The sequence below is a fragment of the Halomonas cerina genome (assembly GCF_014192215.1).
GTDB lineage: Bacteria > Pseudomonadota > Gammaproteobacteria > Pseudomonadales > Halomonadaceae > Halomonas > Halomonas cerina.
Genome location: NZ_JACHXP010000018.1, coordinates 1 through 57,671, shown reverse-complemented (window position 1 = coordinate 57,671; position 57,671 = coordinate 1). Strand labels below are relative to the sequence as shown.

Genomic DNA, 57,671 nt, shown 5'->3' with positions numbered 1-57,671 from the left:
ATCAGGAACTGATCCGGCTGCTCGACCGCTTTCCTCTGATGCCAGGGCTAGTGTTATTTCCCTGCGGCGCCACGACCTGGGACGTGTCGCTGATCAATCGCTGTAATGACTTTGTCGGCTGGCCTTGCAGTGACAAGGAGCTCCGGTATCGACTGGATCGGGTGTCCATGAAGGTCGGCGGGGCCGCCGGTGCGTCCTACCTGGATCCGGGCGACGAATTGGTAAACCTGAACATCGTCGGTGTCTCGGAGCCACTGCGCCGGGCCGTGCGCCATATCCATAAGCTCTCGCGATGCGATGCGCCCGTTCTTGTAAACGGGGAGACCGGGACGGGCAAGGAACTGGCAGCGAGAGGCATCCACTACAACAGCAGCCGGCGGGATGGACCTTTCGTGGCGGTTAATTGCGGGGCCTTGCCGGATCACCTCAGTGAGAACGAACTCTTCGGCCATGAGCGCGGCGCCTACACCGATGCCGCCGGCCAGCAGGCCGGCATGGTTGCTGAGGCGGTCGGCGGCACGCTCTTTCTGGACGAGATTCAGGCCTTGACGCCCCATGTTCAGGCAACGCTGTTACGTTTTTTGGAAGACGGCAGCTACCGGCCCTTGGGCGCCAGCCGGTCTCACACCGCCGACGTCCGGGTAATCGCCGCCTGCAATGCCGATCTGGCGGCGTTGGCTGGAGAGGGCCGATTCCGGTCGGATCTCCTCTATCGGTTGGATGTGCTGTCGTTGAACCTGCCGCCCTTACGTGAGCGGCGCGATGATGTGGCCGTCCTTGCCGAGCACTTTCTTCGGCTGTTTCGGATCAAATATGAGCAGCCGGACAAGTACCTGGCAGCCGGTACCATACCGACGCTGCAGCGATACCGTTGGCCGGGCAATATTCGCGAACTGGAAAACCGCCTTCATCGGGCTTTCGTTCTGACAGAGCAACTCGCCATCACACCCGCTGACGTGCTCGGCGATCTGGCATCGGAACCGCCGCGGCCCCGGTCGATGATCGATGCCAACTTCTCAGGGTCGTTCCAATTCTCAGGGTCGTTCCAACAGGAAAAGGCCGCCGCCGTGGCTGAATTCGAACGCCGTTACTTGCAATGGGTTTACACCGAAGCCGATGGCAATGTCAGCGCCGCCGCGCGCCAGGCCGGCAAAGAGCGACGAGCGTTGGGTAAATTATTGAAGAAGCATGGGATTGGTTGGCCCTAACCCTTAGGGCCAAGACACAAGATCCTCATTCCAAATTCCAATGAAGAGTCGCAGAGCCGGTGCGGACGGGAGGTTTCCTCTAGGGAGGTGGTAGCCATCGTTCCGGGACTCGATCCGGGATCCGCCAGAAGGATGGGGGTGGAAGCCGGGAACCCGTCTCTCCGCTCCTTGCAGGATTCCTATAGCCTCGATAACCCAACTGGGTCACAAATAACCCGCCTGGGTCAAATCCGCTCAAACGCACCTTGATTCCGCCTATCCCGACGCAGGCGCCAAGACCTGTTGAGAAACCGGGTCACCCTATACCCACCACATCTCTCAAAGACTGCAAAATAAATCAAATATAAACAAGCACTTGCGAAATCTATCCGAGGTGGCACGGAACCTGCTTAGTCAGTGGCAGGTGACAGGAGAGGTGCAGCGCGTGTCCGACCAGCCCCAGTCCGTAGATGAGCTCGCGCGGGATATTGCGGCTTACCTCCGCGAACATCCTGAGGCTGCCGACAGCGTGGATGGTATCGCGCAGTGGTGGTTGCAACGACAGCGGTATCGGATCGCTGTCGACCGGGTAAAGGAGGCGCTGCATCGCCTGGAGGAACAAGGCCAGGTCGAGCGCACCCCCAATGCCACCGGTGTGGCGGTCTACCGGGCTCGGCGGACGGCGGGCACCTCGCACAGCCAGGGCGAGGAATAGCCTCGACGGGCACGCCCGGCATACGCCAACACTCAGACCAAAGGAAGGATGTAGGGACCATGGTACAGCCAACTTATCCGGGTGTTTATATTCAGGAAATTCCCAGTGGGGTGCGAACCATCACGAGCGTCTCCACGTCCATCGCGGCGTTCTTTGGCCGGGCCAGCAAGGGACCCATCAATAGGGCCACGCGGCTGCTCAGCATGGCTGATTATGAGCGCGAGTTCGGGAAGCCCCACCCGAAAAGCGACCTGGCCCACAGCGTCCAGCACTTTTTTACCAATGGCGGTACAGACTGTTACGTCATCCGCCTGGCACACAATCCCAGCACGGCGGATGTGACGCTTCAGAATCTGGCCAATACCAATGTGCTCTCGGCCAGTGCCAAGTATGCGGGCTTGTGGGGCAATAACCTGCGCCTGGAGGTCAGCTATAACACACCCTCGACGGAGGAGACCTTTAACCTGTCCATAGTGCAGTTGGACGAAGAGGGCGACTCGGTAGCTGATGAGGCCTTCATCAATCTGACCATGGACCCGGATGCGCCACGCTATGCACCGGACTTTGTTACCGAGAGTTCGGAACTGATCGACTTGGCCTTGGCCAGTGGCTTCAATATCAACACGGCCTTAAGCGGTGCCCCGGCGGGTTACAGCGAAAGCCGGCGACCCCTGGACGGCTCGCTTACCACCTTCCGGGAGACACTGAACGACCTCATTCACCCGGAAGACGACACTCCGGCCCGGCCGTTCGATGAACGACGCGCGAAATTCGACATCAGCGTCAACGGCGGGCCGTACGTGGCGGTGGACCTGCGCGTCGACCCCACCTGGACGGCCCTGACCGGCAACCGTGGTGCCGTGGCCACGGAACTGCAGAATCGGATCAATACCCAGTTGCCCGCCGGTGTGACCGTCGCCTGCGCGTTCGAGACCGTCTACGGCCCGGCAGCCAATCCGGTGGCGGTGCTGCGCATCACCACTAACTCCGGCGCCCAATCCAGCGTGCACATCCGCCGGGCCGCCGACCATGACCTTGCCGGCCCACTGATGCTGGGGCTCGACCAAGGCGGTATCGAAGCCGTGAAGGCCGGTTCATTGCGTCCGGCGCCCACGGCCACGCTCTATACCGCCGATGCTAACACCCTCGCCGAACTGCAACAGGACGCCTTCAATCAGATCTCCGTCGCCGGCGTGGACATCAGTCTCTTGGACGGCGGCGGCAATAATGTGCTGGAGACCACCGGCGCCTCGGACCGCTGGCACCAGGACAATTTCGCTACCACCCTGACCGGCAACAACGACGGCGTGCGGGAAAAGCTTCATATCCTCGCCAAGGCGATCAATGACGCCCCCAACGTGCCGGCGAGTGCCGAGGTCTGGGGCTACCGACTGGCCCTGTTGCCCATCGAGGGCACCATGAACGCCACCGTGTCGGTCACTACCGGCAACGCGGGCGGCGGAGGAACGGACATCGGCGGCAACTTCACCACCAACGTGCGGCGCTACGCCCCGGGCAACGCCGGGACCAGCCCCTTCCAGGACGGTGCCGGCACCCTGGGGGCGGACGACGACGGCAATCCGCCCAACCTGTCCGATTACACCGGCAGCAAGGCCGACCAGACTGGCTTCCACGCGCTGGATGCCGTGGACCTGTTCAACCTGATGATTCTCCCCGGCGACGAAGAGGTCGCACAAGCCAACTGGGAAAGCATCTGGGGCGAGGCCAGCGTGTATTGCCTCAATCACCGCGCTTTCCTGTTAGTGGACCCGCCACCCACCTGGACCAACGCCAGCACCGGTCGCCCGGAAGTGGTGCAAGACACCTCGCTGATCAACGCTCTGCGCGCGAACATCGTCAAGGACCATGCCGCCGTGTTTTATCCGCGCCTGCGCCACAATGTCAATGGCAGCGTCCAGTCCATCGGCCCGATTGGGGCCATCGCCGGATTGATGGCGCGAACCGATGCCAATCGGGGTGTCTGGAAGGCGCCGGCGGGTATCGAGTCGGGGGTTCGCGGCATCGTCGGCTTGACCGTGGCACTCACCGACCGTGAAAACGGCGTGCTCAACAAAAAGGGCGTGAATTGCATCCGCATCTTCCCCAACGGCACGGTCAACTGGGGATCCCGGACCCTGGACGGCGACGATGACTTCGGCAGCGAGTGGAAGTACATCCCCATCCGTCGGCTGGCCCTGATGATCGAGGAGACCCTCTATCGCGGTACCCGCTGGGCAGTGTTCGAGCCCAATGACGAGCGGCTGTGGTCCAACATCCGGCTCAACATCAACGCTTACATGATGGGCCTGTTCCGTCAGGGCGCCTTCCAGGGCACCGACCCCAAAGCGGCCTTCTACGTGAAGTGCGATAAAGACACCACCACCCAGAATGATCGCAACAAGGGCATCGTCAACGTCGAGGTGGGCTTCGCGCCGGTGAAGCCCGCAGAGTTCGTGGTGATCAAGATCCAACAGATGGCCGGTGAGCTTTAAAGGAGCAGAGCAATGCCAAATGGATTCGTGGTCAACGCCCATCGCACCGATCCATACAAGAATTACAAGTTCCGTGTGCTTTGGGACAACCAGCCCGTTATGGGTGTGAGCAAGGTCAGTTCCCTGAAGCGAACCACCGAAGTGGTCACCCACCGCAGCGGTGGTGAGAACAGCATCGACCACAAGTCGCCGGGCCGCACCAGCTACGAAGGAATCACCGTCGAACGCGGTATTACCCACGACAAGGAGTTCGAGGCTTGGGCCAACAAGGTTCATACCTTCGAAGGCGACGCCATGATGGACTTGGCGGGCTACAAAAAGGAGCTGACGTTGGAGGTGATGAACGAGCGCGGTCAGGTAGCCAAACGCTATTTCCTCCACGCCTGCTGGATCAGCGAGTTCACCGCCGTGCCGGATCTGGATGCCAACGCCAATGCAGTGGCCATTGAGTCCATGAAGATCGAACTCGAGGGCTGGGAACGCGACCCAGACACCACTGAGCCCGACGAATCCGCCTGAGCCCGAGGGGTAACCGACCATGAGCGCAACGCCTGCTCTGCACTGGTTCTGTGGCGGCAACCCCGTCTGGGCATTGCCTTACGGGGAAGCACCCGCCGACCTATTCCTGTCCCTGGACAGCGACGCACGGCCTTGGGTGGTGACTCGTCTGTTGGGCCAGTACCTGCGGGACGGCGACGGCCAGACACTGAGCAGTGAGACGCTATGGTCGTGGAATCTCACTCGCCGGCTTCAGGGCCTGCTCGGCGTGACGGCCGCCAGCCTGGACCGCCACCAAGTGGTGGAGGCGCGTTGCGGTAACGCCGATTGCGGCGAGGGCTTGGACCTGGAGCTGGACCTGGCGGATTTTTGCTGCCTGGAGGCTCCGGCCACCATCGACTTCGAGACCCGCGACGGCCAAGTGGTCCGACTGCGTGTGCCTACCGGCACCGATCAGTTGGGTTGGCTCGAGCACTGGTCGTTCCAGCTCCCGGAGTGGTCGGACTTGGTGGCCACGCTGGTGGAAACCGTAAACGAGGCACCACCGGCGCCGTCATGGCGGCCGGAACCGGATTGGCTTGAAGCCTTGAGCGCCGCCCTGGCTGAGGCGGACCCGCTCACCGACCTGGCGCTGGAGACGGACTGCATCGAGTGTGGACAGGCCACCACCGTGGCCCTGGACCTGGAGGGCTACGTGCTGGAGCGGCTGCGCCATCGACAGGCGCACCTGTTCGATCAGGTTCACGCCATTGCCAGCACCTATCACTGGAGCGAGGCGGAAATCATGAGCCTACCGGCCGAACGCCGTCACGCTTATTTGCGGCGTGTGGATGGGGAGGAAAGCTGGTGAACCGTTACTTCCAACAACTGGCCCGCCGTAGCGGTCTCCTGCACGGCCCGGGACGGGCGCTGCGCACGCCGACTATGGAACAGCACCTGGAACGGGCCGCACCACCACCATCGGCAGCGCCGCCCAGTGTAACGGTGAAAGCCCCAGCGCCCTCGATGGCCGCATCCGCGGCGCCGGAAGCGCGACGGAGTGTCTTGACAGCCCCCCGCAACGAGCCTGCCCCTTCCGCGAGTTCACGGGTTTCAGAGGCGGAGCAGGCGCCGCCTCTGGTCATCCACCGGCTCGTGCCGGCGACGCCTGCCAATGTCGCCGAACCGCATCGACCGCTGCCTCACAAGATCAAAATCCAGGCCCGGGAAAACCGTCCGCAGCAACTCCGCTCAGCGCCGGAGGCTGAACGCACGGCACTTCGGCGCTCTCCACCGTTGCCCGAACAACGTCCGCTGTCGTCCGTACAGGTGGAAACTGTCGCCGTGGGCCCGGAGTCGGCCCTGCGACAACGGCCACGTCCCCAGCGGGCTGAAGCGGAGCCATCGTCGGTGAAGCACCGACAGCCACCTGAACCGGTACTGGAGCGTGCGCAGACATGGGGGGAGCCGGTCGGACCGGACGAGGCTGAGACCGGACGGCGTCGCCGCCACGCCAGTCCGCCGCAGGATGGCGTATCGGCTCAAGGACGCGACCGCCAACCCGATCAACCAGCCACGCGGCGAGATAGCGTGGCGGTCCATATCGGCCGGGTGGTGGTGGACGTACATCAGCCGGCGAAGCCGCCCAAGTCGGCACGTCCCGCGGAAAGCGGGTGGGCGTCCGCCGGTGTCGAGCTGCACAGACATTACCTGAAGGGATGGTAGGCCGCCATGTCGCTCAGTGATAGCCGCAGAGCCGTGGGACGCGTCGGGGAGTTGCTCAAGAGCCAGCTTGCCGCGCGTACGTCTGTCGGTTCCGTGGACGTGGGCCGACCGGAGGCGGCCAAGAACACCGCCGGACCCAAGTTCAATCTCTTCCTCTACCAAGTGGACTTGGACAGCCACCTGCGCAACGAGCCGCTGGACGAGGGCCAGTCAGTGCCGTTGTGGCTGGTGCTGCGGTATTTGCTGACCGCCTATGACGACGGCAAGGAGAGCGATTCTACGCTGGCCCATGAACTGCTGGGCGAGGGCATGCTGGCCCTACAGGAGCTGAACTACTTGCAGCCCCCGGCCACCGAGGTGGCCTTGGTGGACAACCCGGAGCCCTTGAAACTGAGCTTCGACACCGGCGACTCGGAACTCCTGTCCAAGCTGATGCAGGGCACCGACGAGAAGTACCGGTTATCGGTACCGTTCCAGGTGCGACCGGTGATGGTCTTCTCCATGGAGCCCCCGGGCTATGCCCCGCTGGTGACCTCTATCGGTGCCGATGATAACGGGCCGACCGTGTTACCGACCTTGGGACCCGTGCTCACGAGCGTGGAGCCGGAGGTCTTCGCGGCCGGTGACGCCTTCGAAGTATTGGGCCAGGACCTCACCGGCGAGATGGATGAGATCTGCCTGGGCAATACCTGCTTCGGTATCACCGCCGCGCCCGCCGGTCGCTTGCGCACGACATTACCGCTGGCCCCGGGCCTGTCAGCGGGCAGTCACACCATCACTGCCGTTCGAACCCTGCCGGGCGGACGGCGCATGCACAGCAATGCCGTGCTGGGTCATCTCTTACCCACCGTGACCGATGCCAGTCCGGTCACGCCGCTCACCCCCGAGGGCGGCGGCGAGCTCAGTGGCGATCTGACTATCACCGGGCGTCTGTTGGGTGGGCCTGACGACGAAATTTTCGTCGCGTTCTACGGCGCCGACGGCGTGGCAACGATGGTGGAGGGCACCGGCACGACCGCGCAGACGAACCTCACGGTCTCGGTTTCCGCGGAACAAGCGCTGCCCGCCGGGCCCTATCGGATTCTGCTGCGTGTCAACGGCGAGCAAGCGGTCAACAGCCCGGAGGTGGATTGGTCATGAGCGCGACAGCAGATCCACTGCATCCGGCGGCCCGGATTACGCCGGAGCTGCAACCGGCAGATCCGTTGCTGGCCCATTGGCTCGGGCAGGCCAGCCTGCGGTTGCGTCGGGAGATCTGCTGGTGCTGGTTCCAGCGCAGCGGGCGGGAGGAGACCGGCTCGGGCACACTGCCGCCGGTCACCGACCCGGCGGCGGAGGGGTTGGACCTGGTGCGCTACGACGGCCAGAAACGGGTGTTTTTCCAACAAGACGCCACCGCGCGTTATCTCACCGACTGCCTGGATAACGACGAGCCGGATCCGGCAGGGGCGCCCCGGGGCGGTTTCACTGAGTTGGTCAGGGGCCTGGCATTGCCGGAGGCCGACCGTTTCGTTCTGGCCCTGGCGATGTTGGGACGTCTGGATGCCGCCGTGGGACCGGTGATCAGCGCTTGTATGAACGACCTGAGCCGGCCATGGCCGACCCTGGCCCTGGCCCAGCGCCTTTGGGAAGAGCCGCTGGCCGTGACCGCCGTCGCCGACCCCATGCATCCGTTGCGGCGCCACGGGGTGCTGCGACTGGCCGGCGACGACCTGAGCGACTGGCAGTGCCCGCTGCGGGTTCACGCCACCGTGGCCGGAGTGCTGAGCGGGGAGAGCGAAGGTCTGCCCGCCGGGCTCGTGCCCGTTCCGGCCGGTGGATTCGCCGAGCTTGATACCGACACGACCCTGCTGGCCGATCGTCTGGCGGCGCAGCCACCCGGCGGCCTGCAGGTGATTCCGCTGATCGGTCCCCGGGACAGCGACTTTGACCGGGCGGCGGCCAATGTGTCCGCCCAACTGGACGCCCCGCTGGCCACCTTCGCCGAGACGGCGATGCCGGCGGGAGAGAGCGTGTTCGCGGCCGCCACCGTTTGTTGGCTGTTGGGCCACGACCTGCTGCTGCCGGAGGGCTGGGAGCAGCGTTTCGACAGCCAGACAGTGAACGGGCTGATGGCTTTGCCCCTGCGCTGTTATGCCCCGTCGGAAGACCGCAAGCCACTGGCGAATATCCCTTCGGGGCATCTGTTACCGGCCCTGACGTTAGCCACTCCCGGTTACGAGCAACGTCGCGGCCTGTTGCTGGACGGCCTGGGCGATCGGGCAGCGGCGCTGGGCGAGGCCGTGGATGAATGCGCCCGACGCTTTCGGCTGGCGCCCAAGGCCTTCCGGCGGGCCATTCGGGGGTTGGCGTACCGTCGAGAGTTGGATGGCAACGTACTCGCTGAGGCCTGTCGCCAGGAAGCTGTTCTGTTCCTGGGGGAACTGGCCCAACCGGTGACTCCCCGTTTTGCCGAAGAAGAGCTGGTGCTTCCCGATGCCCAGTGGGAACAGTACCGGGAGATCATCGCCGCCATGCGGGCGTTGACGGCGGTTCACTACCAGTGGGGCGCGGCGCAGGCCTGGAACGACGCCGGTCTGTCCGTGATGTTCGCTGGCCCGCCCGGCACCGGCAAGACCATGGCCGCGGAAGCCTTGGCGCGGGCGCTGGATCTGCCCATGTTTCGGGTGGACCTGTCCCAGATCGTGAATAAATACGTGGGCGAGACGGAGAAAAATCTCAAGCGGGTCTTCGACGCCGCCGAATCCAGTGACTGCCTGATGTTCTTCGACGAGTGCGATGCCCTGTTCGGGAAGCGCACCGACGTCCGCGATGCCCACGATCGCTTCGCCAATATCGAGATCAGCTATCTGCTGGAGCGTATGGAGCGGTTTAAAGGGCTGGCCGTTCTGGCCACCAATCGCCGTCGGGATCTAGATGAGGCGTTCATGCGCCGGCTGCGCTATATCGTCGAGTTCCCCATGCCCGGCGAGGCCGAGCGTGAGCGCATCTGGCGGCAAAGCTTCCCACCCAGGGTGGATACCAGCGGCCTGGACTTCCGTTATCTCGCCCGGCAATTCCCCTTCGCCGGCGGGCACATCCGCTCCGTGACCCTCAACGCCAGCCTCCAGGCGGCGGCCCGACATGGCGCAAGCGCCCGGCGGGTGGAATTGCCGGAGGTACTGGTGGCGGTCAAACGGGAGCTGGAGAAACTGGGCCGCGCCGCCGGCACGGAACAGTTCGGCCGCTACCGCGAGCTGCTGGAACAGGAGGTGGCATGAGCAACGTGGACCTGCAACTGGAGCGCCTGCAAATCTCCCTCCATGGCGTCAGCGCTGAGGTGGCGGAAAGCGCTATGACGGGGCTGGACGAGGAATTGCGGCGTCGGCTCGGCGGGCTCTCGGCGGCGGATCTGCCGCTGTCCGACCAGGCCGAGCTGGCCTTGGGCGCGATCCACGTCCAGGGCCGGATCGATCCCGCGGCTTTGCGTGGGCTCATCGCCCAGCGCCTGGTGGCCAGCCTGCGGCAGGGAGGGCAGGACTAATGGCGGGCTTTTATCTCAAGGGCGCGTTGGTGGAGTACGGCTCGGACGTACTGGGGCCGTTGCCCAATGTGGTCGTCTTCCAGTTCAACCCGGAGCAGATCTCGCGGACGCTAAACATACCCGGCTCGTCCACGGACACCAGTGGCGAGGAGCGTCAGCAGGAACCCGCCCAGGCGCCCGGCCCGCCCACAGAGAGCTTTTCCATCACGGCGCATTTCTCCGCCGCCGACGATTTAGGCGAACACGATGCCAGTTCCGCCATCCCGCGGGTTTTTGGCGTCGGTCCGCAACTGGCCGCCCTGGAGAAGATGGTCTATCCGGAGGGCGGCCTGATCAGCGGTGCCATCGGCGCGGCCGTGGATGCCGTGGGCAATGCCCTGGACAGTGGCGGGGACGGGAAAGCGTCCACACGCACGGTCCCCCGGGAGCAACTACCCCGGATTCTGTTCATTTGGGGGCCAAGCCGGGTGTTGCCGGTGGAGGTGCGCTCCATGTCCATCACCGAACAGAAGTTCGACCCCTTGCTCAACGCCGTGCAGGTGGAAGTGCAGATCGGTCTGGCGGTGGCCAGTTTCCCCGCGGGTTCCGACGACGTTGTCGGCCAGGGCGCGCTGAAATACACCCAGACCATCAAGGACGCCCAAGCGGCGCTGAACCTCACCAAGGCCATTGAAGAGGCCGTGGACATTATCCCGTTCTAACCGATTGGAGAGGGTACGGCATGTTTACGAAGAATTCGCGCTACTACGGGATCGAGACGGTGACCGGCCGGGACCCCAACGGCAAAGAGATCCGGGCGGCCAAGCTGCGCCGTCTGCCGGCGACCAATGGGCGGTCATTGACCGTGCACGACGGCGATCAGCTCGATGTCATGAGTAAGCGCCTCTATCGCGACGGCACTCGCTACTGGCACATCGCCGACGCCAACACCGAGTTGGAGGCAAAAAGCCTTGTGAGTGAGGCCAACCGGGATATCGAGGTGCCGGAGCGCTGATATGGCCGCCGAATTTCGTGTTTTTCTCAACGACGAACCTGCGGAGGAACAGACCCTGAATCTGTTCAGTCAGGTGCGGGTGGATCAGGCCATGGGCATGGCTTGGGAGGCGGAGCTTCATATGCCCGTGGGCCTGGACGATAACGGCAACTGGTCGGGAATCGATGAAGCCTTCGCGCAGCCGCTCGCCCGCGTTCGAGTGGAGGCCCAGGTGGGCGAGGGTGAATTCGTACCCCTGATCGACGGCCCCGTGGTGGGGCAGCGCTTCGAACTCTCCGGCTCGCCCAATCGCAGCAACCTGGTGCTCGTGGTCCACGACGACAGCGTCAAACTCAATCGGGATGAGACCGTCCAGGTGTTTGAGGACATGGCCGCCAGCGATATCGCCTCTAATCTGTTCAGCGATAGCGGCCTGTTCTCAATCGTGGACAACGTCGATAAACCAGCGGGGGACCTGGGGCGTTATATCGTTCAACGCGGCACACCTATGGCGCTCCTCCGCGAGCTGGCGCGACGCCACGGTATGTGGGTTTATGTGCGGCCGGGGGACGCAGCCGGGAAGGCGGGTGTTGGCGTGTTCCAGCGGCCGAGTCTCGGTGAGCCTGACCTGCCGGAGATCCTGATCGTCGGAGCGCAGCGCAACTGCAATCAGTTCAGTGCGCGTTTCGACGCCCTGCGTCCGGCCACGGCCCGCGCCGACAGCGTCGGGATCATGGATGTGGGCCAGCGGACCCAAGAAGCCGAAGACAGTGTGCTTAAAAGCCTCGGCGACAAGGCTGCCCATGAGTTGGTGGAACCGGGCCGTACCCTGTTAGCCCGGACCCGGGAGACGGACGACGACCTGGGCAATGCCACCCAGGCCGCCGTAGATCATTCCGCCTGGGCCTATACCGCCCACGGCGAGGTTCGGGCCGGTACCTACGGCGGGGTGATGGCCCCGTACCAGACCGTCAACGTGGCCGGGGCCGGTGGCTACCTAGGCGGGACCTATCTCATCAGCCAGGTGACCCACAATCTGGATGATTCCGGCTACCGGCAACAATTCGTACTGCGACGCAACGCCCGCGCCGACGCCACCGGCAGTGGGGCCAGCAGCATTCCCGGAGGGATCTTCTGATGGAAGGTGGTGTGGAGCGATTGGTCGCGGAGCTGGCCGAGCAGGTGCGCGGGCGCTTCTACGGCAAGTACCGCGGCATCGTCAAAGAGGTGGATGACGGCGACAAACAGCTGGGCCGTATCAAGGCGCTGGTGCCGGAGGTGCTCGGCGACGAGGTCAGTCCCTGGGCGTTGCCCTGTGCGCCTTTCGCCGGTGACGGCATGGGTCAGTTTACCCTGCCGCCCAAGGAAGCGGGCGTGTGGATCGAGTTCGAGGCCGGCGATCCGGCCCGGCCCATCTGGAACGGTGGCTGGTGGGGGCGCAACCAGACGCCCAAGAACGAAAACGGCAAGCAGGCCAAACCCGGGATCAAGGTGATCCGCAGCGAGAAGGGGATGATGGTGAGCATGGACGACGATGCCCAGACCGTCAGCCTCAGCGATGAGAAGGGCAAGAACATCCTCACCATCGAGGTCCAGGGCGGCAAGATTACCGTCAAGGGTGCCACCAAGGCGGTGGTGGAAGCCCCGCAGATCGAGCTGGTGGAAAACGCCACCCATCCGGTGGTCTTCGGCGACGAGCTGATGAACTACCTCAACCAGATCGTGCAGCTCTACCAGAGCCACACCCATCCCGGCGAAATGGCGCTGGGGGTGTTCCCGGTGACCCCGGCACCGCCGGTGCCGCCGCTGACACCACCGCCGCCGACGTTGATTTCCAAGAAAGTGAAGAGCGGATAGCAGTCATGACATTGAAACCCGGAACCGTCGCCGATTTTGCCGACAGCATGGCCAAGGCCATGGAGGAAGCCTTCGAAGTGGAGTGGCAGGCCGTCAAAGGTGTTGCTTTGCCCGAGGAAGGACGGCAGGACCGGCGCCTGTTGATGGCCGCCATTGCCCAGGGCGTCGTGCGCCACTTCAGGGACCACGCCGAGGAGGCTTTCCAGATCGCCGTGGAAACCACCCAGACCGGAGCGAACGTCACCAGCAGCGGCCATGTGACCGGGACCAGCAATGTCGACGTCACCCAGGACAGCGGCACGACCAACCGGGTGACGAGCGAGGGCACGGCCACCGTGACGGCCGTCGATACCGAGGGCTTGCACCCGTGAGCGGACGGCATCTGGCATTCCCGTTCCGCATTGGTGGCGACGGCCGGACACGGACGCCGGACGGCCTGGACGAGCACGTCAAAGGCGAGCTCATCCAGCTGCTGTTGACCAACCCCGGCGAGCGCCCGTTTCTACCGGATTTCGGTGGCGGTGTGCGCCGGCTGGTCTTCGAGAACAACAGTGACGTCACCGCCGGCGTGGCCAAAGCCACCATCAGCCAGGCCATCAGCCACTGGCTGAGCGCGCGCCTGGAACTGACGGCCCTGGAGGTGGAGAACGACGGCGCCACGCTACGGGTGGGCGTGCAATACAAGTTGCTGGCCAGCGGGGAAGAAAAGGCCCTGCGCTTCGAGCACCAACTGTAAAGGAACAGCGAGATCGGAATGGAAAACCACCGCAGAATCGACCCAGAAGTCCTGCGCCACCGTGCCGAGAATCTCGGTAGCGGCTTGAACGGCCTGCGTCTGGTGTTTGTCGACCTGCTTCCCGCGGGCGCACCGGTCGAGGCTAGGCTGCGCCTGGAGTTTTTCAACACCAACAAGCTCGCCGACATCGTCACCGACGTCCAGAACGACATACTGGCGCCCCACGAGGTGTTCACCATCACCGGCGGTAGCCGGCTGAAGGGCGGGGACAAACCGGGCAATGTTCGCGTCACCGATGTCCAAGCCCATACCAGCGACACCCTGGAGCTGACTGTCGCGCCCATCGGCGATTACTCCACCTATACCCTGACGGCCTACTACGAGGACGCCGGCTCGCCGGTCATCGACCCGCTGTTGGCCAGTGTCGAGTTCAAGTTCCGGCCCGGCTGCTTCAACCTCAACTGCGCACCCGACTGGGAGGCGCCGGAGCCACCCGGCGAGCAGCCGGACATCGATTACCTGGCCCGGGATTTTCATTCGTTCAAACACAACCTGATCAACGCCATGCGCGACCGGGTGCCTGGCTGGGCGCCCACCAGCGAGACGGACCTGGACCAGGTGATTATCGACCTGTTGGCCGCCGACGGCGACGAGCTGGCCGACTATCAGGACCGGGTGATGAATGAGGCCTATCTGGGACGTGCCCGCAAGCGGGTCTCCCTGGCCCGTCACGCCCGGCTCATGGACTACCACATCCACCAGGGCAATCAGGCCAGCACGTATCTGGTGGCCGAAGTCAGCGCCGATGTGACTGTGCCGGCCCGCTTCGGTGTCTGGAGCGGAGAAGCCTGGGACCACGACCGCTCGGTGGTGTTCATCACCCAGGACGCCAAGCCCTGTCATCCCGAACTCAATCCATTGCAGCTTTATACCTGGGACGGGGCCGTGATCGCCCTGGATACCGGCGCGATCCAGGCCGATCTGGCCCTGCCGGCACCGCTCAACCCGGCAGTGAAAGCGGATGCCCAGGTACTCGCCGACCTGCTGCAAGCGGATCACGTACAGGCCCTGATCCTTGAACAAGCCCTCAATCCGGAGACCGGCACCGTCAACGGTGTCGATAAGCAGGCCCGGCAGCTGCTGCGGCTGCGCGAGGGCGATGCTGCCGCCCGGGTGGTGGCCGACCCGGTGGCCGGCGTCTGGTTCGTGCGGGTGTTCTGGCGGGAAGAGGACGCCCTTAAACAGCGTTATTGTTTCGTCACGGACTGCCCGGGTCAGCCCCCCATCGAGACCGTGAGCCTGTTCCGGGGCAATGTGCTGCAGGCCAGCCACGGCCGGCCCTACAACACCACGTTCCGCCCGCCGGGGCAGGCGCTGGGTTTCACCAAGGCGAATCAGTTCGAATACGAGGACGAGGCCTACTACGAAGTCACCCCTTGGGGGGCGCTGTGTACGTTGCCCAACGGGCCGCTTGCCTACCGCGCGACCCAGCCGGGGGGCGACGTGCCCCCAAGGACTACGCTGTCCATCGACAACGGCGGCATGCTGGTGACCGCAGTCAGCGTGGATGGCGCCGCCTGGGGCGAGCGTATCGACCTCATCGAGAGCGACGGCGGCGACGCCCACTACATGGTCGAGACCGACGAACTGGGCGCCAGCCGCCTGCGCTTCGGTTCCAACGGCAACGGCCGTGAGCTGCCCGAGGATGCAGTCGTGGAATGCCGTTATCAGGTCGGCCGGGGAAGCGAGGGCAATGTGGGCCCGGACAGCCTGACCGGTTTCGACGCGGGGGCGTTGGCGTTGCTGCAGTCCCTGCGCAATCCCTTCGACGTCACCGACGGCCGCGACCCGGAGCCGGCGGAGGAAATCATCCGCCGGGCCCCGGAGGCCTACCGCGCCCGCCAGTTGCGGGCGGTCACCCTGGAGGACTACGTGGACCAGGCCGTGGGGCTGGCAGACGTCTCTCACGCCCAAGCCCGCTATGGCTGGACCGGCAGCTGGCGGACGGTGCGCGTGGCCATCGACCCGGCCGGCACGGACACCTTCACCGAGGACCTGCGCCGGCGGGTCCACCGGCAGCTGGACGCCGTGCGCTTGATCGGCGAGGACCTGGAAATCCGGGGCGCGCAATACGTGGGGCTGGATATCCAGTTGCATCTCTGCGCCCACCCTCAGTACTGGATCGAGGACCTGGCCGCGGAACTGGAGATGCGCTTCTCCGATGGCTACCTGCCGGACGGTTCATTAGCGTTCTTCCATCCTGACCGCTGGACATTCGGCCAGCCACTGCACGCCAGTCAGCTTATCGGCGCCGCCCTGGAGGTTCAGGGCGTGGAGCGGGTCCTGACCGCCAGCCTGCGGCGGCTAGACGCCGGGGCCGGCTCGGGGCCGACCGTGATCATCGATCCCGAAGACATGCCCCTGGCGGAGGTCGAGCACCTACCGGTGGACGACTTCGAGGTCCTGCGGGTCGCCAACGACCCGAGCCATCTGGAGCGCGGCCGCATCACCTTCGACATCCGGGGAGGTCGGCAATGAGTTGCAAGCACGACTGCGAGAAACCGGCTCTGTTCCCGGCGGTCATCGATAATCGGCCGGGCCTGGAGCGCATCGGTTACCGGATCGGCGATTATGCCCGCTACCGGGAGGTGATGCTGGCGGCGTTGAACCAGGCCCCGGCGTTGCGCGGTTGGACCCACCGAGGCGCCGACGATCCGGGCATCGCCCTGTTGGAAGGGGCGGCCGAGGTCGCCGAGGTGCTCACCTTCTACCAGGAGCTATACGCCAACGAGGCCTATCTGCGCACGGCCGATTGGTCTGAGAGCATCACCGATCTGGTGGCGCTGACCGGCTATCGCCCGGCGCCCGGTGTCGGTGGTGAGGCGGTGTTCGCCGTGGCCATAGAGGGTGACAAGCCGGTGACCGTCCCCGCGGGCTTCGGTTTCAAGGCGCCACTGGCCGACGCCGACAGCCCGGCCGAGTTCGAAAGCCTCGAGGTCGTCTCGGCGCACCCGGCGCTTAACCAGTTTCATCTCTATCGGCCGCGAAAACCGGCCACCGACGTGAATGCCGCTCTGTCCCGCCTGGAGCTGACCGCCGTGGACGGCGTCGACGACATGGCCAGCCGCGAGGCAGTGTCCTTCAGCCCGGGGGATCGGCTGATGCTGGTGCCGGATACCAGTCAGTGGGATCGCGGCGGCGGCAGTTACGACGCGGGGGCCCCTCAGCTACGGGCAGAGATTGCCATCGTCAAGGAGACGGAACAGATCCTGAATCGGATCATCGTTCACCTGGAAGGGGCCCTGATCAATGACTACGGCAGTGCGGCGGTGCGCGCCTACAAAATCGATCGCAGTTTCCGGCATTTCGGCCATACCGCGCCGAATACGGTGGGTGAGGTGGACGCCAACGGCGTCTATACGGCGGTGGCCACGGAATTCGACCGCTATATCGCGCAGACCGATTCCAGCGGCGACGACACCGTCTATTCCACACTGGCGCGGCAGGACATCCCATTGGACGCGGAGGTAGACGATTTGGCCGCCGGCACGCCGCTGATCTGTGAGGGCACTACCCATTTCGACGGCCAGTCGACCCCGGTGCCGTTCACGGTGGTACGCAACATCGACTCCATTCGTTCCGACACGCTTACCTGGGGCGGTGTCAGTGGTTCCACGACCGTGGTGGCATTGGATCAGCGGTTGATCGCCAATTTGTCGATCTATAACGAAGAAGCCGACATCCGCAAGCTGCGCTTCCACGAAACGGTCAGCCCCGAGCTGACGTTGAGTGCTCCGGCGGACTGGCATGACGGCGCCTTTCCCGATACCCGGGTCGAGTTTTACGGGACCCATAAGCAAGCACGCGCTTTGGCCGGTCGCGATCTGCTGCTGGCCCACGACGACGGTCGCGTACAGCAACTGTCGGTGGTCAGCGGCAAGGACGATTTCGACTCGGCCGGCCGGGACGCGGTCAATCCCTGGATGTGGCCGGTCACGCTGGATTCGGCACCGCCATTCCCGCGTGAGGACTTCGATGAGCGTGATCCGCGGGTCATGGTCTACGGCAATCTGGTGCCCGCGGACCAGGGCATGACCCAGGACGAAGCGGTGCTGGGCAGTGGCGATGGCCGGCGGCGCTTCCAGACCTTCAAGCTGCCCAAAGGCCCGCTAACCCACTTTATCGACGCCAGTGCCACGCCGGCGGAAGTACCCGAGCTGACGGTCTACGTGGACGGCGTGCGTTGGCAGCGAGTCCCCGTACTGTTCGGTCAGGGGCCAAAGGACCGGGTCTATGTGGTGCGCCACGATGACGAGGGCGATAGCTACATCCAGTTCGGCGACGGCAAGACCGGCGCCCGCCTGCCGTCGGGGCAGGGCAACGTGGTCGCTCTCTGGCGGGTCGGCATCGCCGCCCGGGGACGCCTGGAAGCCGACGCCACTCCCAGCGCCGTAGGCAAGCTCAAGCCCTTGGATGAGGTTTTTTTGCCCGGCACCGTTGTTGTTGGGGGCGAGCCCGAATCCGCCGAGTCGGCCCGGGAGAACGCGCCGCCGCGTATGCAGAGCCTGGGCCGGATGGTGGCCCTGGCCGATTACGAGGTAGAGGCCGCGGCGTTGCCCGGCGTGGAGAAGGTGCGGGCCCGCTACGCCGCCCCCGGCAGCAGCCCCCAGGTGCGGGTCGTGGTGCTGACTGCTGGCGGCGAGCCGGCGGAGACCCAGTCGGTGCAGGAGACCCTGAACGCCTATAACCGCTGCCGGGGGCCGGCCCGTTATCCGGTGGTGGTGGTACGCGGCCTGCGGCAATACCTCCACATCGGCCTGACCGTGGGCTTCGACTCGGCGCGTCGACGGGAGGACATGGAAACGGCGGCGCTGGAAGCGCTGGGTGTCACAGTGGTGGACGGTACGGACAATGAGACGGGGTTGTTGGCCCTGGAGCAGCGTCAGTTCGGCGAGGACCTGCACCGCAGCCAGGTGATCGCCGCCGTCCAGCAGGTGGAAGGGGTGCGCTGGGTGCGAGCCGATGCCTTCCAGCCCATCGCCTTGGGCACGCCGCCGGAGACCGATCCGGAGGAATTGCCGGTGCCGCCCGACCACCTGCAGGCAAAAGTGGCCTGTCCCCGGGACCGGGTATTGACCCTTTACCGCGACCACCTTCGGCTGGCTTTTGTCGGTGATGCGGACGCCGGGGAGTGTGACTCATGAGTACACCACGCCAACGCCTTTTCGACCGCTTGCCGGAGATCTACCACATCCGTGACGCCGAACAGCAGCCGCGCGGGCAGCTGGAGGCGTACATGGACGCCCTGGACGGGGTGCTGGCCGGCGTCAGGGACAATATCGAGACGCTGTATCACGACCTGTTTATCGACACCTGCGATGACTGGGTCATCCCCTATATCGCGGATCTGCTGGGCAGTTCCCATCTCGCCGGCGACCCCTGGACGCTGCGGGCGGACGTGGCGCGCACTGTCCACCATCGCCGCCGCAAGGGGACCCTGGGCGCCATCGAGTCGCTCAGCCACGCGCTCAGCGGCTGGGCGGCCCACGCCGTGGAGTTGCGCGGCAACGTGGCCTGGAATCAACATCTCAACCACCAGCGCCCCGATGTCGGCGGTCGGCCACCGCTGGCCTCCACCCCCCTGATGGACCCTGTCCGCCACGGCACCATCACCCTGCGCGATCCGGCCTGGCTGAGCTTTTTCGATGGGCCTTTCGATCCCTTCGCCCACCTGCTCGACATCCGGCCGCCGGAGACCGGCCAGGCGCGGGAGAACTTTCCGACGCTGGGCGTGTTCCTCTGGCGGCTGGAGGACTATCGGGTGCCGGTTTCCCAACCCGGTGTCCTGATCCATGTCCTGCCGGCGGACTCGGGCTTGCCCGTGCACCTGGTGCAGGTCAAGCTCCACCCGCTGGCCGAGCCCATGACATTGTTCAATACTCACCGCTACCGCGCCGACGCCGAGCCGCCGGAGTTGTCCACGGCCGACGAGGTGCCCGGGCCCATGCCGGCGCCGCGGCTGAGCGACGACGCACGCACGGGCAACCCGGACGCCTACCTGAGCGTGGCCCCGTATTCGGGCACGGTGCCGGACGCCCCCGGCAGCGCGGCGGTGGGGCTGACGCTGCATGTGCCGGAGAGCGCCTTGGCCGGGATCGACTGGACCCGGCGGGGCGCGAATCTGTGCGCCTGGCAGGACGGGTTGTCGCCGGCTATCGGTGAGCACGAGGTGGTGGTCGATCCGGAGCACGGCCGGGTGCTTATGGGCGTGCCCAGCAAAATCGAGGCCCAGGCCCTGGTGGAGGGACTGCGCGCCTCGGTCACTCAGGGTTTTTCCGGGCCTACCGGCGCCCAGCCGGTCAGCCGGGGCACCATTCCCGACCAGTGGCAGGCCCTCACGCCCGAGGTCAACAAGATCCGTTTCCACGACGAGCCGGACGGTCTGGCGCTACAGAAGGCGCTAGCCGGTCTGCCGACCAAGCCGGGGCCGTACATCGTCGAGATTCAGGATAGCCGGACCTACGAACTGGATATCACCGCCATCGCCGACAGCGATACCACCGACGGTCCTGCCGCCTTGGCATTGGCCGATTCCCTCTGGATCCGAGCCGCCGACGGTCAGCGGCCAGTGATCCGGCTACAAAAGCCGCTGCGTTTCCGCCCCGCCGAGATTACCGGGTCCGCCGCCCAGGATCTGCTGGAACGCCTGGAAGTGCGACTGGAGGGGGTCTACGTCAGTTGGGACCGAGGCGTCGACGAGGCGGGCGACCCGGTATTCCCCGATGACAGCGCATTGATCGAGCGAGCCGCACTCAACCGGCTCAGTATCGGCGAGACGACGTTGGACCCCGGTGGCAGTCTGGTGCTGGACGGCTCCGAGCACGGTAGCCGTGGCGATATGCGGCGGGCGTTGGCGTTGGGTGCCGACTACGGCTTCATACCCGGCGCCGAGCGGGACGCCTTCGACCAGGTGCCGGAAATCGATCTCAAGCGTAGCATCGCCGGCACGCTGGCCCTGGACGACAATTATGTTCTCTCCCTTACGGACAGCATCGTCGATGCCGGCGCCGGCGTGGCCGACTTGGCGCCGGGGTTGGCCGTACAGGCGGCAACCGGCGATCCGGAGGCCGAATGGGGGCCGCCCACGACAATCTCCGGAGTGACGTTGTTCGGTCGCACCCGGGTATTGCGCATTACCGGCCGAGGCGGGCTGTTCGTGCACCGCCTGCAGGCCCATGACAACCAGGCCGGTTGCCTGAAATTCAGCTATTTTCGCGGTAACGGCGACCGGCTGCCGCCGCATCACGGCTGCGTCTTCGGCGGCGATGCTGCTTTGTCGTTCGTTTCCCATGTCTTTGGCCGTCCCGGCTACGGCCAGCTCCGGTTGCGCAGCGATCGCCGCATCCTGGAGCAAGGGCCGAACCGTGACGCCATGGGCGCGTTCGGCTATCTGCTTAACGCGCACAAATGGAAGAACCTGAGCATCCGTTTCCGTGAGTACATGCCGGTTGGCGTAAGACCCATGCTTATACCGGTGACCTGACGGAAAACCAAAGGAAAGGACCCATGAAAGGGGATCTATCACGATTCGAGTTCCGGCCGGAAGACAACTTTACCGGCACCGTGCACCAACAGGGGCGGGGCCTGCTGGATCAGGACGGCAATGCCGCCACCAGCATCCAGCGTCACCTGCGCGAATTGTTGGGACAGGACACCATTGGCCCGGACGTGGTTGCCGTTCCCGTCCAGGAGGGCGAGTCTTTCAAAGTGGCCCGGGCGGTGGCCGACGGCAGCGAGGTGAAGGTGACCCTCCAACCCGGCCGTGGCTGGGTGGATGGCCTGCATCTGCATTTGCCGGCCCCGGATGCGTTCGAATTGACTGCCGCTTACCTGGGGCCGCCTATCCAGTCGCCGGCGGCCGACCCGGGGACCATCGCCGCCGACGAACGGGACGCGGTGATCCTGGAAGTCTGGGAGGAGAGTTTCAGCGCGTTTCAGGACCCGGCGCTGCTACTGGAGCCGGCGTTGGGTGGGCCGGACACCACCGCCCGGGTGAAATTGCAATACGCGCTGCGGTTGCTGCGCCTGGGACCCGACGATGTCTGCGGTAACCTCGCCGGGATTCTGAGCGACGACTTTGACGCTAAGGGCAAGCTCACGGTGACCCCGTCGGCCACCACGGCCGTTGCCGGGGACTGTCCCGTACAACTGGCGGGCGGCTATACCGGCTTCGAGCACTATCTTTTCCGTATCGAGGTGGCTCGGCCGGACGGCGACGGCAAGGCGCGATTCAAGTGGTCGCGGTTCAATGGCGGTCTGGTCGGGCGGGGCACTTACACCCAGGCGACGGACACCATCCAGGTCACCGCCAACGACCAGGCCATTAATACCGCCGGCCGGGAGGCGTTCTACCTGGAGGCCTTGGCCTATGACGCCGACTACGGCCATTGGCGCCTGGTAATGACCGCGACCCAGACCACGCTGGTGGCCGACGGCCAATTGGAATTACAGGGGACGGTGGACAACCCCGGCGGCGTCAGCGACGGCGACGAACTCTTTTTCCGTCTTTGGGACGGGATCGAGCGGGTCGAGGCCTTCCAGAGCGGCGCCGGGGCGCACCATCCGCTGAGCGACGGTATCGAGCTGGCGTTCGACCCGCCCACGGCGGATAACGGCAACTATACGCCCGGCGATTACTGGACCTTCCCGGTGCGCGCCGCCGGCGCCGAATTCGAGGACCTGCCCTGGCCCAACGATGACCCGCCGGAGGGTGTGCGTTATCACCGCGCGCCGCTGGCCGTGCTGGAATGGGACGGCGGTCCCAACGTCGCCCTGGACGGGCCATCGCGGATTCATGACTGCCGGCGGGTGTTCCAACCGCTGACCCGCCTGGACGATTGCTGCACCTACCGGGTCGGCGATGGCATGGTCAGCCACGGCGACTTCGCCTCCATTCAGGCGGCAGTGGACAGCCTACCCGCCGGCGGCGGCCAGATCTGTGTGCTGCCGGGGCGCTTCGAGGAGAACATCATTGTCCATAAGGCCAACGTGACCATCCGCGGCTGCGGCCACCGCAGTCAGGTGGTCTCGCCGGCACCGGAGACGGGCGATGCTGAGCCGGTATTCCATCTCAAGGGCCCGGGGAGCCTGCGGCTGGAATCCCTGGCCATCGAGGCCCATGAGACCGGGACCGGCGTTCTGGTCGAAGACGCCGAGCGCGATACCGGTCCCTCGTTCGTGACCCTGGACAAGTTGGTCATCCAGGCGGCCACCCGTTGCGGCATTAAGGCGCGGGCCGGCCACCATCTCACCATCCGCGACTGCCGGATCACCATGGCCGACCAGGCCAGTCAGTGGCCGGGAGTATTCGTGGTGGCCGATGACGTGCTCATCGAGCACAACACCATCGACGTGCGCTCCCTCAATGCCGATCAGGTGTCGCTGCCCCACGTGCCTGGCGTGGTTCATGCCACAGCCGGCCGTGGCGGACTGCAAGTAGGCGGTACCTGCGAGCGGGTGCAGGTCATCGATAACCTGATCCAGCACGGTATCGGCAATGGCATTACCCTGGGCAGCGTCGAGGAAGTGGACGTGGACGGCAACGTCGTGGACGCCGATATCGGCTGGGTGGTCGGTGGCACCATCAATTGCGACCCCTGTGCACCCGGCGGCGTGTTCGTACCGCCTGGCGGCGGAGAGGAAGAAGACAGACCCAGCTACGCGTCTGCCGGGACCCTCTACGAGATCCGCTTGGAACGCAACCGCATCCTCGACATGGGCCTGAACGGCATCGGTGTCGTGGCCTTCTTCGACATCGAGCGGCAGCCGGATCTGATCAGCGTCGAGGACCTGGACATCCTCGGCAACACCATCCGTGGTTGCCTGCAGCGAGAACTGCAGGAGATCCCGACCGAACTGAGCGGGCGGGTGGGCTATGGCGGCATCGCGCTGGCCCATGTGGAGTCACTGACGGTGCGGGACAACCACATCGAACGTAACGGCCCCGATGCCGCCGAGCCGGTTTGCGGCGTATTTCTGCTTCAGACGGAAGATGCTGACATCGACCGCAACCGCATCACCGATAACGGCGCACGCACCGCCGAGACCCCGGACAACAGCAAGCGCGGACCCCGGGCCGGTATCTGGATTACCCAGGCCCTGGCGCCCACACAACCGCTGGACAGCGAATTTGGCAACTTCCTGGTCCAGCACGGTATTCCCGCCGCGCGGATCCATAACAACGTGGTCTCCCAGCCGCTGGGGCCGGCGGTGATCATGATGGCGGCTGGCCCGGTCTCCGTGCAAGGCAATCATCTGACTTCCCGCGGCGTGGTGCCCGGCACGGCCAGCGTGGGCTTCATCGCCGCCACGGTGATGATCATGAATATGGGCATGACACCGTTGGTGGGCGGCGCCAAGCTGGGCACGGCACGATTCTATACCGGCCGCGGTGCTTATGGTTATGTGCCCATGGCCTATGGCGCCCAAGCCGTGGGAGGTGACGCCATCGAGGTGGCCCACTCCTCGAGGGAGAGTTCGACGGCCGTCAATGTCGGTAAGACCTTTGTGCGCGGAGATCTGCACTTCTGTAACAATACGGTAGAGTCGGATGGTATCGAGCCCGAGGGTAGCTTCTCGCTCACCTCCGTGCTGTTACTCAGCCTCGATGACGTGGCTTGTAACGACAACCAGTTCACCTGCATGTACCAGCCAGGTCAGGATTTCGCCTTCACAGATTTAATGGCCTTGGGCATGTCCGTGCGCGTGGACGACAACCGATTCAAGGAGGTCTACACGGGCCAGGGCCTGGCCGTGTTGTTCTCGGCTGTGTCCATCGGGCTGTTGATGAACCACACCACCGATAACCAGGCCAACCACTGTCTGTTCGCCCACAACCTGGCCCGTTGGGCCGAGTGTAATTTGGAGGCCGTCGGCTCTGTACCGTTCATGGTCTTCAAGGACAATCTGCAAATGCCCGACCTAATCAGCTGCCAGGTTTGCCGGGTACTGCCCGCTATCCTTAAGGCCTACCTCGGCAACAGCGTCATGTTGGGTGGTAACTTGAATACCCAGCGCGATTTCGTCATCGGCTAAGGGAGCAGCGGCGATGAGAAAGGCAGGAAAGCGACGCCAGCTCAGCGGCGAAGAGATCGGCAGCCAGCTAGAGGCAAACCTGAAGGAGGCGGACAACCGCCGTTACCAGGGTCTGGATCAACTAGCCAGGCTGGAGCAGGCTAAGCAGGCTCAGCGCCGCCGGGAGCGCAAGCGGCTCATGGCCAAATACGGCAGCGACAGTCCCAAGGTGCGTCGGTTGGAGGCGAAGCTCGATGCCGGCGAAGATCTGATCACCGGTGCCCGGGTGGAACGTCAACGCCTAGATATCACCGCCTCCAGCGAGGTGGCGACGCAGGAGTGGGTATTGAAGGGGTTCCTTCGCGGTCTCGACGGCGAGGGCTTGCGCGGGGTGACACTGGTTCTGTCCTGGGATCAAAACCGCGTCGACGAGCCCGTGGCGCTTACCCGGAGTCACAGTGACGGCTCGTTCGAATTCCGGCGGAAACTGGGCGGAGACCTAGAAGGCGAGGCGGGACTCGGAGAAGCCGAAGAGGAGACGCAGGAGCAGCAGGAGCAGCAGGAGCAGCTGGCGGAGCCTCAACCCCTGTGGCTGCATGTCCTCGACCCCGAGGGTAAGGTGGTGGTCACGGACAGCGAAGCCGTGTGGCCCACGTCCGGCGTGCTCGATTACCGGGACCTGACGGTGGACCCGGCCAAGGTGGGCGGCGGCGAGGCGCAGACCCGCTACCTGGGCAATGCCAGCACGCTGGAATTGCACGACCTGGAAAACAGCAAGCCCCAGTGTCGTGTTGACACCATTCGTGCCGCCTTTCGCAAGCCCTACAAGACCCAGAAGGCGGCCGTGGCCGACGGTTTCGACTTCTGCGCCTATTGTTTCGGCCGGGAGAAGTCGAAGTGGTGAGGTAGATGGCCAGGCAAATCGCCAAACACGGGGGCGACACGGACAGCGGACGGCAGCGGTCCGGCGCTGGACAGGGGATGACGTCGCCTGTGTTTCAGCCGGCTTCCGGGACGGCGGAACGGCATGACATTTCTACGTCCCAAAGCAAATGTGCCTGCGGGGGCAGCTGTCCGAAATGCCGGTCGATAACGGCAGTTCAGACCAAGATTCGCGTGGGGACGGCTAACGACAGTTTCGAAGAAGAGGCCGACCGGGTCGCCGATGAGGTTATGCGTACCCCGGAGCCCACGGTCCAGCGCCAGCCCGTGGCCGGGACCGGCGAGGAAACGGTTCAAATGAAGGCCGCCGAACCGTCTGTTCGGCTGAGTACCGCGGTACGCGGGGAACTGGGACTGAACGGGGGCCGCCCACTGCCGGATGGGGCGCGTCGGTTCTTCGAGCCACGGATGGGCGTGGATTTTGGTGGCGTGAAGGTGCATACCGGCGCGGAGGCCGCCGCCGCGGCGCGTGGCCTCAATGCCCAGGCCTTCACCGTCGGCCGCGACATCGGTTTCGCCAGAGGGCACTACAATCCGGCTTCCCATGGCGGCCGACAGTTGCTGGCTCATGAGCTGACTCACGTTGTGCAACAGACTGCCGGCGCCGGGGCGCGCAATCGCCGCCCTGTCCTGGCACGCAAACCGGTGAATCAGGGCAGAGGCTCTCGCGGCGAGCAGTTGTACCGGTATCGCGTCGGCCGTATCAACGAACTCCTGAGCTATGGCCTGTTCGACTGGGCCATCACCGACCAGGAGGCGCTATCGGCCCTTTCCCTGTTAGAGGAGATGTCGAGCACCGAGCGGGCTTCGGCACTCACCGAAATCGATAGCAAGCGCCTGCGCGAGAACCTGCCGGAAGCGGAGCTTCCGCGGCTGGACACGATATTGCGTCAGACGAAAGGGGCGCGGGCAAATATCGAAAAGATCAACAATCTGCTCAGCTACGGGCTGTTTGATTGGGCCATAACCGACGAAGAGGCCATTGGTGCCTTCGAGCGGTTGCGGGGTATGCCGGAAGCACAGCGGGTGCATGCCGTAATGAGCATCGATCGGCGCCGACTGTACGAGAACCTGCCCGAGCCCCAGGCGACCGAATTCGCGCTGATGGTTACCGAGGCGCGGGCAACCTGGGAACGGTCCCGCCAGCAGGGCGACCCGCTCGCGGCTGGCGATCGGGTGCATATCTACGTCTACAACCGCATGGGGCAGTCGCTCGAACGGAGCCTGACCGGCGAGTACAGCATTAATTCGAATGAGCGAATCCGGTTTCCATTGCTTGGGGAGATCGATGTAAAGGGCCTGCGCCCGAATCACATTGCCGCCAAGATCCAGATACTACTCGCCGAGGACTATATTCGCGCCCCCCACGTCAAGGTTGAGGTGACGCGCCGGGAAGGGGAGGCGTTTGAGCCCGAGAAGCTGGAGGTATCGGAAGGGCAGCCGGAGGGAGCGCTGGAGTCGGGCGATACCTTTGAGCTTAAGGTGATTGAACAGACCACGTGGACGGAGGAAACGGATTTCTCCCGGTCTTATCAGATAGACCGGCATGGCAATGTGGAGTTGCAGCATCTGGGACGGATCCCGGTCGAGGGGTTAAACCGGGAGGAGATCAGCGGCCGAATCCAAGCGCAGCTCAAGGACTGGTACCGCACGCCGCCACAGGTATGGGTCTGGGTAACCTCCCATGATGACAAGCTCTATCGGGCACCGGAGGGCGTGCGACCCAAGGCGCTGGCAAAAGAGAGTACCGCCGAGAGCGTCCGCCAGATTGAGTCCGAGTCGATCCCTCGGCGTACGCCGGTCGATATCTATCTAGACTTCTTCCGCAGTAAACAACAGGCCCTTGCCGAATCTGACGTTTCCGAGCGGGACCGCCGCGTTGGTCAGGAGGCATTGCGCCGCTATCTGGAGTGGGTGTCGAATAATGCCGGCGACCCGGAAGTCTTGGACGCAACCTCGCCATGGGAAGTATACGGCGAGATCCACACACCTTTGCTGATCGTCGACATTGAACGGGAATCACGTCGCGAAGTCGAGGAAGCCCGCCGTAGTCGGGAGGACACACAGCGCCGGGCTGCCGTGGAAGAGAAGCTCGACGAATACTGGCAGTGGGCGATGCGGCGTTGGCGGGAAGCCAGTGTGAAGTTCCGCAGTGCCGGACGAGCCTATCTGCTTACCGAGCACCCGTACCGGAAAATTGGAATGAACGCGCTGACCCGCGCCGTTATGACGTGGGCCTATGACAACACCGATCACCCCGCTTTCCTGGAGCGGTCGCCCGATGAAGTCGCCGAATTCGTCCAGGCCAAAGACCCCCATCTTCGCACCATTGTGCAGATTGGCCGCCAAGCGAAACCGCGTCTGGAATATTTCCCGGAGTTGGATCGCACCCGCTACACGATGGGCGACCTGGCTACCGAGACGATTGTCGGCATCCTGCCAGTTGCCGGAGAAATGGCTGATGTCTCGGACGCAGTGACAGGAGTGAGCATTACCGGTCACGAGCTCTCCGTAGGTGACCGGACCCTGGCGGCGTTCGGAGCGCTGATTCCCTTCGTGCCGGCTTCGGCCCTGCGCAGCGGTAAAAAACTTCCGCGGGTGGTCGATGATTTCGCCATGGCGACCGGGCGTTCCGCCGATGAGATCGAAGCAGTCTTCCGGGTTGCCGGCCATCTTGACGCCGGCGATGTGCGTGAGCTGGATCGCATTATGGACGCGGTGGCCGAAGGTAAGGAGCTCAGCCGTGCGGACCTGGATATCCTCGACGACATCGGCCGAAAACTCAAAGATCCCCTGGAGGACGTTGCCTCTGCCGTACGCCGGGGGGAATCCCCCAAGGTCGGGAAACTGCGCGTCGATCCGACGACGCAAAAGCAACTGGTACCCGGCACGGAAGCACATCGGCGTCAACGCTGGTTGGAATATCAGTTCCGGCATCCCGAAAAGTTCGATCGCATCACGGAAGCCATGGATCCGAAGTGGCGCAAGGCATATGAGACGATCCTGGCCAATAAGAAGGCCGGAGGGATGTTCGAACGCAGTGTGCTCGACGCCCTCGGATACTCCAAGAACAAGGCCATGATGATCGCGCCGGAAGCCGAGGACTTTAAGGGATTTATCCCGGATGCGGTCAGGGGAAACCCGGACGAATTGGTTTGGAGTAACCCCTACCACTTCGTGGAAGCCAAGGGCTGGAAAGACATGTCCAAAACCGGTAACCTTAAGGAAATGATAAATTATGTCGACGAGTTTGGTGGACATGTGGAGGTCGTTTTCCGTTCGGCGAAACACCCTGATGGTGCAACCAGCCTTTCCGGTCCTTTGCAACACGCTCTCGACGATCTTGCCGAGCGCGGTCTGGCGACCGTACACCGACATCCCTGAGTGAGACTGAGACATGGCGGCACTGGAGACACGGATTTTCCTGCCCACGGGCTTTCTGGAGACAGACAAGGCCCAGCAATTGGTTCAGTGGCTGATTGACGATATCGGCTGGTTTAGTCCGAGCAAGTACGGCCGCTCAATGCCGGATATAAAGCTCGACAACGATGCTGACGTCATGGAAGAGCTTATGGCATTTTATGACAACGCCCAACGCTTGTCGGTGGAGGGAACGCCGAAGCCGTCGGGCTTCATGTTGCTACCGGATCGTCGCGGTCAGGCCACCTCCATCGGGAAACTGATCTGGACCATGCCCAGCAGCTGGGCCGATGATGAGGATTGGCAGAAAGCTCACGTCGAGCACATCTGTGAAGCCATGCATATGCTCCGCTCGCCACTGGCATTTTGCGCCTTGGACAAGGATATCGACCGTAAACTTAAGCACGAGGTACCTGGGCCCATCGGGACCAAGGTTGAGCCTACCGTGCGGGGTTATGGGGAGGGATTGCCGGGTGTGTTCTGGCGCAATTTCTATGGCCCGGATTATGTCGCCCTCTTCGGCGAGCGCCTGGAGGCGTTGCCGGAAGGGACCGCACGAGCGCTGGATGGTGGTCTGTGGTTGGTTGCTCCCTACGCCGAGCCGGCAGAGGCTTTTACGCCGGCTGGAGCGGCAGCAGAACGGGACGTGATTGAGACCCTGGGGGTGGAGTGTTTCTACGATTTTGAGACAGATACGCCGCCGCAGCGCTTTCCAAAAACCTGATTCCACAAATCGGGCAAACGCCAGGATCGTACTCGTCAGTCAGTAAGGTTGCGGGCCCTGTGTGGCCGAGAGTAGCCGGGAGACTTTCGTTATGCCCTCGATATCTGCGTTCACGTCCAGGGTTGCTGTACAACGGCCCAAGGCGGCCGGACGGCAGCCAGCGGCGACGGTTGTGCCAAGCTGTGGTTCGGCGCCTGTGGCCCAAATACAACGCAAGCCAGCTTGCGCTTGCGGCGGCACGTGCCCCAAGTGCCAATCCGAGGAAGGTATTCAGACGAAACTACGCGTCGGTCCGGTCAACGACAACTTCGAACAAGAGGCCGGCCGCATTGCCGATCAGGTCGTGTGCACCCATGAGTCGGCAGTACAGCGACAGCCGGCGGCGAATGCCGACGAAGAAGCGATCCAGAGAAAGAGTGTTGCGCCAGGCGCCCGACTGGATGCGACCGTACGTGGCGATCTTGGATTGGGGATGGGGCGCCCCTTGCCGCATGATGCGCGTCGGTTCTTCGAGTCCCGATTGGACGCCGATTTCTCAAGCGTGCAGGTGCATACTGGCGGGGAGGCTTCGGCGGTGGCGACTGCCATGGGCGCCCGGGCATTCACCGTCGGGCCGGATATCGGCTTCGCGGAAGGCCAATATGCCCCGGAGACTAGGGAAGGGCGGCACCTGCTGGCCCATGAGTTGACCCATGTCCTGCAGCAGTCTGCCGGCCGCCCAAGCATCCAACGGGCTTGCGATCCGGCCGTGTTGGCAGCGCGCACTTCCCCGGTGTTTTTTCCGGAAGAGTCAGTGCTGATGGAGGTCTTCCAGGGTGCGCGCACCTTAAGCAACGGCGATTTCGCGCCGGTAGCCATCGGGCTCGTCCAACAAGCGTTGGTAGACCTGGGTTACAACCTCGGCCCGCATGGCCGGCGTAACGATGGCGTGGACCGTGATTTCGGCGACGACACAGAACAGGGCGTTGAAGCCTTCCAGACCGCCGAAACGATTCCCGGCGTGACAGCCGGTGTCGTTGATCAGAACACACTGCGCTGCCTGGACGAAATCCGCTCCAAACGAGAAGTCCCCCAGCACCAGGCCGGGACGGTGGCATCGGAACAATACCGGGTTGAGGGCCAGCGCAGCGGGGGCAGGGACGAGGACATTTTCTTCGCACGGGGCAGTTCCTCGCTCGATGCCGAGGATAAGAACAAGATCAAGAAGCTGGCTACGGCTCACCAGGGTTGTACGTTGGAACTGGAGGGGTTCATCAGCGAGGACGAGCGGGTGGATTTCGGTGCGAGCCTCGCGGATGATCGGCTGGATGCGGTGGACGCCGAGTTGGCCGCCAATAACCACGATGACCCGGGTGTATGCCCACACCCTTCACCACCGCTACGGGTTAAGAATGCCCATCCCAATGCCAGCAGCGGCGTCAGCAGCTATCGGCTTCGACGGAAGGTGGAGATTGTGCCGCCGGGAGCCACTTCAAAAACACTGCCTTGTCCGCCGGGCGCGGCGCAGTTCCGGTCTCTGACGGCGTCGGAGGACACCGTGCTGACCGACGCCATCGACGATTCCAAAGATTGGCTGGACAAGGCCGTCGGCAAGCTGACCCCGGGCCATGCGGAAGGGGATCCGGCCTTGAATGCCTATTTCGGCGGTACGGGGCGGCGCAGTACCATCAAGAGCAATCTGAAGAAGTGGCGCGATCACGTCGATAATGTCGTGCGTACCAACAATCGCCACGGCACGCAATGCAACGCCGTGTGCGACTCGGCAGTGGCCTTCAACAACGGCACCGGATCATCAGCGCAAATGACGGTGTGCCATCGATTTTTCGAGGCCGTGACGTTTCACGGCCTTAATAACAAGGAAAGCAAGGCCTTCATTATCATGCATGAGGCCGGGCACGGGTCGCTCGGAACGAAGGATACGGCCTACGGCCACCGCAGGTTGATCGAGTTCCTGTCCCAGTACCCGGGCATCGCGGAGACCAATACCGATAGCTACACGCTGATGGTGCTCTGCCTCAACGGGAAGGCCGGCATGTGCGCTCCGCCAGGCGCATCCGACACAACCGCCGGAATGAGCCCGGCGGAAGAGGAAAAGGCCCGACAGGGACTGGCCTGGCTGGAAACCTGGCTGACCTGGGGCAGCCAGGATGTCAGTAGCCTATATCGGCGGGTCAACATCGCGCGCCAGAGCGGACAGGACGTAAGCGCTGTGAATACTTACTATGACAGGGTTTTTGACACTCTGATCGCCGCCTTCGATATCCACCGCGCCCCGGGGGATGCGCCGCCAACCTTCCGCGAGCAGACCACCGTCGCCGCCATCCGGGACCGTCTGTCCCTTTTGCAGCGTGCAACACGGGAAGGCCTAGAGGTAGAGAAGGACACCACGCCGCCATTACGGATGCGCTGGGAGAGCGGTGGGCCACAGGGGTCGCCGGGCCGGAAAGTTTATCTCATCGATGCCTATTTCGCGCTGAGCAGTGATCGTGACCGAGTGGAACGGCTGCTGCCGGTTATTATCGAAGCCGCCGACAACATCGACGCCGCGCTTAAGTCGAAATACGAGACGTTTATCAAGCAAAACGTCCGCAACAGCCGCAATAACCAGCCATGACCGAACATCATCCGCCACCGTTGCCGGGCCCCTGCGTTCCGATTCCCTATGTGCGCACGCCCGTGCGGGATGCAGACGGGTACTCTCGTTGGATCGTCGAGACCCATGTCGTTCCCCACCTGGACCTGGACGGCGCTGGCTCGCCGGTGGTGCTCGTGCCGCCCGAGCGCGAAGCGGTCAATCTTGAAGCCATGTATTGGCGCCTGTTCGTGCAACGCGGCGACTGCGGCCACGAACTGGCCACCGTCCCTGGTATTTCCGATCCGGAACCGGAAGCGGGCGTGCGTAGGGGGTTGAGGGATTTTTCTGTCGTCGAATCGCTACCCGCCGACCAGGATGACGACACGCTGGCAGGTATTGGGGTGACCGTCTACTGCTTTGACGGTCGCCGGTATGTGGGCGGGGAAACGGACATTCGGTGACGCGCCCTAAGAGGCTGTTTACAAACAGGATATACTTGATCGCTGCCACCATCCTCATCATCGAGAGCAGCAATCATGGCGCGCCGAGATCGCCCCAAGAAGGTCAAGCCTTAACACCGGCCGGTACTGCGTGAGATCGTCACCGACAAACCCGCTGGAGACTCTCATCACCTAGACTATCACCCAACGAAAAACCGCCACCCGGCATGACCCGTAAGTGGCGGTTTCTCTTGATGTTTCTGGTCGGAGCGACAGGATTCGAACCTGCGACCTTTGCAACCCCATTGCAACGCGCTACCAAGCTGCGCCACGCTCCGACACCGTTCCGGTGATCCGGGCCCTTGGCTTATGGTCCCCTAGAACGAGGCGTATACTAGCGCGTTCCTCGGCAAATGAAAAGCCCCTTTTGCACTTTCGTTTCAATCGGTTGCCAAGCAAGCTACAGGGTGTCGGCTTGCCCGCCCCTGCCACGCTATTCTGACAGGGTATCACTGTTGCGACCCATGGAGGAGGAGATCGGTATGCCGCTGATCCTGGGAATGAGCGTGTTGCTGGCCTGTCAGTTTGCCGGCGAACTGGTGGCCAGGGGGCTGGCCCTGCCGATTCCGGGACCGGTGGTCGGCATGGTGATCCTGCTGGTGGTGCTGATGGTCCACGGCAAGGTACCGACCAGTCTGCGTCTGGCCGGCGAAGGCCTCCTGCGCTATCTGACCCTGCTGTTCGTGCCGGCCGGGGTGGGGGTGATGGTCCACTTCCGGCTGATCGGAGAAGACCTGTGGGCCATCATGCTGACCCTGGTCGGCTCCACGCTGGTGACCCTGGGCGTGACCGGCTGGGTGCTGGATCGCCTGAGTCGTCAGCATGCCGTGCGCACCGGTCGGCCAGGAAACGAACCATGATAGTGGCTACCCTGGACCAGCTGTGGGTCTATCTTTCCGGCAATCCTCTGCTCTCGCTGCTGATGACCCTGCTGGCCTTCATGCTGGCGGTGCGCATCAATCGTGCCTTGGGCGGTACACCTCTGCTGCATCCGGTGACGCTGGCCATCCTCATGCTGATCGGCTTCCTGCTGCTGGTGGACATGCCGTATGCCACCTATTTCGAGGGGGCCCAGTTCATTCACTTCCTACTGGGGCCGGCCACCGTGGCACTGGCCATCCCACTCTATGACCATCGCGAGCGTATCCGTCGCCTGCTGGTGCCCTTGCTGATGGCGTGTGTGGCGGGCATCGTCACCGCGGTGGCGTCCACACTGGGCATGGCCATGCTGCTGGGGGCCCGTCCCGTCACGCTGCTTTCGCTGGCCCCCCGGTCCGTGACATCGCCCATCGCCATGGGGATCGCTGAGCAGATCGGTGGCATCCCGTCCCTGGCGGCGGGGCTGGTGTTGATCACGGGGTCGATCGGTTGTGCGCTGGGCCCCTGGGTGTTCAAGCTCCTGGGGATCAAGGACCCGGCGGTACAGGGATTCACGCTGGGGCTTTCGGCCCACGGTTTCGGAACGGCCCACGCTTTCGCCCGCCTGGGCGCGGTGGCAGGGGCCTTCTCGGGACTGGCCATGGGGCTTACCGGGATGCTCACGGCCTTCCTGCTGCCCTTGCTCACGCGACTCTTCGGGCTGGGGGGATAGTCCTTCGCGCTGCGTCACTATCCCCCGAACATCCCACCCGGGCGTCCCCGGCCATACGTAGGAAACCAGCACACCCGGGTGGCGCGATCAGATCTCTTCCCACACCCGGCGGCGGAACTCATGGGAGAGGTCGGCTGCCTTCTGCAGGCGCTTCATGTGGGCATCGGTAATCTCCTCCATCATTTCCTGATAGCGGGCCTGCATGTCGGCCGCGGCCTCGGGGTTGTCCTTGTCGAAGCTGTTGGCCATGCGCTGTCCACTCTTGGCCATGGCCTGCAGGAACTGGGCCTCGAATTGCATGGCATCCGCCAGGCTCTCCATCCAGGCCAGTTGCATGCGCGCCACGGGGTTGGACCCCTGCAGCCACTGCGCGGTCCACCATTCGAACAACGGCCCGGTGGCCGCCATGCCGGGTTGTAGCGGGTTGTCTTTGCGTTCGCTCATGGAGGCTCCTGTCATGCTTTTCCGAGGAAGCGGTCACGCTGTCATCAAGCATGTTGAGTATAGATGATGGCCGGGATTTTTCTGCGTTGCGGCGAACGATCGCTTGACCTTCGTCAGGGAGAACGTGAAATCCATGGACGCGCCGCGCCGTATGCCATGACCTAGCCTCAAGCCAGGGAGGCCAGGCAAGGGAGACGGGGGGATGTGGCGCGTGATCAAGTCGGTACTGGCGGCCTTCTTCGGCGTCCAGAAAGAGGCGCGGCGACGTGAGGATTTCGGGAGAGGTGACGGGCGCGCCTTCATCGTCGCCGGCATCGTGATGGGGGTGGTGCTGGTGGTGCTGGTCGCGCTCATCGCTCACCTGGCGGCGGGATGATGCGGACGAGCGTTGATAAGCGCGTTTACCGAACGTGGCCGGCACACGCCCAGCCCTGGCGATTCACTCTTCTATACTCGATCAAGGCGTGGCTAATACAACAACTCTGTTCAGGAGGCGTCGATGCGCACGATGCTCGTGTGGGCGACGGGAGCACTGGCCCTGGCCGGCATCCCCCAGGCGGCCTTGGCCAACGGCTGGAACATGCCTGTGGGCGTGACCGACGTCAGCCGGGACATCTACTCCCTGCACATGGTGATCTTCTGGATCTGCGTGGTCATCGGGGTCCTCGTCTTCGGGGCGATGTTCTATTCGCTCTTCCGCTATCGGCGCTCTCAAGGCGCAAGTGCTGCTCAGTTCCACGAGCATACCACCGTCGAGGTCATCTGGACGGCCATCCCGCTGCTGATCCTCATTGGCATGGCCTTGCCGGCCACGGCCACCCTGAGGACCATGTATGACGCGTCACAGGCTGATCTCGATGTGATGGTCACCGGCCAGCAGTGGCGCTGGCGCTACGAGTACCTCGGCGAGGAGGTCGCCTTCACCTCCAACCTGGGGACTCCCCGCGAGCAGATCGCCGGTGGTGACGAGAAGGGAGAGAATTACCTGCTCGAGGTAGACGAACCCCTGGTGCTGCCGGTCGGGCAGAAGGTCCGTTTGCTGATGACCTCGGATGACGTCGTGCACTCCTGGTGGGTACCGGACCTGGCCGTCAAGCAGGATGCCATCCCGGGCTTCGTCAACGAGAACTGGGTACGGATCAACGAACCGGGGATCTACCGCGGCCAGTGCGCCGAGCTCTGCGGCCGGGATCATGGCTTCATGCCGGTGGTGGTGGAGGCGGTCGAGCCGGAGCAGTTCGATCAGTGGCTGGCCCAGCGCAAGGAGGCCGCCACCCAGGCCGCCATGGGAATCGATCGCGAGTGGGGCCTGGACGAACTGATGACGCGCGGCGAGAAGGTCTATGGCTCGATCTGTGCCTCATGCCATCAACCCGATGGGTCGGGCAGTCCGCCCACCTTCCCGGCCCTGGCCGGTAACCAGGCGATGCTGGATGAGCGCGCGCGGCATATCGATACCGTGGTCAACGGCGTGTCCGGCACCGCCATGCCGGCCTTCCGCAGCACGCTTAATCCGGTGGAGATCGCCGCCGTGATCACCTGGGAGCGCAATGCCTGGGGCAACGAGACCGGCGACATCGTGCAACCCTCGGAAATCGCCGAGCAACTCTCCGAGTAGTAGGGCCGAGCCTTTCCGCTTCTTTATCGTGATGCCAACCAGGGAGATTTTCGATGGCGACTCACCTGCCTCCCAAGCCGGCCCCCCAGTACAGCGAGGCCACCGCCGGTGGCATGGCCGGGGCGCATCATGACCGCCCGCGGGGGCTGATGCGCTGGGTGCTGACCACCAACCACAAGGAGATCGGTACCCTCTATCTGATCTTCTCGCTCACCATGTTCTTCATCGGCGGAATTTTCGCCATGGTGGTCCGGGCGGAGCTCTTCCAGCCCGGCCTGCAGTTGGTGCAGCCGGAGTTCTTTAACCAGATGACCACCATGCACGGCCTGATCATGGTGTTCGGCGCCGTGATGCCCGCCTTCGTGGGCCTGGCCAACTGGATGGTGCCGCTACAGGTCGGCGCGCCGGACATGGCGCTGCCCCGGCTCAACAACTTCAGCTTCTGGTTGCTGCCGGTGGCCTTCACGCTGTTGCTCGCCACGCTGTTCATGCCGGGGGGCGGTCCCGACTTCGGCTGGACTTTCTATGCACCGCTGTCCACGACCTACGCGCCGCCGTCCACCACCTTCTTTATCTTCTCTTTGCACCTGGCCGGCATCAGCTCCATCCTCGGGGCGATCAACATCATCGCCACCATCCTCAACCTGCGGGCGCCGGGGATGCGCATGATGGATATGCCACTGTTCGTCTGGACCTGGCTGATCACCGCCTTCCTGCTGATCGCGGTGATGCCGGTACTGGCCGGGGTGATCACCATGATGCTGCTGGACATCAACTTCGGCACCAGCTTCTTCAATGCCGCCGGTGGGGGTGACCCGGTGCTCTTCCAGCACCTATTCTGGTTCTTCGGCCATCCCGAGGTCTACATCATGATCCTCCCGGCCTTCGGCATCGTCTCGGTGATCATTCCCACCTTCGCCCGCAAGCGGCTGTTCGGCTACGCCTCGATGGTCTACGCCACGGCCTCCATCGCGATCCTGTCCTTCCTGGTCTGGGCGCATCACATGTTCATCGTGGGGTTGCCGCTGGTCGCGGAGCTGTTCTTCATGTACACCACCATGCTGATCGCGGTGCCTACCGGGGTGAAGGTCTTCAACTGGATCGCCACCCTGTTCCAGGGTTCGATCACCTTCGAACCGCCGATGCTGTTCGCCCTGGCCTTCGTGGTGCTGTTCACCATCGGCGGTTTCTCGGGACTGATGCTGGCCATCGCGCCGGCCGATTTCCAGTACCATGACACCTACTTCGTGGTGGCGCACTTCCACTATGTCCTCGTGCCCGGGGCGGTGTTCGCCATCATGGCGGGGGTCTACTACTGGCTGCCCAAGTGGACCGGTCACTATCCTCATCTCCGACTCGCGCAGTGGCACTTCTGGCTGTCGGTGATCGGCGTGAACCTGACCTTCTTTCCCATGCACTTTTCGGGGCTTGCCGGCATGCCGCGGCGCATTCCCGACTACGCGCTGCAGTTCGCCGACTTCAACATGGTGACCAGCCTTGGCGCTTTCCTGTTCGGCGCCTCGCAGCTGCTCTTCGTTGCCGTGGTGATCCTCTGCATTCGGGGCGGCGAGAAGGCCCCGGCGCAGGCCTGGGAAGGCGCCGAGGACCTGGAGTGGACCGTGCCCAGCCCGGCGCCGCTGCATACCTTCGATACGCCCCCCGATTTCAAGCCAGACCAACCCTGACCCTCTCCCCCGGAGGTCCGCATGTCGCATCGTTCCGCCCCCGACCCTCGCCCCGGCGTTCGGCGTACCGTGATGCGGACCCTGGTGGTCCTGGCCGGGATGTTTGCCTTCGCCTTCGCCTTGGTGCCGCTCTATGACGTCTTCTGCCAGGTCACGGGGCTCAATGGCAAGACCAGCGGGAGTGCTCAGACGCTGGCCCACGATGATGTCGACACCTCGCGCACGGTCACCATGCAGTTCATCACCCGGGGCAGCCAAGGGCTGCCATGGCAGCTCGAATCGGACATTCGCCAGATGAGACTGCACCCCGGGCAGCGGGAGGAAGTGCGCTTCACCTTCCGCAACCTGGGCGACCAGACGACTCGCGCACGTGCCGTCCCCAGCGTCTCCCCCGCGGAGGCGTCGCTGCACCTGCGCAAGCTGGCCTGCTTCTGCTTCCAGGAGCAGCAACTCGCCGCCGGCGAGGGATTCGAGGCACCGCTGGTCTTCCAACTGACCCGCGATCTGCCGGCCGAGATCAAGACCGTGACGCTGGTCTATACCCTCTATCCTGTGCAGCAGGCGCCCCTGGCCCGTGTGCCCGCGGCCCCCATCAGCGAAGGAGACGAAGCATGAGCGGTGGCAGCTACTACGTGCCCGCCAGCAGCAAGTGGCCGATCCTCGGATCGCTCGCGCTGGGGGCGATGATGGTCGGCGCCGGTACGGTGCTGGTATACGGGGTGGCCGGCACGCCGGTGATGGTCATCGGCCTGGTGGGGATCCTGGTGGTCATGACGTTGTGGTTCCGGGACGTCATTCGTGAATCCCGCCGGGGACTCTATAATGACCAGATGGATCGCTCCTTCCGTTGGGGGATGGGGTGGTTCATCTTCTCGGAAGTGATGTTCTTCGCCGCCTTCTTCGGGACGCTCTTCTACGTACGGACCTTCGCGCTGCCGTGGCTCGACGGGGAGGGGGCCAAGGGGGTGACGGCGCTGCTGTGGCCGGACTTCACGGCTTCCTGGCCGCTGATGAATCCCCCCGGCAGCGAGATCCAGGGCCCGAAGGAGACCTTCAGTCCCTGGCACCTGCCGCTGGTCAACACCCTGATCCTGGTCAGTTCGAGCATCACCCTGACGGTGGCTCACGAGGGCTTGAAGGAAGGCTATCGTGGCACCGTCCGTCACTGGCTGACCGGTACGGTACTGCTGGGGCTGGTCTTTATCACTATCCAGGGCTTCGAGTACTACGAGGCCTATACCCACTACGGTATCACCCTGCAGGCGGGGATCTATGGCGCCACCTTCTTCCTGTTGACCGGATTCCACGGCCTGCACGTGATCATCGGCACCATCATCCTGATTGCGATCCTGGGTCGGGTGCTGCGGGGGCATTTCTCCGCGAACGACCACTTCGGCTTCGAAGCGGCGGCCTGGTACTGGCACTTCGTGGACGCGGTATGGATCGGGCTGTTCCTCTTCGTCTATGTCTTCTGACCAGCTTAGGTGCCGAGGTTGCCGATATAGAAGCCGTAGACCAGCAGGGCCATCAGCAGCGCCGCCAGGCCCACGCGCAGCTTGAGCGAGATGAGGACGCGGCGCGAGCGGCCGCCATCCTTGATCAAAAAGCCGGCACCGGCGGCCAGGCTGGTTACCATGGCCAGGAAGACACAGGCGATCAGGATCTTGAGCAACATGCGAGGCTCCGTGAGGCAGACATTCTTCAAGGCAAGGTCCGGTAGGTGGCGCAGCGTGATGTGGTACGGGTTCTGGACCGGCCTGGTGGTACTGGGACTGGGACTAGGACTATGGCAGTGGGAACGGGCCGCCGGCAAGCGCGAGTACCTGGTCCAGCTCGCCCAGGCGCCCCGCCTGACGTCGCCGGTATCCGTGCCGCCCGATGGCACACGCCTGACCCTCGAGGGAGAGTACCTGGCCGAGCGCACCCTGTTCCTCGACAACCGAACCTGGGAAGGGCGGCTGGGGGTGGCCGTGCTGACCCCGCTGCGGGGGCCCGACGGCCGTGTCTGGCTGGTCGAGCGGGGCTTCCTGGAGACAGGGCCGAGCCGCGCGCCGCCATCCGTGACAACACCTTCCGGTCGAGTTCACATCGAGGGGCAGTGGCAGGCGGCCGGTGCGTCGGCGCCCGTCTTCGGTCCCAACCGGGAGGGGACTCGCCTGCAACGGATCGACCTGGCGGCCTGGGACCTGACGTTTGCCCACGGCGGCTGGCTGCATCTGGCGCAGGGGCCGGGCCGGCTCCCCGCCTGGTGGGTGCCTAGCGTGATGCCGCCCGAGCGCCACCTCGCCTATGCCGTCCAGTGGTGGGGGCTGGCGTTGGCGGCGCTGGTGGTGATGATCATCGGCGGGCGGCGTCTGGCCCGGGAGCATTGCTCGCCGCCCCATTCGACCAAGGAGTCCCCATGACACTGTCTCGTGACGCCGCACAGCGGCTCAAGCTGGGCGCCCTGTTCGCGGTCTTCGGTCTACCCGTCGCCGTGGCCTGGGGCATGGTGGAATGGCGGGTAGGGGTGCCGGAGGGGAGAACGGCCCACGGGACCCTGCATCCGGCGGTGCCGGACCTGTCACGTTGGCCGGCCGAGGGCATCGAGAAGGACGGGTCAGACGACTGGCTGCTGGTCTTCGATTGTACGATGGAGTGTGCGGTGCGTGCCGATCAGTGGTGGCGGGTACATCGGGCCCTGGGGCGCGAGGCGCATCGATTCAGTCGCCTGCGGTTCGGCGGGGAGGCGCCGGTACTTCCCGGCGAGGCGGTCGCCCGCTGGACCTCGTCGGCCCCGCCCGACTGGCGGCGCCCGGGAGGCCTTTGGGTCATCGATCCCGAGGGGCGGGCGGTGCTGGAGTATTCGGCCGACGTGGCGGCCGAGGACGTGCTGGACGATATCGAGCAATTGCTGCGCATGAATCCGACGCCGCCGGTGGCACAGCAGCATGAGGAGGCCTGAAACAGGAGGTTTCGCCGATGATGCAAGCGAGCAGGGTGGGGAGGCGACGCCTGACGTGGCTGGTCGGTCTGAGCCTGGCGGGCACGCTGTTCACCGCCACGGTGGTGCTGGTCGGTGCCTGGACCCGCCTGGTGGATGCCGGGCTGGGCTGCCCGGACTGGCCCGGCTGTTATGGCGCCCTGCTGGTGCCGGATGCGGCCAGTGCCCTGATGCACTCCCCGGATACGCCGCTCGAGGCGGCCAAGGCCTGGATGGAGATGCTCCACCGTTACCTCGCCACGAGCCTTGGCCTGCTGGTGATCGTGGTACTGCTGCTGGGCTGGTCCCTGCGGCACCGGCGCGATTATCCCTGGGGGCTCAGTCTCGCCCTGCTCGTGATGATCCTGCTGCAGGGGGCCTTCGGGGCCTTCACAGTCACCCTCAAGCTCTGGCCCCAGGTGGTGACCCTCCACCTGCTGGGGGGGCTTGGCGTGATGGTGCTCTTCCTGTGGCTGCATCTGCGCCTGCGACGGGTCGCGATGGGAGCGGCGCGCTCCGTTCCGGTGCGTCGCTGGTCGCCCCTCTGGGGCCTGGTACTCGGCCTCCTGCTACTGCAGCTGGCGCTGGGAGGCTGGACCTCGAGCAACTACGCCGGCCTGGCCTGTCAGGGCATACCGGCCTGCAATGGGCAATGGTGGCCGGCCGTGGATTGGTCCGAGGGGTTCAATCTGGGCCAGACGGTGGGGCCCAACTACCTGCATGGCCAGCTCCATGCCGAGGCCCGCACCGCCATCCATCTGGCCCATCGGCTGGGGGCCCTGGCGCTGGGGCTCGGCCTGCTGGCGCTGGCCATTCGCTACCGGAGAGAGCCTGCCCTGCGCCCCTGGCTGGGGCTGCTGGTCGGGGTCTATGGTGTTCAGCTGGGGCTAGGCATCGCCAACGTGTTGCTATGGCTACCCTTGTGGCTCGCCTTGCTGCATACGGCGGGCGCTGCTGGGTTGGTCGCGGCGGCCACCCTGGCCAGCTGGCACTGGCGCATCTCGACGGCACCGGTCGGCGGGTCGAGACACGTAACGACAGAGGAGTGGGGCCATGTCTGAGTCCGTGATGATGGAGCGCTGCACCGATGACACCACGGGCTGGAGCTGGCGTGACCTGCTGACCCTGTGCAAGCCGCGGGTGGTGGTGGTGATGCTGGTTTGCACCCTGGTGGGGATGCTGCTGGCGCCGGTGACACCGGCACCGGGGGCGGTGGTCTTGGGGCTGGTCGGCATCGGCCTGGCGGCTAGCGGGGCGGCGGCCTTCAACCATGTGGTGGACCGCCGCCTGGATGCCATGATGATCAGGACCGCGCGGCGTCCCCTGGCATCCCGGCGCATGCCGGCGTCGCTCGCGCTGGCCTGGGCCACCCTGCTGTCGGTCGCGGGGATCGGCCTTCTGCACTGGCAGGTCAATGCACTCACGGCCTGGTTGACCCTGGGGTCGCTGATCGGCTATGCGCTGGTCTATACCACCTTTCTCAAGCGCGCCACGCCCCAGAACATCGTCATCGGTGGGGTGGCCGGGGCGGCGCCGCCGCTGCTGGGCTGGACGGCGATGACCGGCCAGCTGGGGCCGGAACCGCTGCTGCTGATGTTGATCGTCTTTGCCTGGACGCCGCCGCACTTCTGGGCGCTGGCGATCCACAAGCGGGCCGAATATGCCCGGGCCGGCGTGCCCATGCTGCCGGTGACCCATGGCGAGGCATTCACGCGCCTGCAGGTGTGGCTCTATGGTTGGCTCACCGTAGCGGCCACCTTGCTGCCGTTCGCCATCGGCATGAGTGGGGCGGTTTACCTGGCAGGGGTCATGGCGCTCAACCTGCGCTTCATGACCTGGAACTGGAAGGTCTGGCGAGGTCACGATCCCAAGGCCCCGCTGGCCGCCTTCTGGTTCTCGATCCGTTATATCCTCGGCGTGTTCGGCGTCCTGCTCCTCGACCACCATGCCGGCCTCTGGCTGGTGTAATGATGATCGAGCCCCGACGCGTCACATGCGGGCCCGCCCTCCATGGCCAAATCACCAGAGCAGCAACAGCAGGGAATAGCCGAGCAGTGAGACTACTCCCGTACCGAGCAAGTTGAGGGCGAACCCGGCGCGGATCATCGACTGGATCTTCAGGTGTCCGGTAGCGAAGACGATGGCGTTGGGCGGGGTGGCGACCGGCATCATGAAGGCACAGCTCGCCGCGATCGCCGCCGGCACCGTGATCAGCAGCGGGGAGATGTCCAGGGACAGGGCCAGCGCGCCCAGCAGCGGCAGGAAGGCCGCGGCGGTGGCGGTGTTGGACGTCACTTCGGTCAGGAAGATGATCACCAGTACCACCATGGCGATCAGCGCCAGAAGCGGGAAGACGCTGAACACGCCGAGCTGCTCGGCGATCCATTCGGCCAGTCCGGAGCGGCTGATGGCGCCGGCCAGCGCCAGGCCGCCACCGAACAGCAGCAGAATGCCCCAGGGCAGCTCACGGGCGTCGTCCCAGTCGATCAGGCGCTCGCCGGGCGCGCGACCGGCAGGCACCAGAAACAGGGCGATGCCGGCGGTGATGGCAATCCCGGTATCGGAGAGCCAGTCGAGACCGGCGTCGTTGAGCAGGGGCCGGATCACCCAGGCGAGTGCCGCGAGCAGGAAGATGGTCCCGACGCGACGCTCGGCGGTGCTGGTGGGGCCGAGCGTCGCCAGCTCGTTTTGGATCAGGGTGGTGCTGTCCTCGCCCGATGCGAGGGCAAATCCGCGACGGGTCAGCCACCACCAGGCGCCGGCCATCATCACCATGCTGATCGGCAAGCCAATCAGCATCCACTGGGCGAACCCTAGATCGATACCGCGACTGTCAGCCAGGTAGCCGGCGAGCAGCGCATTGGGCGGTGTGCCGATCAGCGTGGCGATGCCGCCGATGCTGGCCGAATAGGCGATGGCCAGCAGCAGGGCCGTGGCGTAGCGCTTGAGCTCCGTGGGGTCGCTTCCCTCGAGCAGGCTGATTACCGACATGCCGATGGGCAACATCATGATCGCCGTGGCGGTGTTGGAGACCCACATGCTCAGAAAGCCGGTGGCGATCATGAAGCCGCCGATCTGCCGCCTGGGTTGCTGCCCGACCACGCGCAGGACCAGCAGGGCGATACGCCGATGCAGGTTCCAGCGCTGCATGGCGATGCCCAGCAGGAACCCGCCGAGGAACAGGTAAATGATGGGGTTGGCGTAGCTGGCAGCCGTCTCGTTCATGCCGCCGATCCCCAGGGCCGGCACCAGCGCGAGGGGCAGCAGGGCAGTGGCGGGAATCGGGATCGCTTCGGTGGACCACCAGGTGGCCATCAGCAGGGCCAAGCCGACACAGGCCCAGGCGGCATCGGGCATTCCGGCGGGAGCGGGAGCGAGCAGGCAGGTCACGAGCCACAGGGGGCCCAACCAGAGGCCGATCTGGCTGGCTTGGGACGGGGTCGGCGCCGGGTCGGTACTTCCTGTCGACATAAGGCTTTCCTGGGGGCACGGCCATGACCGAGGCCTGCTCGTCAGGCGGTGGGCAAGCACATGGCAGTCAAGGGTTTGGGGCGTATCCCTTGGGGAGTATAGAATACGGTGTCCATTCGACGCTTGCCGAGAAGTTGCCCATGACCACTACCACCGCGCTGATTCTGCTCGGCCTTGCCTTGGCCCTCGTGGCCGGCCTCGGGGCCTATGCCGTCACCCTGTGGCGTGAAGTCAGGCGTCGGCGCGATTTCCGCGACGAAGAGCGGCGCCGTGCCCACGATAACTGCCTCGAGAACCTCGAGCTGGTGGCCTCGGCCCTGCTGCAGGAGCAGGTGGACATCACCGAGGGGGCCTGGCGCTGCAAGGTGTTGCTGGAGATCCTCGACCCACGCCTGATCGAGCGGCCGGACTTCGCCGCCTTCGGTGAGGTCCATGGCCGGACCCGTCACCTGCATACCCATTCGGCCCGCCAGGCGCTGAGCCCTCGGGAACGCTTCCAGGAGGATCGTGAACGCCTGGCCGTCGAGGACGAGCTACGTGAGCCTATTTTGAAGGCAGCGGCTGCCGCGGTGGCGTTTCGGCGTGACCGGCTGAACCGCTCGTACTGATCCCCGCCACGTCAGGCCGGAGGTGCATTGCAACTCCCCGAGGTCTCCGGCAAGCTTCGCCCTGTACCGTAGGGGGACGGAACATGATCGAATACGACGGCCATCGTTCCCGGGAGCTGGCCGAGTCAGCACTTACGTGCTTACTTTGGTCAGTATGGGTCGTAACCCGACCCTCCTCGGTCCAATCATCGGACACGTCGGCGGGCAGCCCATTACACTGTCCCGTCGGAATGATGTGTAGAAGGAGTCTTACATGAAAAAATCTACGACTGGCTTGTTACTCGGCTCTGCGTTGGTGGTCGGCCTTTCCGGCTGTGCCAGTTCCGCCTCTCAACCCGGCACGGGCGCCAGTGCCTCGTCCGATGCCTGGTATCAGCATCCCTTCGTCTGTGGCCTGGCCGGCAGTCTGATCGGCGGCGGCATCGGCTATGGCACCAGCAGCGAGTCCGACGAGGACCAGGGGGCGGCCATCGGGGCGACCGCCGGGGCCACCATCGGGGCCATGCTGTGTGCCGACACCTCGCCGCAGCCCATGGAGCCGGCACCCACCGACACCGACGGCGATGGCGTCTTCGATGCCGATGACCAGTGCCCGGGAACCCCGGCCGGCGTTGCCGTGGATGCCGTGGGCTGCCCGCTGGACAGCGATGGCGACGGCGTGCCGGACTACCAGGACCAGTGTCCGGGGACGCCGGCCGGTGCCGAGGTCAATGCCCTGGGCTGCGTGGAGGACCTGGTGCTGCGTGACGTCAACTTCGAGTTCGACTCCGCGACCCTGACCATGGGCGCCGAGCAGATCCTCGATGGCGTCGCCGAGAAGCTGCGTGCCAACGAGAACGTCCGTGTGCGCATCGAGGGCCACACCGATGCCATGGGCAGCGATGCCTACAACCAGGACCTGTCCCAGCGTCGTGCCGACTCCGTCGCTGATTACCTGGCCGGCCAGGGCATCGACATGGAGCGCATGCGTACCATCGGTTATGGCGAGTCCCAGCCGATCGCTAGCAACGAGACCGATGCGGGCCGTGCCCAGAACCGTCGCGTGGAACTCGGCGAGTGGGAGTGATCCTGCCCTGAACTCGCCGTCCCCCGCCTGACGGGGGCGGTTCGACCCGGAAAGGCGCCTGTCGGCGCCTTTCCTTATTCATGGCCACCCCTGCGGCGTGGCGCACCAAGGGTGGGGTCTGCTAGGCTAGGCGGCTTTGCGTCCTGACCATTCTTATGGCGACATGTGATCCTTGGTGTGGATCACCACTGCGCACAAGGAACCCTTCATGCCCATCGTGACCCTGCCTGACGGCAGCCAGAGAACCTTCGACGAACCCCTTACCGTGATGCAGTTGGCCGAGAGTATCGGGCCGGGACTGGCCAAGGCCTGTGTGGCCGGCAGGATCGACGGCACCCTGGTGGATACCGCGGACGTCATCGACCATGATGCCGAGGTGGCCATCATCACCGCCCGCGACGAGGCGGGGCTCGAGATCATCCGGCATTCCTGCGCCCACCTGATCGGTCACGCGGTCAAGCAGCTCTACCCCGAGGCCAAGATGGCCATCGGCCCGGTGATCGATGACGGTTTCTACTATGACATCGATTTCGGCAAGTCGATCACGCCGGACGATCTCGAGATCATCGAGAAGCGCATGAAGCAGCTGATCGACGAGGAATACGACATCGTCCGCGAGTATGTCGACCGCGACCAGGCCATGCTGACCTTCTTGCATCGCGACGAACCCTACAAGCAGGAGATCGTGCGTGATATTTCGGAAGGGGAGACCATTCGCCTCTATCACCATCAGGAATACACCGACATGTGCCGGGGACCGCACGTGCCCAACACCCGGCATCTCAAGGCCTTCAGGCTGACCAAGCTGGCCGGCGCCTACTGGCGAGGCGATGCCGACCGGCCGATGCTGACCCGTATCTACGGCACCGCCTGGGGCGACAAGAAGCAGCTCAAGGCCTACCTCAAGCGCCTCGAGGAGGCCGAAAAGCGCGACCACCGCAAGCTAGCGCGCAAGATGGACCTCTTCCACCTCCAGGAGGAGGCGCCGGGCATGGTGTTCTGGCATCCCAATGGTTGGACCCTGTATCAGGCTCTCGAGCAGTACATGCGCCGCGTGCAGATCGAGAACGGCTATCAGGAGATCAAGACGCCGCAGGTGGTGGACCTCTCCCTGTGGAAGGCCTCGGGTCACTGGGGCCACTACAGCGAACTGATGTTCACCACCGAGTCCGAGAAGCGCGAATACGCGGTCAAGCCGATGAACTGCCCCTGCCACGTCCAGGTGTTCAACCAGGGACTGAAGAGCTACCGGGACCTGCCGCTGCGCCTGGCCGAGTTCGGCAGCTGTCATCGTAACGAGCCCTCCGGCTCGCTGCACGGCCTGATGCGGGTGCGTGGCTTCACCCAGGACGACGCCCACATCTTCTGTACCGAGAAGCAGATCCAGTCCGAGGCCGAGGCCTTCATCGCCCTCACGCTCCAGGTCTACAAGGACCTGGGCTTCGAGGACGTGGAGCTCAAGCTCTCCACACGGCCGGACGGCTTCATGGGCGAGGCGACCCTCTGGGACCGAGCCGAGGCCGGCCTCGAAGCGGCGCTGAACGCCACTGGGCTCGACTGGGAGCTGCAGCCGGGCGAGGGCGCCTTCTACGGGCCCAAGATCGAGTTCTCACTGCGTGACTGCTTGAACCGAGTCTGGCAGTGCGGCACCCTGCAGCTGGATTTCAACTTGCCGGGGCGGCTGGGAGCCCAGTTCGTCGACGAGGATGGCGTGCGCAAGACGCCGGTGATGCTGCACCGGGCCATTCTGGGCTCCTTCGAGCGCTTCTTGGGCATCCTCATCGAGCACTACGCCGGGGCTATGCCGTTGTGGCTGGCGCCGCAGCAGGCGGTGGTGATGACCATCACCGATGCCCAACGCGACTACGCCATGGCGTTGGAGCAGCGGTTGCAGAAAGTCGGCCTGCGCGTCAAGTCGGACTTGAGGAACGAGAAGATCGGCTTTAAAATCCGGGAGCATACGTTGCAGAAGGTCCCCTATCTCCTGGTGGTGGGAGATAAGGAAGTCGAGTCCGACTCGGTGGCCCTGCGCACTCGCAGTGGCGAGAATCTGGGTACGATGACAGTGGATGCCTTCATCGAGCGGATTCAGGCCGAACGGCAATAGCGACATCTTCCAAGGCTATAGTGGAGACGGAACCATCAAGCGAAGCAGCCCCAGAGGGCGCGTTCAGGATAAACGCCCCCCGATGAACGAGCGAATTACCGAGGATCAGGTTCGCCTGATCGACAGCGATGGCGAGCAGCTGGGGGTCGTACCCACCAGCGATGCGCTGGAACGCGCCGAAGCTGCCGGTATGGATCTCGTGCAGATTTCCAATGCCGATCCGATCGTCTGCAAGATCATGGATTACGGCAAGTTCGTCTTCGAGCAGAAGAAGCAGAAGGCGGCACAGAAGAAGAAGACGAAGCAGATCCAGGTCAAGGAAGTCAAGTTCCGGCCTGGCACCGACGAGGGCGATTATCAGGTCAAGATGAAGAACCTGACGCGCTTCCTCGAAAGTGGCGACAAGGGCAAGGTGACGCTGCGCTTCCGCGGTCGCGAGATGGCACACCAGGACATCGGTCGCAAGCTGATGGAGCGGATTGCCGCCGATCTCGAAGATATCGGCACCGTGGAGTCCTTTCCCAAGATGGAAGGGCGCCAGATGATCATGATCATTGCCCCCAAGAAGAAGCAGTAATAGCAGTAATAGAAGAAGTGATCCGACGGCCAGTCCAACGGGCAGGAGGCAGCCAGGCTTCCTGTCGGCCTCGGGTTTTCTCAAGAAACCTCGTGCGGAGTTAACCTCATGCCGAAGATCAAGACCAACAGCGGCGCTGCCAAGCGCTTCAAGAAGACGGCCAACGGCTTCAAGCACAAGCAGTCGTTCCGCAGTCACATCCTGACCAAGAAGTCCACCAAGCGGAAGCGTCATCTGCGTGGGATGAAGCAGATACATGACGCCGACAAGCAGCTCGTGCAGCGCATGCTGCCCAACCTGTAACCCCTTGGTTGCCACCCTCTACCGTCAGGAGTAAGCCATGACTCGCGTCAAGCGTGGCGTCGTCGCACGTCGCCGTCACAAGAAGATCCTCAAGCAGGCCAAGGGCTACTATGGTGCCCGTTCACGCGTCTTCCGCGTGGCCAAGCAGGCCGTCATCAAGGCCGGTCAATATGCCTACCGTGACCGTCGCCAGCGCAAGCGCCAGTTCCGCGCCCTGTGGATCCAGCGCATCAACGCCGGTGCCCGTCAGCACGGCCTGTCCTACAGCCGCTTCGTCGGCGGCCTGAAGAAGGCCGGCATCGAGATCGACCGCAAGGTGCTGGCCGATCTGGCGGTTCACGAGAAGGCTGCCTTTGCCGCCATCGTCGAGAAGGCCAAGGCTGCCCAATAAGACCCGTGGTCGGCAGGGGCGTCATCGCCCCGACAGACCGCGTTGATCGTCGCAGGGGAAGAGCAGCCGCTCTTCCCCTGTTTTTTTGACAGACTTCGGAGCTCAACGGATGGACCACCTTCCTACTCTGGTCGCCGAGGCCCGCGACGCCATCCAGGCCGCCGACAGCATGACCACGCTGGACGAACTGCGCGTACGCTATCTTGGCAAGAAGGGCGAGATCACCGCACTGCTCAAGGGACTCGGCAAGTTGCCTGCCGCGGAGCGTCCGGTAGCTGGCGAGCGCATCAACCAGGCCAAGCAGGCCCTGAGCCATGAGTTGGACGAGCGTCGCCGGTCGCTGGAGAAGGCCGCGCTGGAGGCCCGCCTGGCGGCGGATCGCATCGACGTTACCCTGCCGGGCCGCGGCCAGTCGGACGGTGGCCTGCATCCGGTAACCCGTACTCTGGAGCGCATCGAGGGACTCTTCACCCGCGTCGGTTATGACGTGGCGGTCGGTCCGGAGATCGAGGACGACTACCACAACTTCGAGGCCCTTAACATCCCCGCCCACCATCCGGCGCGGGGCATGGCCGACACCTTCTACTTCGACGCCAGCCGTCTGCTGCGTACCCACACCTCGCCGGTGCAGGTGCGGACCATGAAGGAGACCGAGCCGCCGATTCGTATCGTCTGCCCCGGACGGGTCTACCGCAGCGATTCCGACCTGACCCATACGCCGATGTTCCACCAAGTAGAAGGGCTGTTGGTGGACCAGGACGTCAGCTTCGCCGATCTCAAGGGCACCATCGAGGACTTCTTGCACGCCTTCTTCGAGCGCGGTGACCTCTCGGTACGTTTCCGCCCCTCCTACTTCCCTTTCACCGAGCCCTCGGCGGAGGTAGATATCCAGTGCGTGATGTGCAATGGCGACGGTTGCCGGGTCTGTTCCTACAGCGGCTGGCTCGAGGTGATGGGCTGCGGCATGGTGCACCCGGAGGTGTTCCGCCACTCCGGCATCGACCCCGAACGCTACACCGGCTTCGCCTTTGGCATGGGCGCCGAGCGCCTGGCCATGCTGCGCTACGGCGTCAATGACCTGCGGCTGTTCTTCGACAACGATCTGCGCTTCCTCAGGCAGTTCGCCTGATCGACCACCGGATAAGCAGAACACAGCGATAGGATCTGACATGAAATTTTCCGAACAGTGGCTGCGCGAATGGGTCTCCCCGGCGCTGGCGACCCAGGCCCTGGCCGATCAGATCACCATGGCCGGCCTTGAGGTCGACGCCATCGAGCCGGTGGCCGCCGACTTCGAGGGCGTGGTGGTGGCCGAGGTGGTCGCCAAGGCGCCGCATCCCGATGCTGACAAGCTCAACGTCTGCCGGGTCGAGGACGGCAGCGGCGAGAGGCTACCGGTGGTATGCGGCGCGCCCAATGTCGCCGAGGGCCAGAAGGTGGCCTTCGCCCGGGTCGGCGCAGTGCTGCCTGGCGACTTCAAGATCAAGAAGGCTAAGCTGCGGGGCGTCGAATCCCGCGGCATGATCTGCTCCGCCTCGGAACTGGGCCTGGAGGAGGAGACCTCGGCGGGTATCCTGGTGCTGCCGGCCGACGCCCCGGTAGGGGAGGACTTCCGGGCCTTCATGGGCCTGGACGACCACACCATCGAGGTGGATCTGACCCCCAACCGGGGCGACTGCCTGAGCGTAAAGGGACTGGCTCGAGAGGTCGGAGTGCTCAACCGCCTGCCCATCGAGGGGCCGGCCATCGCACCGGTGGCGCCCGTCCACAACGAGGCCTTCCCCGTGCGGGTCGAGGACACCACAGGCTGCCCACGCTACCTCGGCCGGCTGATCAAGGGTGTCGACGTGACCGCCGAGACCCCGCTGTGGATGGTCGAGTGCCTTCGCCGTGGCGGCATCCGCGCCATCGACCCGGTGGTGGATGTCACCAATTACGTGATGCTCGAGCTCGGCCAGCCCCTGCATGCCTTCGACCAGGCCAATCTGCACGGCGCCGTGGTGGTTCGTCAGGCACGGGAAGGTGAGCGCCTGGTGCTACTCGATGGCCAGGAGATCACGCTGAGCGACACCACCCTGGTCATCGCCGACGAGCGCGGGCCATTGGCGATCGCCGGGGTGATGGGCGGCGAGCATTCCGGCGTGGGCCTCGAGACCCGGGACATCTTCCTCGAGGCGGCGCACTTCTCCCCGCTGGCGGTGGCCGGTCAGGCCCGCGCCTACGGTCTGCATACCGATGCCTCCCACCGTTTCGAGCGTGGCGTGGACCCGGCCCTGGCCCGTGAGGCCGCCGAGCGTGCCACGGCGCTGTTGCTCGAAATCACCGGCGGCGCGCCCGGCCCGCTGGTCGAGGTGGTCGATGTCGATCACCTGCCGGCCGAACGCAAGGTGCAGCTGCGGGCCGCGCGCCTCGAGCAGGCGCTGGGCAAGGCGCTGCCGGTCGAGGACGTCGGCGAAATCCTCGCGCGGCTAGGGCTCGTCGTCGATGCCATCGCAGAGGGGTGGGCGACCCGTATCCCCAGCTGGCGCTTCGATCTGGCCATCGAGGAGGATCTGATCGAGGAGGTGGCGCGGATCCATGGTTACAATCGCCTGCCGGTACGTCGCCCTATGGCCCGCCTGGGGCTGCGCCCCGATCACGAGGCACGCACGCCACTGGCCCGACTGCGCCGCGAGATGGTGGCCCGTGGGTATTTCGAGGCGGTGACCTATAGCTTCGTGGCCCCGGAACTACAGCAGGCCCTGCTTCCCGAGGCGGTGTCCCCGGTGCTGGCCAACCCCATCTCCAGCGATCTCTCGGTGATGCGGGCGAGCCTCTTCCCTGGCCTGGTACGGGCACTCACGCATAACCTCAATCGCCAGCAGGGGCGGGTGCGCCTGTTCGAGACCGGTCTGGTGTTTCGTGGCGAGCTGGATGCGCTGCACCAGACGCCGATGCTAGGCGCCCTGGTGTGTGGCAGTCGGGAGCCGGAGGGCTGGGCCAGCGACCGTCAGACGGTCGACTTCTTCGATCTTAAGGGGGATCTCGAGAGCCTGCTGGCCCTCGGCGGGGATCGCGACGCTTGGCGCTTCGAACCCGCTGAGCATCCGGCCCTGCACCCTGGCCAGTGCGCGCGGGTCCTCCATCGCGGGGAGGAGGCCGGCTGGATTGGCACCCTCCATCCGGCGGTCCGGGCCAGGCTGGGCCTCAAGGTCGACGCCATTCTCTTCGAGGTGCGCCTGGATGCCCTGACTCTCGGCAGCGTGCCGTCCTTCGCGCCGTTGTCGCGCTATCCCGAGGTGCGTCGTGACCTGGCCTTCCTGGTCGACGAGGCTCTGCCGGTCCAGACACTGCTCGATACCCTGCATGCCCAGGCCGGCGAATGGCTGACCGACAGCCGGCTGTTCGATGTCTATCAGGGACAGGGCGTGCCGGAAGGACGCAAGAGCGTGGCGCTGGGCTTGACCTGGCAGCATCCATCGCGCACGCTAAATGACGATGAAATCAACCAGTTGGTCGATGCCATCGTCGAGGAGGCGCATCAGCATCTGGGCGCCGAGCTGCGCACATGACCGGCGCGCCTCACGACCGGCGTGACCACCTCCATGAGGAGTGCGACATGGGTGCGTTGACCAAGGCGGAACTGGCCGAACATCTGCACGCCGAGCTCGGGCTCACCAAGCGCGAGGCCAAGTCCATGGTAGAGGCCTTCTTCGAGGAGATTCGCGCCTGCCTGCGCGAGAACGAGCAGGTCAAGCTGTCGGGCTTCGGCAACTTCGACCTGCGCGACAAGCGCGAGCGACCGGGGCGCAATCCCAAGACCGGCGAGGAGATTCCCATCAGCGCCCGGCGCGTGGTGACCTTCCGGCCGGGACAGAAGCTCAAGAGCCAGGTCGAGCACTATCGTCACGAGCCGGCCTGAGCGGCGCTGGCCCACACCTGCTGGTGCACCCGCCAAATGCAGAACGCCACCCCGCGGGGTGGCGTTCTGCATGATAACGGCGGCTCTCGCTTGTGTTAGACCGCACCGCCTCTCTCTAACCACCAAGTGATGACTACCTTCAGGACATAGCCGAGCATGCCGGCGCCAAGCACCACGAACAGCATGATGGTGCCGAAGCGGCCGGCCTTCGACTTCTTGGCCAGGTCCCAGATGATGAAGCACATGAAGAGAATCAGGCCGCCGATCATGATCGGGGTGATCCAGGTCTCGAAGGTCTGCTGCATGATGCCTCCGTGCACGCCTCGGGGGAAGGCCGACCATTATACTCGGGCTTTGGTGTCACTGCAGGCGCCTGGACGTGGCCCCATGCCGCACCCTCATGTTAATATCTGACCGAAATTCTCAGGTAAATCCACGACATGCCCATGCTCAAGATCTTCGTAGGTACCATGTATGGCGGTGCCCTGGACGTCGCCGAGCAGGTCAAGCCGCTGTTCGAAGAGGCCGGCTATGAGGTCGCCATCTTCGACCAACCGACCCTCGATGACCTCATCGGCTCGCCGACCGACCTCGCCCTGTTCTGTGTCTCGACGACCGGCAGCGGTGACTATCCTGGCAACTTCATGGCTTTCGCCCGTGACCTCGAGGCGAAGAGCCCGGGGCTTTCCGGGCTGCGTTACGGGCTGATCGCCCTGGGTGACAGTTCCTACGGCGAGACCTTCTGTGGTGCCGGTCGCCAGCTCGATGAGCTGCTGGCCGGGCAGGGGGCCCAACGGCTTGGAGAGCGTCTGGAGGTGGATGCCATGGAAACCTTCATGGCCGATGACGAGGCGCTGCCCTGGGTCGAGGCCTGGATCGAGTCCCAGCAGCTAAAGGTGGCCTGACGTGGGAGCCCAGCCGACCCCCGAGCGCCTGAGTCTGCTGCTTGGCCTGGTGGTGCTGATGCTCGCCGCCGTGCCCCGTTATCTGGCCGGCGGGCACCAGACTCGTCTCAGCCTGCTGCTGATGGCCATGGTCGTGGTGGTCGTGGTGGCGCTGCTGCAATGGCGACTGCTCGCGGTCGAGGCGCGAGCCTGCCTACCCGCGCTGCTGCGTCGGTTGGGCCTGTGCCTGGTGGCCGGCTTGGTGGTGATGAGCGGCTGGCATGCCCTGGTCGGCGGGGGTGTCGGCTGGGCCGTTCTGATCTCCCACGGCGCCACCCTGGGGTTGCTGCTGCACGCCCTGTGGCTCTGGGTTAAAGCGCCCAGCTAGGCCCTTCGGGCAGCGCCCAGCTACAAGTGCCTAGCGCCCAGCCGCTCAGAGACGGGCGGCAGGTGTCGAGGAAGACAGCGCGAAACCCCGCTGGATGTCGAGTCCGGTGGGGTTGCTTCGTTGACGTCACAATTGGCAGTGTCATTATCCTGCTCGGCGCTCGGCGCTCGGCGCTCGGCGCTCGACGCTCGGCGCTCGGCGCTCGGCGCTCGGCGCTCGGCGCTACCCCAGCGTATAACAGGGCACATAGTCGCCGGCGAGCTTCATCCGGCCCTGGCCGACGAAGGAGGTGAGCAGTTCGTCGAGCCGCGTCATCAACTCTGGCTCGGCCTGAAGACGGAAGGGGCCATGGGCCTCGATGCGCCGGATCCCCTTCTCCTTGACGTTGCCGGCGACGATTCCCGAGAAGGCGCGGCGTAGATTGGCGGCCAGTTCGTGGACGGGTTGTTCGCGATGCAGGGCCAGGCCGGCCATGGCCTCGTGAGTCGCCTCGAAGGGGGACTGGAAGTCCATGGCTACCGTCAGGCGCCAGTTGAAGTAGAAGGCGTCCTGGCGCGCGCGGCGATACTCGGTGACCGCATCGATCTCCTTGCGCATGGTGCGCGCCACCTCGATCGGGTCATCGACGATGATCCGGTACAGGCGACGCACCGATTCCCCCAGGGTGTAGACGAGGAACTCGTCGATCCGCTTGAAGTAGTCGGCCGAATCGGCCGGTCCGGTGAGAATCACCGGCAGTTCCATGTCGGCGTTGTCTGGGTGCAGCAGGATGCCCAGCAGGTAGAGGATCTCCTCGGCCGTGCCGACGCCGCCGGGGAAGATGATGATGCCATGACCCAGGCGGACGAAGGCTTCCAGGCGTTTCTCGATGTCGGGCATCACCACCAGTTCATTGACGATGGGGTTAGGGGCCTCGGCGGCAATGATCCCGGGTTCGGAGACGCCCAGGTAGCGGCCTTGGGCACGGCGCTGTTTGGCGTGAGCTACGTTGGCCCCCTTCATCGGCCCTTTCATGGCGCCGGGACCGCAGCCGGTACAGATGTCCAGCTCGCGGAGCCCCAGGTGGTAGCCGACCGCCTTGGTATAGTCATACTCCTCGCGGGAGATGGAGTGGCCGCCCCAGCACACCACCAGGCTCGGGTCGCGGCCGGCCTTGAGCGTGCCGGCCTTGCGCAGGATGTGGAAGACCGCGTTAGTGGTGCCTTCCCCGGTGTTGAGGTCGAAGCGCTGGTGGGTCTGGATCTCATTGTAGACATAGACGATATCGCGCAGTACCGAGGACAGGTGCTCGCGGATGCCGCGGATCATCTTGCCGTCCACGAAGGCCTCGGCAGGCGCGTTGGTCAGCTTGAGACGCACGCCGCGGTCCTGTTGCAGGACCTCGATGTCGAAGTCCGGATAGGTCTCCATCAGCGCCAGACCATCATCGGTGGGATTGCCGGAGTTGAGCACCGCGAGGGCGCAGCTGCGCAGCAGGTCATGCAGCCCGGTACGGGAAGTATCATGCAGCCGGTTGACCTCGTGCTGTGAGAGAATCTCGAGGCTGCCTTCCGGCGAAATGGTACTGGAGATGGTGTCGGGCATCGGCATTATCGGCTCATGTTTCGATAAGAAATCATCAGGATGCTACCACGGCGTGCCCCGAGGCGCAGCGCCATGCGGGGCGAGCTGTTAGACTGGCCGGGCCCGGCCACTGCCAGCGACCTTCTGCACCATGTTCAACGCCCAGTATTTCCGCACTTTCATCACGCTCGTCGAGACCGGCAGCTTCACGCGTACGGCACGTCGCCTGGCGATGACTCAACCGGGCGTCAGTCAGCATATCCGCAAGCTCGAACAGTACCTGGGCAAACCCCTGCTCGACCGGCAAGGGCGACGTTTCGTGCTGACCGAGGCCGGACGACGTGCCTACGATTATGCCCTGAAACTGTTCGCCGACCATGAGCAGTTCCGGCACTCCCTGGATGATGACAGCCTGGACAGCGGTGAGTGCCGCATCGCCTCGCCGGGTAGCGTGGGGCTGAGGCTCTATCCTTATGTGCTCGGCCAGCAACAGATGCAGCCGGGATTGACCGTCAGTTATTGCTTCGCCTTCAACCAGGAGATTGTCGCCGACGTGCTCGCCGGCCGTCACGACCTGGGGATTATCACCGAGGCAGTGCGCCATCCCGAGCTTGACTGCGAGCCTTGGCATCAGGAGTCGCTGTGCCTGGTGGTACCGGCCGATTTCCTTGGTGCCAGCCTCGCCGACCTGATGGGCCTGGGCTTCATCAGTCACTCCGAGGGGAGCAGTCATGCCGGGACGGTACTGCGCCAGAATTTCCCCGACGAGTTTCGTTCCATGAGCCACTTTCGTCGTCAGGGCTTTACCAACGAGGTGAGCATGGTGCTGGATGCCGTGGCCCGCGGGCTGGGCTTCAGCGTCGTCTCGCGCCTGGTACTGGAGACCTCGCCCTGGCAGCGTCAGGTCAAGGAGCTCACGTTGCCCCAACCCGTCTACGAGACCCTACACTTAGTGACGCGACGGGGTATGCGCATACCGCGACGCTACGGGCGCCTGCTGGAAGGCTTTCGTGAGCAGCGGCGCCTGGAGCGCTTCGGCCATGGCGAGGTGATCGAGCCGATGAGTGGCTGAAGGTCGTCCTCAGGGCATAACGACATGGGCCCCGCCAGTGGCGGGGCCCGGGGTGTTGCAGGACGCACCGTGTCGGGTCAGTCGCGTCCCTCAGTCGCGATATTCGTCGATGCTCGGGCAG

At 64.5% G+C, this 57,671-nt stretch carries 51 protein-coding genes and 1 tRNA gene (1 of these 52 running past the window's edge); 46 read left to right on the top strand and 6 right to left on the bottom strand.

What is annotated here, in order from left to right:
- The 23 genes from FHR94_RS15630 to FHR94_RS15520 all read left to right on the top strand — a co-directional run.
- Nucleotides 1–1,208, top strand: the 3' portion of a protein-coding gene (locus tag FHR94_RS15630) for a sigma-54 interaction domain-containing protein (RefSeq protein ID WP_221188505.1). 193 nt of this gene lie to the left of the window's left edge; 1,208 of the gene's 1,401 nt are visible here — the last part of the coding sequence; its start codon lies off the left edge, out of view; it ends in the stop codon at nt 1,206–1,208.
- Between the two features lie 424 nt (nt 1,209–1,632).
- The gene (locus FHR94_RS15625; RefSeq protein WP_183326967.1) at nt 1,633–1,902 is read left to right on the top strand and encodes a hypothetical protein; all 270 of its coding nucleotides are present in this window, start codon (nt 1,633–1,635) and stop codon (nt 1,900–1,902) included.
- Between the two features lie 203 nt (nt 1,903–2,105).
- Entirely contained in the window at nt 2,106–4,394 is a 2,289-nt protein-coding gene (locus FHR94_RS15620) for a phage tail sheath family protein (protein WP_183326965.1), read from the top strand.
- A gap of 12 nt (nt 4,395–4,406) precedes the next feature.
- The gene (locus FHR94_RS15615) at nt 4,407–4,913 is read left to right on the top strand and encodes a phage tail protein (protein ID WP_183326963.1); all 507 of its coding nucleotides are present in this window, start codon (nt 4,407–4,409) and stop codon (nt 4,911–4,913) included.
- A gap of 19 nt (nt 4,914–4,932) precedes the next feature.
- Entirely contained in the window at nt 4,933–5,742 is an 810-nt protein-coding gene (locus FHR94_RS15610; RefSeq protein WP_183326960.1) for a hypothetical protein, read from the top strand.
- A gap of 860 nt (nt 5,743–6,602) precedes the next feature.
- Nucleotides 6,603–7,736 (top strand): Pvc16 family protein, encoded by a 1,134-nt coding sequence (locus FHR94_RS15605; protein WP_183326958.1) that lies wholly within the window; start codon nt 6,603–6,605, stop codon nt 7,734–7,736.
- On the top strand, nt 7,733–9,856 hold the full coding sequence (locus tag FHR94_RS15600) for an AAA family ATPase (protein ID WP_183326956.1): 2,124 nt from the start codon (nt 7,733–7,735) through the stop codon (nt 9,854–9,856). The genes FHR94_RS15605 and FHR94_RS15600 overlap by 4 nt, the downstream gene beginning before the upstream one ends.
- Entirely contained in the window at nt 9,853–10,119 is a 267-nt protein-coding gene (locus FHR94_RS15595; protein ID WP_183326954.1) for a hypothetical protein, read from the top strand. Before FHR94_RS15600 ends, FHR94_RS15595 begins: the two co-directional genes overlap by 4 nt.
- The gene (locus FHR94_RS15590) at nt 10,119–10,820 is read left to right on the top strand and encodes a hypothetical protein (protein ID WP_183326952.1); all 702 of its coding nucleotides are present in this window, start codon (nt 10,119–10,121) and stop codon (nt 10,818–10,820) included. The genes FHR94_RS15595 and FHR94_RS15590 overlap by 1 nt, the downstream gene beginning before the upstream one ends.
- Nucleotides 10,821–10,840: 20 nt before the next feature.
- A complete protein-coding gene (locus FHR94_RS15585) occupies nt 10,841–11,113 on the top strand; it encodes a hypothetical protein (RefSeq protein WP_183326950.1) in 273 nt (90 codons plus the stop codon).
- 1 nt (nt 11,114) lies between these two features.
- Nucleotides 11,115–12,230, top strand: a complete 1,116-nt coding sequence (locus tag FHR94_RS15580; RefSeq protein WP_183326948.1) for a hypothetical protein — start codon at nt 11,115–11,117, stop codon at nt 12,228–12,230.
- A complete protein-coding gene (locus tag FHR94_RS15575) occupies nt 12,230–12,949 on the top strand; it encodes a phage baseplate assembly protein V (protein ID WP_183326946.1) in 720 nt (239 codons plus the stop codon). Before FHR94_RS15580 ends, FHR94_RS15575 begins: the two co-directional genes overlap by 1 nt.
- Nucleotides 12,950–12,954: 5 nt before the next feature.
- Nucleotides 12,955–13,320, top strand: a complete 366-nt coding sequence (locus tag FHR94_RS15570; protein WP_183326944.1) for a hypothetical protein — start codon at nt 12,955–12,957, stop codon at nt 13,318–13,320.
- Nucleotides 13,317–13,685: a GPW/gp25 family protein gene (locus FHR94_RS15565; RefSeq protein ID WP_183326942.1), complete on the top strand. Its 369-nt coding sequence runs from the start codon at nt 13,317–13,319 to the stop codon at nt 13,683–13,685. The genes FHR94_RS15570 and FHR94_RS15565 overlap by 4 nt, the downstream gene beginning before the upstream one ends.
- An 18-nt stretch (nt 13,686–13,703) precedes the next feature.
- Complete coding sequence (locus FHR94_RS15560) at nt 13,704–16,223, top strand: baseplate J/gp47 family protein (protein WP_183326940.1); 2,520 nt, start codon at nt 13,704–13,706, stop codon at nt 16,221–16,223.
- Nucleotides 16,220–18,889 (top strand): baseplate J/gp47 family protein, encoded by a 2,670-nt coding sequence (locus FHR94_RS15555; protein WP_183326938.1) that lies wholly within the window; start codon nt 16,220–16,222, stop codon nt 18,887–18,889. Before FHR94_RS15560 ends, FHR94_RS15555 begins: the two co-directional genes overlap by 4 nt.
- The gene (locus FHR94_RS15550; RefSeq protein ID WP_183326936.1) at nt 18,886–21,228 is read left to right on the top strand and encodes a hypothetical protein; all 2,343 of its coding nucleotides are present in this window, start codon (nt 18,886–18,888) and stop codon (nt 21,226–21,228) included. Before FHR94_RS15555 ends, FHR94_RS15550 begins: the two co-directional genes overlap by 4 nt.
- A 23-nt stretch (nt 21,229–21,251) precedes the next feature.
- Entirely contained in the window at nt 21,252–24,779 is a 3,528-nt protein-coding gene (locus FHR94_RS15545) for a DUF6519 domain-containing protein (protein WP_183326934.1), read from the top strand.
- A 13-nt stretch (nt 24,780–24,792) separates the two neighbouring features.
- Nucleotides 24,793–25,662, top strand: a complete 870-nt coding sequence (locus FHR94_RS15540; protein WP_183326931.1) for a hypothetical protein — start codon at nt 24,793–24,795, stop codon at nt 25,660–25,662.
- Nucleotides 25,663–25,997: 335 nt separating this feature from the next.
- Nucleotides 25,998–29,084 carry an eCIS core domain-containing protein gene (locus FHR94_RS15535; protein ID WP_183326929.1) on the top strand — a complete coding sequence of 1,029 codons (3,087 nt, stop codon included), beginning with the start codon at nt 25,998–26,000 and terminating at the stop codon, nt 29,082–29,084.
- 13 nt (nt 29,085–29,097) lie between these two features.
- The gene (locus FHR94_RS15530) at nt 29,098–29,844 is read left to right on the top strand and encodes a hypothetical protein (protein ID WP_183326927.1); all 747 of its coding nucleotides are present in this window, start codon (nt 29,098–29,100) and stop codon (nt 29,842–29,844) included.
- A 91-nt stretch (nt 29,845–29,935) separates the two neighbouring features.
- On the top strand, nt 29,936–32,458 hold the full coding sequence (locus FHR94_RS15525) for an eCIS core domain-containing protein (protein WP_183326925.1): 2,523 nt from the start codon (nt 29,936–29,938) through the stop codon (nt 32,456–32,458).
- Entirely contained in the window at nt 32,455–32,880 is a 426-nt protein-coding gene (locus FHR94_RS15520; protein WP_183326923.1) for a hypothetical protein, read from the top strand. Before FHR94_RS15525 ends, FHR94_RS15520 begins: the two co-directional genes overlap by 4 nt.
- A gap of 240 nt (nt 32,881–33,120) precedes the next feature.
- On the opposite strand, the gene FHR94_RS15515 is transcribed toward FHR94_RS15520, so the two are convergent.
- Nucleotides 33,121–33,197: transfer RNA gene (locus FHR94_RS15515), tRNA-Pro, on the bottom strand.
- A 204-nt stretch (nt 33,198–33,401) separates the two neighbouring features.
- Here FHR94_RS15515 and FHR94_RS15510 point away from each other — a divergent pair.
- Both FHR94_RS15510 and FHR94_RS15505 read left to right on the top strand, forming a co-directional pair.
- The gene (locus FHR94_RS15510; protein WP_183326921.1) at nt 33,402–33,779 is read left to right on the top strand and encodes a CidA/LrgA family protein; all 378 of its coding nucleotides are present in this window, start codon (nt 33,402–33,404) and stop codon (nt 33,777–33,779) included.
- Nucleotides 33,776–34,510: an LrgB family protein gene (locus FHR94_RS15505; RefSeq protein ID WP_183326919.1), complete on the top strand. Its 735-nt coding sequence runs from the start codon at nt 33,776–33,778 to the stop codon at nt 34,508–34,510. Before FHR94_RS15510 ends, FHR94_RS15505 begins: the two co-directional genes overlap by 4 nt.
- A gap of 87 nt (nt 34,511–34,597) precedes the next feature.
- Here FHR94_RS15505 and FHR94_RS15500 read toward each other — a convergent pair whose 3' ends face one another.
- Nucleotides 34,598–34,954 carry a hypothetical protein gene (locus tag FHR94_RS15500; RefSeq protein WP_183326917.1) on the bottom strand — a complete coding sequence of 119 codons (357 nt, stop codon included), beginning with the start codon at nt 34,952–34,954 and terminating at the stop codon, nt 34,598–34,600.
- Nucleotides 34,955–35,156: 202 nt separating this feature from the next.
- On the opposite strand from FHR94_RS15500, the gene FHR94_RS15495 reads away from it, so the two are divergent.
- The 5 genes from FHR94_RS15495 to FHR94_RS15475 all read left to right on the top strand — a co-directional run bounded on the left by FHR94_RS15495 (nt 35,157) and on the right by FHR94_RS15475 (nt 39,732).
- Entirely contained in the window at nt 35,157–35,330 is a 174-nt protein-coding gene (locus FHR94_RS15495) for a DUF2970 domain-containing protein (protein WP_183326915.1), read from the top strand.
- Nucleotides 35,331–35,453: 123 nt separating this feature from the next.
- Entirely contained in the window at nt 35,454–36,572 is a 1,119-nt protein-coding gene (coxB, locus tag FHR94_RS15490) for a cytochrome c oxidase subunit II (RefSeq protein WP_183326913.1), read from the top strand.
- Nucleotides 36,573–36,625: 53 nt separating this feature from the next.
- The gene (gene ctaD, locus FHR94_RS15485; protein WP_183326910.1) at nt 36,626–38,257 is read left to right on the top strand and encodes a cytochrome c oxidase subunit I; all 1,632 of its coding nucleotides are present in this window, start codon (nt 36,626–36,628) and stop codon (nt 38,255–38,257) included.
- A gap of 21 nt (nt 38,258–38,278) precedes the next feature.
- Entirely contained in the window at nt 38,279–38,872 is a 594-nt protein-coding gene (locus FHR94_RS15480; RefSeq protein ID WP_183326908.1) for a cytochrome c oxidase assembly protein, read from the top strand.
- On the top strand, nt 38,869–39,732 hold the full coding sequence (locus tag FHR94_RS15475) for a cytochrome c oxidase subunit 3 (protein WP_183326906.1): 864 nt from the start codon (nt 38,869–38,871) through the stop codon (nt 39,730–39,732). The genes FHR94_RS15480 and FHR94_RS15475 overlap by 4 nt, the downstream gene beginning before the upstream one ends.
- A 5-nt stretch (nt 39,733–39,737) precedes the next feature.
- Here the strand turns inward: FHR94_RS15475 and FHR94_RS15470 are convergent, their stop codons facing one another.
- Nucleotides 39,738–39,932, bottom strand: a complete 195-nt coding sequence (locus FHR94_RS15470) for a DUF2909 domain-containing protein (RefSeq protein ID WP_183326904.1) — start codon at nt 39,930–39,932, stop codon at nt 39,738–39,740.
- A 58-nt stretch (nt 39,933–39,990) separates the two neighbouring features.
- Here FHR94_RS15470 and FHR94_RS15465 point away from each other — a divergent pair, with 58 nt between their 5' ends.
- From FHR94_RS15465 to cyoE, 4 genes are read left to right on the top strand one after another with little or no spacing between them, the layout of a single operon-like run.
- Nucleotides 39,991–40,662: an SURF1 family protein gene (locus FHR94_RS15465; RefSeq protein WP_246389992.1), complete on the top strand. Its 672-nt coding sequence runs from the start codon at nt 39,991–39,993 to the stop codon at nt 40,660–40,662.
- Entirely contained in the window at nt 40,659–41,201 is a 543-nt protein-coding gene (locus tag FHR94_RS15460) for a hypothetical protein (RefSeq protein WP_183326901.1), read from the top strand. The genes FHR94_RS15465 and FHR94_RS15460 overlap by 4 nt, the downstream gene beginning before the upstream one ends.
- A 17-nt stretch (nt 41,202–41,218) precedes the next feature.
- Nucleotides 41,219–42,280 carry a COX15/CtaA family protein gene (locus FHR94_RS15455; RefSeq protein ID WP_425485389.1) on the top strand — a complete coding sequence of 354 codons (1,062 nt, stop codon included), beginning with the start codon at nt 41,219–41,221 and terminating at the stop codon, nt 42,278–42,280.
- Nucleotides 42,273–43,187 carry a heme o synthase gene (cyoE, locus tag FHR94_RS15450; RefSeq protein ID WP_246389990.1) on the top strand — a complete coding sequence of 305 codons (915 nt, stop codon included), beginning with the start codon at nt 42,273–42,275 and terminating at the stop codon, nt 43,185–43,187. Before FHR94_RS15455 ends, cyoE begins: the two co-directional genes overlap by 8 nt.
- Nucleotides 43,188–43,238: 51 nt before the next feature.
- On the opposite strand, the gene FHR94_RS15445 is transcribed toward cyoE, so the two are convergent.
- Nucleotides 43,239–44,690 (bottom strand): SLC13 family permease, encoded by a 1,452-nt coding sequence (locus tag FHR94_RS15445; protein WP_183326900.1) that lies wholly within the window; start codon nt 44,688–44,690, stop codon nt 43,239–43,241.
- 140 nt (nt 44,691–44,830) lie between these two features.
- On the opposite strand from FHR94_RS15445, the gene FHR94_RS15440 reads away from it, so the two are divergent.
- From FHR94_RS15440 to FHR94_RS15400, 9 genes are all read left to right on the top strand, one after another.
- The gene (locus FHR94_RS15440) at nt 44,831–45,298 is read left to right on the top strand and encodes a DUF2489 domain-containing protein (protein ID WP_183326898.1); all 468 of its coding nucleotides are present in this window, start codon (nt 44,831–44,833) and stop codon (nt 45,296–45,298) included.
- A gap of 253 nt (nt 45,299–45,551) precedes the next feature.
- The gene (locus FHR94_RS15435) at nt 45,552–46,364 is read left to right on the top strand and encodes an OmpA family protein (protein ID WP_183326896.1); all 813 of its coding nucleotides are present in this window, start codon (nt 45,552–45,554) and stop codon (nt 46,362–46,364) included.
- Nucleotides 46,365–46,572: 208 nt separating this feature from the next.
- Nucleotides 46,573–48,471: a threonine--tRNA ligase gene (gene thrS, locus FHR94_RS15430; protein WP_183326894.1), complete on the top strand. Its 1,899-nt coding sequence runs from the start codon at nt 46,573–46,575 to the stop codon at nt 48,469–48,471.
- Nucleotides 48,434–49,048, top strand: a complete 615-nt coding sequence (gene infC, locus FHR94_RS15425) for a translation initiation factor IF-3 (protein ID WP_221188504.1) — start codon at nt 48,434–48,436, stop codon at nt 49,046–49,048. The genes thrS and infC overlap by 38 nt, the downstream gene beginning before the upstream one ends.
- A 108-nt stretch (nt 49,049–49,156) precedes the next feature.
- Nucleotides 49,157–49,351 (top strand): 50S ribosomal protein L35, encoded by a 195-nt coding sequence (rpmI, locus tag FHR94_RS15420; protein WP_183326890.1) that lies wholly within the window; start codon nt 49,157–49,159, stop codon nt 49,349–49,351.
- Nucleotides 49,352–49,388: 37 nt separating this feature from the next.
- The gene (rplT, locus tag FHR94_RS15415; RefSeq protein WP_021817421.1) at nt 49,389–49,742 is read left to right on the top strand and encodes a 50S ribosomal protein L20; all 354 of its coding nucleotides are present in this window, start codon (nt 49,389–49,391) and stop codon (nt 49,740–49,742) included.
- 109 nt (nt 49,743–49,851) lie between these two features.
- Entirely contained in the window at nt 49,852–50,871 is a 1,020-nt protein-coding gene (gene pheS / locus FHR94_RS15410; RefSeq protein ID WP_183326887.1) for a phenylalanine--tRNA ligase subunit alpha, read from the top strand.
- 40 nt (nt 50,872–50,911) lie between these two features.
- Nucleotides 50,912–53,293 carry a phenylalanine--tRNA ligase subunit beta gene (gene pheT, locus FHR94_RS15405; RefSeq protein WP_183326885.1) on the top strand — a complete coding sequence of 794 codons (2,382 nt, stop codon included), beginning with the start codon at nt 50,912–50,914 and terminating at the stop codon, nt 53,291–53,293.
- A gap of 47 nt (nt 53,294–53,340) precedes the next feature.
- Nucleotides 53,341–53,643 carry an integration host factor subunit alpha gene (locus FHR94_RS15400; RefSeq protein WP_183326883.1) on the top strand — a complete coding sequence of 101 codons (303 nt, stop codon included), beginning with the start codon at nt 53,341–53,343 and terminating at the stop codon, nt 53,641–53,643.
- Between the two features lie 95 nt (nt 53,644–53,738).
- Here the strand turns inward: FHR94_RS15400 and FHR94_RS15395 are convergent, their stop codons facing one another.
- A complete protein-coding gene (locus FHR94_RS15395) occupies nt 53,739–53,948 on the bottom strand; it encodes a DUF2788 domain-containing protein (RefSeq protein WP_183326881.1) in 210 nt (69 codons plus the stop codon).
- A 135-nt stretch (nt 53,949–54,083) separates the two neighbouring features.
- Here FHR94_RS15395 and FHR94_RS15390 point away from each other — a divergent pair, with 135 nt between their 5' ends.
- Together FHR94_RS15390 and FHR94_RS15385 are read left to right on the top strand one after the other, a co-directional pair.
- A complete protein-coding gene (locus tag FHR94_RS15390) occupies nt 54,084–54,548 on the top strand; it encodes a flavodoxin domain-containing protein (RefSeq protein WP_183326879.1) in 465 nt (154 codons plus the stop codon).
- Between the two features lies 1 nt (nt 54,549).
- Nucleotides 54,550–54,915: a hypothetical protein gene (locus FHR94_RS15385; protein ID WP_183326877.1), complete on the top strand. Its 366-nt coding sequence runs from the start codon at nt 54,550–54,552 to the stop codon at nt 54,913–54,915.
- 222 nt (nt 54,916–55,137) lie between these two features.
- Here FHR94_RS15385 and ppnN read toward each other — a convergent pair whose 3' ends face one another.
- A complete protein-coding gene (gene ppnN / locus FHR94_RS15380) occupies nt 55,138–56,499 on the bottom strand; it encodes a nucleotide 5'-monophosphate nucleosidase PpnN (RefSeq protein WP_221188506.1) in 1,362 nt (453 codons plus the stop codon).
- A gap of 130 nt (nt 56,500–56,629) precedes the next feature.
- Between ppnN and FHR94_RS15375 the strand changes: the two genes are divergently transcribed.
- A complete protein-coding gene (locus FHR94_RS15375; protein ID WP_183326875.1) occupies nt 56,630–57,550 on the top strand; it encodes a LysR family transcriptional regulator in 921 nt (306 codons plus the stop codon).
- Nucleotides 57,551–57,671 lie beyond the last annotated feature (121 nt).

Coding starts and splice junctions, on each gene's coding strand:
- FHR94_RS15455 (WP_425485389.1), top strand. CDS start 41,219: ATGATGCAAGCGAGCAGGGTGGGGAGGCGACGCCTGACGTGGCTGGTC.
- rplT (WP_021817421.1), top strand. CDS start 49,389: ATGACTCGCGTCAAGCGTGGCGTCGTCGCACGTCGCCGTCACAAGAAG.
- thrS (WP_183326894.1), top strand. CDS start 46,573: ATGCCCATCGTGACCCTGCCTGACGGCAGCCAGAGAACCTTCGACGAA.
- coxB (WP_183326913.1), top strand. CDS start 35,454: ATGCGCACGATGCTCGTGTGGGCGACGGGAGCACTGGCCCTGGCCGGC.
- rpmI (WP_183326890.1), top strand. CDS start 49,157: ATGCCGAAGATCAAGACCAACAGCGGCGCTGCCAAGCGCTTCAAGAAG.
- FHR94_RS15400 (WP_183326883.1), top strand. CDS start 53,341: ATGGGTGCGTTGACCAAGGCGGAACTGGCCGAACATCTGCACGCCGAG.
- FHR94_RS15375 (WP_183326875.1), top strand. CDS start 56,630: ATGTTCAACGCCCAGTATTTCCGCACTTTCATCACGCTCGTCGAGACC.
- FHR94_RS15535 (WP_183326929.1), top strand. CDS start 25,998: ATGAAGGCCGCCGAACCGTCTGTTCGGCTGAGTACCGCGGTACGCGGG.
- FHR94_RS15600 (WP_183326956.1), top strand. CDS start 7,733: ATGAGCGCGACAGCAGATCCACTGCATCCGGCGGCCCGGATTACGCCG.
- FHR94_RS15475 (WP_183326906.1), top strand. CDS start 38,869: ATGAGCGGTGGCAGCTACTACGTGCCCGCCAGCAGCAAGTGGCCGATC.
- FHR94_RS15520 (WP_183326923.1), top strand. CDS start 32,455: ATGACCGAACATCATCCGCCACCGTTGCCGGGCCCCTGCGTTCCGATT.
- FHR94_RS15595 (WP_183326954.1), top strand. CDS start 9,853: ATGAGCAACGTGGACCTGCAACTGGAGCGCCTGCAAATCTCCCTCCAT.
- ppnN (WP_221188506.1), bottom strand. CDS start 56,499: ATGCCCGACACCATCTCCAGTACCATTTCGCCGGAAGGCAGCCTCGAG.
- FHR94_RS15605 (WP_183326958.1), top strand. CDS start 6,603: ATGTCGCTCAGTGATAGCCGCAGAGCCGTGGGACGCGTCGGGGAGTTG.
- FHR94_RS15575 (WP_183326946.1), top strand. CDS start 12,230: ATGGAAGGTGGTGTGGAGCGATTGGTCGCGGAGCTGGCCGAGCAGGTG.
- FHR94_RS15390 (WP_183326879.1), top strand. CDS start 54,084: ATGCCCATGCTCAAGATCTTCGTAGGTACCATGTATGGCGGTGCCCTG.
- pheT (WP_183326885.1), top strand. CDS start 50,912: ATGAAATTTTCCGAACAGTGGCTGCGCGAATGGGTCTCCCCGGCGCTG.
- FHR94_RS15495 (WP_183326915.1), top strand. CDS start 35,157: ATGTGGCGCGTGATCAAGTCGGTACTGGCGGCCTTCTTCGGCGTCCAG.
- FHR94_RS15550 (WP_183326936.1), top strand. CDS start 18,886: ATGAGTACACCACGCCAACGCCTTTTCGACCGCTTGCCGGAGATCTAC.
- FHR94_RS15480 (WP_183326908.1), top strand. CDS start 38,279: ATGTCGCATCGTTCCGCCCCCGACCCTCGCCCCGGCGTTCGGCGTACC.
- FHR94_RS15620 (WP_183326965.1), top strand. CDS start 2,106: ATGGCTGATTATGAGCGCGAGTTCGGGAAGCCCCACCCGAAAAGCGAC.
- FHR94_RS15525 (WP_183326925.1), top strand. CDS start 29,936: ATGCCCTCGATATCTGCGTTCACGTCCAGGGTTGCTGTACAACGGCCC.
- ctaD (WP_183326910.1), top strand. CDS start 36,626: ATGGCGACTCACCTGCCTCCCAAGCCGGCCCCCCAGTACAGCGAGGCC.
- FHR94_RS15445 (WP_183326900.1), bottom strand. CDS start 44,690: ATGTCGACAGGAAGTACCGACCCGGCGCCGACCCCGTCCCAAGCCAGC.
- FHR94_RS15580 (WP_183326948.1), top strand. CDS start 11,115: ATGGCCGCCGAATTTCGTGTTTTTCTCAACGACGAACCTGCGGAGGAA.
- FHR94_RS15435 (WP_183326896.1), top strand. CDS start 45,552: ATGAAAAAATCTACGACTGGCTTGTTACTCGGCTCTGCGTTGGTGGTC.
- FHR94_RS15540 (WP_183326931.1), top strand. CDS start 24,793: ATGAGAAAGGCAGGAAAGCGACGCCAGCTCAGCGGCGAAGAGATCGGC.
- FHR94_RS15585 (WP_183326950.1), top strand. CDS start 10,841: ATGTTTACGAAGAATTCGCGCTACTACGGGATCGAGACGGTGACCGGC.
- FHR94_RS15555 (WP_183326938.1), top strand. CDS start 16,220: ATGAGTTGCAAGCACGACTGCGAGAAACCGGCTCTGTTCCCGGCGGTC.
- FHR94_RS15570 (WP_183326944.1), top strand. CDS start 12,955: ATGACATTGAAACCCGGAACCGTCGCCGATTTTGCCGACAGCATGGCC.
- FHR94_RS15465 (WP_246389992.1), top strand. CDS start 39,991: ATGTGGTACGGGTTCTGGACCGGCCTGGTGGTACTGGGACTGGGACTA.
- FHR94_RS15395 (WP_183326881.1), bottom strand. CDS start 53,948: ATGCAGCAGACCTTCGAGACCTGGATCACCCCGATCATGATCGGCGGC.
- FHR94_RS15560 (WP_183326940.1), top strand. CDS start 13,704: ATGGAAAACCACCGCAGAATCGACCCAGAAGTCCTGCGCCACCGTGCC.
- FHR94_RS15545 (WP_183326934.1), top strand. CDS start 21,252: ATGAAAGGGGATCTATCACGATTCGAGTTCCGGCCGGAAGACAACTTT.
- FHR94_RS15510 (WP_183326921.1), top strand. CDS start 33,402: ATGCCGCTGATCCTGGGAATGAGCGTGTTGCTGGCCTGTCAGTTTGCC.
- FHR94_RS15590 (WP_183326952.1), top strand. CDS start 10,119: ATGGCGGGCTTTTATCTCAAGGGCGCGTTGGTGGAGTACGGCTCGGAC.
- FHR94_RS15615 (WP_183326963.1), top strand. CDS start 4,407: ATGCCAAATGGATTCGTGGTCAACGCCCATCGCACCGATCCATACAAG.
- FHR94_RS15610 (WP_183326960.1), top strand. CDS start 4,933: ATGAGCGCAACGCCTGCTCTGCACTGGTTCTGTGGCGGCAACCCCGTC.
- pheS (WP_183326887.1), top strand. CDS start 49,852: ATGGACCACCTTCCTACTCTGGTCGCCGAGGCCCGCGACGCCATCCAG.
- FHR94_RS15500 (WP_183326917.1), bottom strand. CDS start 34,954: ATGAGCGAACGCAAAGACAACCCGCTACAACCCGGCATGGCGGCCACC.
- infC (WP_221188504.1), top strand. CDS start 48,434: ATGCCTTCATCGAGCGGATTCAGGCCGAACGGCAATAGCGACATCTTC.
- FHR94_RS15530 (WP_183326927.1), top strand. CDS start 29,098: ATGGCGGCACTGGAGACACGGATTTTCCTGCCCACGGGCTTTCTGGAG.
- FHR94_RS15505 (WP_183326919.1), top strand. CDS start 33,776: ATGATAGTGGCTACCCTGGACCAGCTGTGGGTCTATCTTTCCGGCAAT.
- FHR94_RS15470 (WP_183326904.1), bottom strand. CDS start 39,932: ATGTTGCTCAAGATCCTGATCGCCTGTGTCTTCCTGGCCATGGTAACC.
- FHR94_RS15440 (WP_183326898.1), top strand. CDS start 44,831: ATGACCACTACCACCGCGCTGATTCTGCTCGGCCTTGCCTTGGCCCTC.
- cyoE (WP_246389990.1), top strand. CDS start 42,273: ATGTCTGAGTCCGTGATGATGGAGCGCTGCACCGATGACACCACGGGC.
- FHR94_RS15460 (WP_183326901.1), top strand. CDS start 40,659: ATGACACTGTCTCGTGACGCCGCACAGCGGCTCAAGCTGGGCGCCCTG.